Here is a 50,667-nt window from a genome sequence, read left to right on the forward strand (position 1 = left end):
GCACGCATCAGCCAGCGCATCCTCGCCCTCAACGCTGTCATCTGGCACAACTGGAACATCGGCGCACCCGTGAAACGATCCCTGATCGCCTACGATCACTAACCCAAATTTCACATCAGCGATCTAGTCCGGCGGGGCATCACTGTCGCATGGTTCAGCTCGGTCGGCAGCGCTCATGTGGGGGACGTCCTTGATGGGATGGTCGCGGCGGCTGGGGGAGGGAGCCGGCGGCGGCGCACCCGCTGGGCCGCCGGTCAGGGGCGTGCAGCGGAGGCGGCCAGGATCGCGGCGGCCAGGGTTCGCCCACGAGCTGGAACGTGCTGCGGGTCGCCGAGCCGGATCTCCTGATCTTGGAAGTGCAGTATCACGGCGCCGTCCGGGTCCCGGGCAACGTCGATACCGGCGTCGGGCAGGGTGACGCCGCGAACCCCGACACCGTGGTCGCTGCTGAGGTCGGTCAGTTCCGGCAGCACCAGCCCGGCGGCGGCCTGGGCGGTGGTCAGCCGGTCGCGCAGCTGATGCGTCTGCTCGGTGGCGCGCTCGCGTTCGGCTTCGGCGGCGCGGGCTCGCTGCTCTGCGATGGCGGCGCGCTCGCGTTGGGTGTCGTGCTCGGTGCGGGCCTGGCGGAGCTCGTCCTCGGCGCGGGCCCGGAGCTGTGCGGCGGCAGCCGCTTCGCCCTGGGCGGCGACCAGCGCGAGTCGGGCCTCAGCGGCTTCGGCGCGGGCGGCGTCAGCGTGTGCCGTGGCGGTCTCGGCGCGGGCGTGGGCCTGAAGGGTTTCGTGCTCGGCGCGTTCGCGGGCGGTCTCGGCGTCGCGGGCGCGCTGCTCGGCGTCGGCGGCCGCAGCGCGGAGGGCGTCGCCTGGCGGGCCTGCTCCTCGACAGCCGCGCGTAGCCGGTCGAGCTCGCGGCGGGCCTCCTCCAGTTCGGCCGTCTTCGCCTGGAGCTGCGCCGTGGCGCGGTCGCGCTCGTTCAGGGCGTTGTCGCGGGCCTGTTCGGCGGCGCCGCGGGAGCGTTCATGCTCGGCGGTCTGGGCCCAGGCGGCGCGGGCGTCCTCCTTGGCCTCGTCGACCTTGCTGCCGGCCTCCTGTCTGATCTGGTGGGCGGCCTGTTCGGCGGCCTGCTGTGCTTCGCGGGCGGTTTGGGCGCGGCGTTCGGCCAGCTCGGCACGAGTGCCGGCTTCGGCCTGCTCGCGGCGGGCGCGGTCGGCGTCGGCGCGTGCGGCGCGGGCCTCGTTCAGCGCGTCGGTGACGGCTTCGTCCAAGGCTGCGCGCAGGGCGGCCTGAGACTGGTCACGAATTTGTCACCTCCAGTTGGTCAGCAGGTGTCCCTCCGCAGTTCAGCCTGCAAATACTAACTCCCGTGAAGATCTAGAAAGGAGAATCGCGAACAATGTTCACCTGTCTTTGGTGACAGAGTAGCGACCAGGCGCAGGACAGATGATGACGAATTTCCAGGTGGATGGCGGTTGGCGCTGTGAACGCTACTCTGATTGGTCATCGTGTGCCAATGTGCAGGTCGAACGCCTTGTGATGAGATCATCCATTGCGGATCTTCCAAAGTTGAGACAGGGGTTTGACGAAGTGGCAGTCCGGAGGTGCTTTGGTCGTTAGTTTGTCATTTTGCTAGACGAGCGATCGTCGCGGGGGTAATCTCACGATGATTGTGCGTTACGGCGATGGTCGTGCAGTGATTTGATGTGTGCATCCTTCTAATGTGAATGCCCTTCGGTTTCGATCGCGAGGTGTCGTGTGGCGAGTGGATCGAATGGTCGCGAAGCAAACTCGCTCGGAGATTCGCTTAATGATCTCCGCAAGCTGGCAGTGCAAAGGCTTCTCACTTTAGATCAAAACGACGAGTTGACCACTGAGCACCTCCGGGTTGTCGCCGAGTGCTTGGGAAGAGACCTTCGCACCGTGCGCCGCTACGTGGCGCAGGCTCGCAAGGATGGACGCTGCGAGGGATTGGCACGACCGCGCTTTGAAATCACAGATGAGTTGCGAGGTCTGCTCGCCCATTTCCGAGGAAACGCATCCGCGCTCCATCGAGACCTGGTCAAGCGGGCGGCCGCTGGAGGACCGGCGGCCCCCAGCCTGCCGACGCTGCTGCGCGCACTTCGGCGAGACCTCTCCTCTGGAGAGCGCGCCGCATATCGCTTCGGCGAGAAGGCGTTGCGGGAGCATTGGGTGCATTTTCGGCGTCCTCGAGAGCATCGCAATGCCGTGTGGGAGGCCGATCATGTTGAGGTGCCCGTCCGCGTCGAAATCGAGGGTAAGCCGCGTAAACCGTGGGTGACCTGGTTCATCGACACGGGACCGAATGTGATCTGCGGATTAGCGGTGTCCCCTGGTTACCCCAGCAGGGAGAGCATTCTGGTCGCCTTGCGCAGCGCGTTGCTGTGCGATGATGATCCGGACATGCCCTTCGGTGGCGTTCCGGCCCGGGTGAGGATCGATCGAGGTAAAGACTTCTTGTCGAAGGCGGTCACAACTGCGCTCGCCCGGTTCGCAGTCGTCGTCGAGGATCTGCCTGGGTACCACGGCCATCTGAAGGGAACCGTGGAAAACCTGAACGGCAGCGCCGAGCAGATGTTCTTCAAGATGTTGCCTTGCTACACTCATCAGCCCAAACGGCTCAATGGCAAGCCGATGGAATCCGGTCAGACTCCTCTGGCGTTCCCGGAGTTTGTGTCCCTGCTGCGCGCGTGGGTACACGAATGGAATTTCGAGCATCAAGTGGGCGGCTGCGATAAGACGCCCGCGCAGATGTGGGCCGAAGATCCGACTCCCATACATGAGGTGTCCGCGCAGGACCTGCGGATGTTCACCCTGGAGGATGAGGGCCGTATCCGGAAGATCACGAAGAAGGGGGTACGCCGGGGGCGTAATCGTTACTACGTGGCGGACTGGATGCAGGGCAAGGTCGGCCTGGAGGTGTGCCTGCGCTTGATGCCTCATCACGATCGCGAGGTAGAGGTGTTCGAAGCCGCGACGGAACGCTATCTGGGGGCCGCCTACCTGTCCGATCAGGCCAGCCCGGAGCAGGTAGCCGCCATGGAGAAAGCGCGAGCGAGCGAGCGGCGGCGTGTCAACGCGGCTTTTAAAGAAGGTGGGCGGGAACGGCGAGCTCGGCTGGCGGCGGTCAGCAAGCCGGAGGAGCCGCGCCGGGTGGACGCGGCGACGTCCTCGGAGGCTCGAGCCGTCATCAGACGCGCCGCCGATAACCGTATGGCGGAATTGGCGATCGCTGCACCCTTCCTTGATCGCGATTTTCCCGAGGAATGGGTGCGGCCGGGGACGGCCAGAGCCGCCCGCAAGAACCGAGCGCGCCGTGAGCAGGATTCGTGAGCACGAGCACGGAAGGCGCTACGGGCTGATGAACGAGGACAACGCAGAACGGGAGAAGCCAGGATGAGTTTGCGCCCCAGAAGCAGCCCGTTGCCGGAGATGCGTCAAGATCACTACCTTGCGCTGCCTCAGGCCAACGTCGTGGCCACGCTCGCGTTGCAGCAGACCAAAACCAACATCCGCAGGGCGGTCGCCAAGAAGGCGATGATATGCGTGTACGGGGACTCGGGCACCGGCAAGTCGTTCTGCGTGAACGAATCGCTGCGGCGCCTGGCACGTGACCGGACCTTCCGGATCGAGTTTCGCGGCCGTCCGACTCCGCTCTACATACGCGAGACCCTCTTCGGGGCGCTGGGCATCACCGGAAAACCTCCGCAGCGGCCCGCTCCCTTTGATCGGCTGCTCAAGGAGGTTCTGGCCGAAGAGTCCCGGGTCTTCATCTGTGACGAGGCGCAGTGGCTGGGGCAGGAGTGTTTCGAGTACTGGCGGCACCTGTGGGATGACAAGACCACCGATATGACGGTCATCTTTGTCGGTGGCGATGGCTGCTATGAGGTGCTCTCGAACGAGCGGATGCTCGCCTCGCGCATCTATATCTGGCAGGAGTTTCGCACGATGGAGCTCAAGCAGGTGCTCGAGGCGATCCCCGACTTCCATCCGATCTGGGGGGAGGTCACCGACGAGGTCATCAGCTTCGCCGACGACACCGCCGCGCATGGCAATTTCCGCGACTGGGCCAAGATCACCAACCATGTTCTGGACAGGTTCGAGGACGACCCCGGAGAAAAGGTGATCAGTGAGGAGCTGCTGCTGCAGGTCTTCGGCGATCTCGGCGGACGGCCCAATAAGCGAGCGGCCTGACCATGGCCAGTTCCAGTCCCCGGCCGGTGACGATTGTTGTGGATGCCGGCGACGACATCGCCTGCGTGAATATCGCGTGGGGAGCGCATGACCCGGCCGCCGGCGTGATCACTGTTCATCCCACGCCGAGCACGACCAGCGTCGGTGATACTTGCCTGGACGTGCTGAGCGCGCTGGGGAAACCCATCGACCAGGCCGACACCCTGGCTGGGCCGGGCGGCAGGCAGATGCGTATCTCTCATGCCGTCACTGCGTGGACGCTCGCCGAGCGCATCTGGCACATCATTGTCTTACGCGCGCACCTGCTCACCCGTCCTCAGCGGGCCCGCCTGATCGACCTCGCCCATGATGCGGACGCTGCCATGACCATCGTCTGGCACGCGGCTGAGCCGCCGGACTGGTCTGCGGAATTGCCCGGCCACCACGGTTGGAAGATCATGCCGGGCCTGGCGCAGGCGATTGTCGCGGCCAAGTTCGCGCACAAACCATGGCGTATGGCCGCCCCGGCCCGCCGGGTGCTGCACTGCACCTCCTCGGGGCGAGAGCCCAGCCCGTATGCCGACGATGAGGCGCAACGACAGGCGCTGCCGCCGCTGCCGGCCAGCGACTTTCCGTATTTCCGGGCCGATGCCTACCGCAGGCTCGGACCGTTCGCGCATTACGACGACACGCTGTATGCGGCCTTCGGCTACCGCGGGTTCGAGATCGTGGACGCCGTCTACGGCTACGGCATGGATTTGGCCTGTACCTGGATCCTTGACCAGGACGAGCTACACCATCCGCCGCCGGTCGCGGTGCCGGATCGGCTGGCCCTGGACGCGAGCGGCCTGGCCGGCAACGTGCATATGGAGCGCTCATCGCTGAGCACCCCGACGCCGTTGCCTGCCGCCATGGCACGGCACGTGCCCGACACCGCCGCCGCGCACCTGGAGCCCTATCCCTATCGCGCGGGCAATACACGCGCCTTACGCCTGTTCTTGGCCGCTCTGGTCGCCGATTGCCCCACCCGTGAGCACGCCATCGTCCGCATTCGCGGTGCACAGGCCGGCTTCTTCCTGCACGGGCTGATGCTGGCGGTGCCCGCGTTGCTCGATCGCGCCACCGGACGCGGGTTGATGGCTCGGCTGGACCTGGAGCAGGCAGAGCGTATCCGCTCTCGCGTCGTGCATCCCGTCCACGCCGCCGCGCTGGCGGCGGCGCTGTGCACCGGTGCCGACCCCGCCGACCTGGCCGCCGCTCCCTTGTCGGCACTGAGTGAGGATGGCGCCACGGTCGACCTGGTCGAATCACCCGTACAAGGCTTTCGGCTGCTGGGTGAAAGGCTCACCTATGGAGTACCGGTCTATGCCAGGTCGCTGCTGCTAGCCGCCCGGCACTTTCAGCAATTGTGCGGCAGCGATAGCGCCGAGCCGCTACTGGAGCCGGGCATCGGGCGCAACCAGCAGCAGCTGATCGCGACCAGCCGGCTGGCCGCGGTGACCGTTACGGCGGTGGCGGATGGACCAGCAGGGCAGCTGCCGTGGGACCTGCGCACGGTCTGCTGGCGGGTGGGTCAAGCGCTGCACCGCGGCGACGAGTCACCGTCGTGGGCCAAGCCAGCCGTGGGGGACAGCAATGATTGACCTCGATGTGATCAATCGCAGGGTGGCCGAGCTGCGCATCGGCGACGTTGAGTTCCGTACGCGTACAGGGATCTCCCTGGAGGTGTTGCGCAAGGCCCCCGCGCCGGCGACGATCAGCGTGGAAGTGCTCGTGCGCATCAGCGAGGTGCTGGACATCGAGGTGGCCGAACTCCTGGGCCGTCGACCTTCTGACCGGATCCAGCACGCTGATGAGGATGATCTCGTGGTGGAGGCCGCGCTGGCTCAGCATGGGGAGTTGACCGACGCGGACCTGGCCGAGGCCTTGCGCTGGCCCTTGCAGCGGGTGGACAAGGCGATCCGCGAGCTGACGCTGCGCCTACTCGGCACCGCCATACAGGTCGTGCGGATGGGCGGCCACGTGCATCTGGAACCACGCCCTGGGGTGCTGCCGACGCAGGCCGAGGACACCCTGCGCCTGGTGCGGCAGGCCCGGATCCCGCTGTCGGTACGGGAGGCCGCCGTGCTGCTGCACCTGCTGCACCAGTGCCATGACCCCCTCCTGGAGCAGCTGCCGCTGGATTGGGATACCACGCAGGTCCTGCTCCAGCGCGGCATCGCAGAGCAGGACGAAAAGGGGCTGCATTCCCATGACGACCTGTCGTTCGCCATGGCGTTGCGGGCGGTGCCCAAACTTCCCAACGAGACACGCATCAACACGCCGTTCTATCGCTCGATGCCCAGGCGGGCGAAACGCCGTTAGCTGCCGAGGGCAATCCGATTTTCGCACTCAGCGGGCACACGAACCGGATTCCCTCGATTATTCCAGGTCAATAGCTGGTCACTGGCGTGGACCATGCTGGGTGCGGGCCCCACCATGGCCAGCGCCAGCGGCAGCCGTGCACAGGCTGTGACGATCTCCTGTGTGGTATCGGATGCCGCAGCCGCGCGGTCCGCTCCGAGGCGCGGGGCCAGCAGCTCTCACGATGCCTCCGACGTGAGCACGTCCAGCGTGATGCGGCGAGCAGGCCGGCAAGCCGGTTGGGGTTGGTGACCAGGACGAGGAGGTTCGGGTCACCGGCCGGCAGCGGGCGCACCGACAGGCGTTACGGGCGTTATCCAGTACCACCAGCATCCGACGGCTGGCCAGTAGCTCCGGTGCAGGGCGGCCCGCGCGTCCAGGCCAGCCCAGACGCGCGGCAACGCCACCTTCAACGCGTCCAGAAAACCTGCGGACAGCCGTGGCCAGCGCGGTCGGCGCGTCCGCCGGATCGAATTCACGCAGGTTGACGCTGAGCCGTTCATCCGGAAACTTTGCCAGCCACCCGGTGCGACTCATGCACGGCAAGCACCGTCTGGTCCACGCCTGCCGTCTCGTCGACAGCGGAGATCAGGTCGCGGCCTGCAAGGGGTTGAATGCGACGATGTCGCCGAGACTTATGTACGCAGAGCAGCGCATGCGGCCGGTAGGCCGTGATCGGTTGCCTCCTCGACTATGGATCCGCTGTGGTCGAGCGGCGTAACCGCCCGGTCGGCGGGATGCGCCGACGGGCGATTTCCGTGGCGAGGCGCTGGCACAGGCGGATCTCGCCGGAGTGATAAACCGGGTGCGGGAAAGTGGGAATAGCGGGTGTGGCCCGCCGCCTGCGGCGGTTGCCAGGATGGGCTGCGTCCGCGCTTCGGCGAATAAGCTCAAGCGTCAGTGGCGCGGCGTGCTTGATGCCGGCAGTCCGAGCCACCCGCCGGATCTGCCGGTTGGCGTCGTTGACCACCAGTGGTGCGCCGGTGCGGGTGAGGAACAGCGGTCCCGGGTGGGTGCCGCGCGTGATCAGGTAGGCGTCCAGCACCTGCGCTGCCAAGGGTGGCAGCAGCACCGCGTACGGGCCGCCGGCGGCCGGCAGGTCAACGATGCGATCTCGACCGGCTCGAACGAGGTCGCGCAAGCTCAGCGAGGCCGCATGGGCCGGATCGCAGTCGGCGGTGATCACCACGAGCAAGATCGCCTGAAGGCGGGAGCTCTCGTGGAGTACGGCATGGGCCAGCAGGTCGATCAATTGCTCGGGGGACAGGAGCGGGATTCGTGCTGAAGGACTGGCAGGCCTCCGCACACCGGCGAAGGGATTGTGGGAAGTCAGCCCGAGCCGGCACAGGTAGCCGTACCAGGATGACAGCGCTGTAAGGTGTTGCCGCCTGGCGTTGTCACTCCATTGGGCGGCACGCATGGCCGCGGCGAACAGATCGGCGTCAAGCACGGTGCCTTCCTCGGGCCGCAGGCGCCGCCGATTCGACCACCACAGCCACCAGCTGATCAACCGCAGATATCGTCGTCGGGTGGCGGCTGAGAGGGGTCCGTCTGACAGCCACTGGACCGTCGCCTCCCGGACCGGCAATCGGGTCCGCCAGAGCAGATGGGACAGCTCGTCAAGGGTTTGCGCCGGCGCATCAGCGCCGGACTCGGGCAGCGGCGCGCTCAAGTACGGGTGGGCCAGGGCGTGAAGCTGTTCCTGCCCATGGTGATCCAGCGGGATCGGAGCTCGCAGGTGTTGCTGTTGGTTGACGTCGTCGGCGGCCATCATCACCTTCCTTACAAGTCTCGGGTCGGGCGCCCGCGTCGATGCGCACGTACCACCAGTGAGGGCTCCGAGGCGCTTAGCGGGGAGCAGCAGGGACGGCGTTCGGTTCGGCTTGTCGGGCGTGATCGCCGTCGCTGATCGGTGCCTGGGGGCGGGTGCGCGATCCGTGGTTGTCACGCCGAAGCGGAGGCCTGACTGAGGTGAGCGTGGGCGGTGGCGTCACACGCCACGATCTCCCGCTCGTGGTGCGGCATAGAGTGAATGTGGACACGAAGGCCGTGTCTGCCGGCTATCCACGGTGCGGTGTACCGGCGTCCGCGGCAGGTGATCCTGTCGGCTTCGATCGTCTCGATGGCGTGGCTTTTCATGGTAAAGATCCAGAGGTTGTCCGGGCGATGCCGACGATGGGGGTGGGGTCGTCGTGCCAGACCTGCAGCGGGGTGCGGCCGCCGAGCGCCGGTTGGGCCAGGCGGTGTTCCAGTGTGCCGTCCAGGTCAGCGGCCCGCGCACGAACCGATCGAAGGGCAGCGCTGGGGCGTCGGCGGGCGGAGCCAGGCCGACACGGAACAGCCGGGTCCGGGTGTAGCGCGGCATCGAGGCCAGGAGTGTCTCCTCCATGGCCATATCGATGAACTCCGCTGGGCCCGCAGCCCTCGGTCTGTCGGCGAACGGGTCGACCGGCACGTTCAACGTGCTCAGCCCGTCGGTAACCGCAACGCTCATGAGGTCATGCCCCCGGCCGATCTGAACGCGCCGGGGGAGACCTCCCATCGGCCAGTATGGATCATGCTGGAGCAGCGCCGCATGTAACGTCGCAAGAACGTCCGCACGCCCTGACGGGTCGGGTGTGGTGACGGTTGCGACGATGCCCCACGTCGCCGCGTCCACGATGCGAACGATCCATGGCCGAACCGATGGGCCGCCAACGCTGGCCTCAGCCTCGGACCTCATCTCGACGGGAGCTTGCACTGATCGACATGCCAGATGCTGTTGCGGTGCAAGCCGGCCAGCGCGGCTGCATGCGGAGAGGGTTTGCCCATCGATGCTCCTTTGGGACATGGTCATGGAGCCTCGCGAGCGCACCACTAATTTGCGGCTCCGGTGACTACGCTGGTCTCGTCGGCAGTCACCTCACCACGCGGTTTCTCACAAGGGAATCTTCGGCTCGCTTTGTAATCTGGAGTAACTCAATGGAAGTGAACACCCCCGGGTGACGATCACGCTACCGTTTCTGGTAAATCGCCTCCATCGGCTGGCCCTTTGATCGTGCCCGCCGCTACCGCCGACGCGATCGAACTGCTCAGCTGCCGCTGGATGCTCCAGGTGCTCTACGTCCTGTGCCAGGGTGGGGCCCGCTTCAGCGAGCTGTCCCGTGCGGTGCCTGGGCTGTCTCGCCGGGTGCTGACCGATCGGCTTCGCGAACTGGCCGAGCAAGGGCTGGTTCAGCGTCTGGTGGGGGGAGGGCCACCGACGCGTATCAGCTACCGCCTGACCGACCAGGGAGCGGCTTTGCGTTCCGTCCTGGAACACATTGGCTCATGGGCGGCCACCTATCGACCGACCCGCGCCTGCTGAGCGGATGCCGACGCGCCATCCCTGTCGCCCGGCTGTGCACGGCATTTCCCTGACCAGGCTCCGCTGGCGTTGCGCTCAGCCGGGTTGCGGGTATCGTCGGGGCATCGCCGCGGTCCGGTGCCAAACCCGCCGGCGGTCGGCCGCATGACCAATCCTTGCCGGTCCGGTGCTCCCGTCAGCAAGACGGTGCTGTCGCAACAACCGGGAGATCGCGCTATGGCGCCTCAGATGTAGTGCCGCCCCGGGCGTACGACCCGCCATGTTGAGTGAGGCGGAAAGACAGAATCTCCACTCACCATTCCGACGAAATGTGAATGTAATTCGATCTCATGTCCCAGTCAGTTTGGCGCTCGATATGCTTGCATCTGGACAGAGCCAGAAGGAATTAAGAGGAAACGCTGAAAGGCTCACCGAGCGGTATATGCTGCGCACACGGAACGCGAACTTCTGCAACATGCGTTGCGACTGGATGACGCGTACGGCGGTCGACGGCGTATCTGCCGCCTCTACGCATTCGTTCCCAAGGCGATCCAGAATGAAGAGCACACGCACGGCAGTATGGCCCGCAGTGGGTGAAGCGCTAGTACCCTCGACGTCCCCCATCGCGAACTCCGCGCACCCCCGCGTTGATTTACGCGTGCCTGGATCCTAGTGACCATCACGGTACAGCGGAACGTGCCCAAGATTCACGCTGCTGTAGCGGCGCAGGTCACGGCTTTCGCTCATGAACCCGACGGGACGTACTGGTGAACACGCGAGAACCGGTTCGGACCGCAATTGTTCGCGACAGCAACTGGCCCGCCATGGCCAAGCGCGTCTACGACGGATTCCTCAACGCCAGAAGCCCGCGCGGCCAGTCTGAAGGACGACCGTGTCGACCGCCCCTACAGGTTGATCATCGCTGACAACGACATCCACGAGGACGTGGAAATGTGCGTCCTGGTGCACCGTTTCGAGGGGTGAGGCGTTCATCCGGGGCTTGCGGAAACCGGGCGGTCCCCATGGGCAGGGCGAGCTGGACCTCGATACCTCAAACAGAGCACCCGCACGTCCGGGCCCGGCGGCGGCCACCTCGTCAGCGCATGCCCCCCGGGGCGATCGCCGCAGGCTTGCTGTCTGCGCTCCTGCGGCCGTGCTCCTGGCCGTCGCGGCGCTCACGGCTGCGGCGGATCGCCGCTTCGGGCCTCCGCTCCGAGAGGGCGCCGCGCAGCCCAGGCCGATCAGATCAAAGGGGTCAGCTGGCGACGCCGTGAACAGTGATCGTGCTGGAGGAGTGGCCGCCGGCGGAGGGCGAGATGAGGGCGAAGACCTCGCACGGCAGGAGGTCGGCGTCTTCCGGTGTGTCGCTGTCGAGCAGCCAGTCCAGCGCGGCGGCCAGCCGCTGGGGTGGGACGAGGTGGCCTCGGGTGTGCACGACCCGCCACGGGGTCGGCGGCTCAGCCGCCAGTTTCCACACGGGTGCGTCTGCCTCATTGCCGTCGGCGACGAGCAGGCCGATGTCGTGCCAGAAGGCCAACAGGTCGGCCATGGTGTCCAGGGGCGGATCGTCGCAGGCCTCCACCAGGGTGGCGAAGCCGGCGTGCCAGAGTTCCCACTCACGCCGGCGCGCAGTCAGCGCGTCGCGCAGAACCTGGACGCTGGGGTGCTCGTCCAGTTCGGGGTCCTCGCCGAGGGCGGGCAGTACGAGGTTAGGAGGCCGGATGCCGTCCCAGATGTCGGATTCGAGCCACTGTTCGCCGCTGGCCCAGCGCTCCGGCGCCGCGGAGGCGGCGAGGCCGGCCAGGTCGGCGGTGGTGGCGCGCGGGCATTGCAACAAGGCACCGACGACTTCGGCCGAGCGAGGGCACAGCTTGAGCCAGCCGGTGTCGAACAGGGCGAGCATGGCCTGCTCGTTCCTGTCGGCGGTTAGGCCGGGATGCCCGTCCAGGGGCACCACGTGGAGGGGACGGCTGGGCGCGGCGGGCAGTTCGACGCGGTGGGGGCGGTGCCCGTAGCGCTCGATCCAGGTGGTGGCCAGCCGTGCGCGGTACTCCTCCAGCGCGTCCTGGATGGCTTGCATGCGGCGGTCCTGAGCGGCACGCAGGGTGTCGCGGCGCTGGCGTTCGGCGGGGGTCAGGTGTGAGGCGCAGTGCTGGGAGCCGATTCCGGTGACGATGGTTTTCGCGCAGCGGTCCCCTTTCAGGGTGGTGCCGGCGCATTGCGCATCGGGGTCGGGGTCCTCATGGTGGGCGGCCGCAATGTCGCGCTTGATCTGCGGGTCGATGGGCGGCCGTGTCAGGTCCACGTCCGGACGGGCCTCGGCGGGTTCGGTGCCGGCCTCGCGGGCCTGGGCGAAGATGGAGCGGGCGCGGAGCGGGCCGTTGCCCCAGGCGGGGGCCAGTGGGAGCCGGGCTTCCATGATGGCGGTGGCGTGGGCGGCGTTGAGCAGCATGTCGCTGGCCTCGCTGTGGACCTGGAGCTCCTCGGTGAGGTTGAGCCGCATGCCGTTGATCAGTTGCAGCACGTTGCGGATCTCCCAGGACAGCTGGGCGGCCTGCATGAGCAGCCAGGCGGGTGACATGCCGCCGTGGCGGTCGCGGCGGGGCGGGGTGATGGTGCGGGCCGGGAGGGAGCGGGCCTGGCGGAAGCGGGTCATGCCTTCTCCAAGAGAGCGCGGCGGGAACGACTGCACGCGTAAGGGGTGCGGCTGCATGCTCGCACGTCACAGAGGCACGATCGGCGGCACCTCTCATCATTTGTACCAACGTTGGTACAGACCTTTGCGGATCATGCCCGCCACCGTGGTTGAGTGCCCGATCCGATCACGCCACGCCTGGCTGAGCTGCGCAGACAGTTCGGCCAGCGGCTGCGTGAGCTGCGCGAAGGGCGCGGCCTGACCCAGGAGCAACTGGGCGAGCTGGCCGAGGTCGACCGTAAGACGATCAATCGGATCGAGAACGGCATGTACAGCCCGCATCTGGACAAGCTGTTTCAGATCGCTGACGCGCTGAGCATCCCGCCCAGGGACTTGTTCGAGTGGGACGGCGTCTCACGCCCTGCTGACTACCACATCGGTTCAGGTCATGCTCGGTTCCCGCGAGAACACCAGCGCGGGAAGGCAGCCGTCGGACCGCGCAGAACAACGGACGCCGCATCTGCCACCGAGGACCTGCCAACGACCGCAAGCCGAGACCCGGCACGGGCGCTCAGACACCAGCACAGTCATCCCTCCGATCGTCGTCAGGCGTGCGGCTGGGCTACCGGGTGATGTTTTCCCCCGGAGCGGATGTCGGCGCGTCGATGCCTGAGGGCGTGCGGGAGCGGATGTGTTGGCGTTCTTCTTCCAGAAGGCCGTCGAGGTCGGGCTCATGGTCGATGAGGAGACGGGCCCTGATGGTGTCGGCCAGGTCGCTGGGGCGTGCCACCCGGTTGAAAATGTCGGCCTTGACGTGCCCCCGTTGCACGAGCCGTTCCTCCGGCGTGTCCACGGCGATGAGCCGGTAGACCGTCACGGGGCGCGTCTGGCCGATGCGATGAGCGCGACCGGTGGCCTGCCATTCGGTGCTGGGCTTGTTCTGCGGTTCGAGAATGACCACCACCGATGCTCTGGAAAGGTTCAAGCCCTGACCGCCGACGATGATCTGCGCGATGAGAGCGGCGAAGCCGGGAGCGCGTTCGAAGTCGTCGATCTGCTGGGGCCTTCGGCTGTGCAGGATGTCTCCATGCATGACGGAGCAGTCAGTACCCAGCACCGCTTCGGCCAGGGTGAGCGCGTCACGGAAGTAACTGAAGACAAGAAGTTTCTGCTCATTGGCGCGGCATTCTTGGGCGATCTCCCGCAGGCGCTGCATCCTTCCTGAGGTGACGCCGCCGAGGATGGTGAGCTTCTTGCGGACGGTCGTCACGTGGTCGGTGAGGGCGATCTGCTCGTAGCTGTGGCGTTCGGTCGTGGTCAAGGGGATGAGTTCGTCGTGGAAGGTGAGCGGTGGCAGTTCCTGCATCACCTCGTCCTTGTTGCGCCGTAGGTAGACATCGGCGATGGCGCGCCGGAACCGGTCGGGCTCACGGGAAGCGCGATCTCCACCGTCGAACGCGTGACGCAGATCCCGGCTCTTGGCCTGGTTGATCAAATCGATCACGTTGAGGAACTCGCCGGCGTGGTTCTCCATGGGGGTGCCGCCCATGAGCAGGCACCGTCGCGCCGGAGCGACCAGCGCGGCGGTGGCTTGCGTGCGCTGGCTGCCGGGGTTCTTGACCAGATGAACCTCGTCGACGACGACGAAGCCCAGATGCGGCAGGCGGTGGTGCACCAGGGCCTTGGCGCGTTCATAGGAGACGACCATGAGGCCGCGGCCTCTCATCCAGCGTCGCAGGTCGGCGTCGGCGCTCCGGCCGCGGCTGGTGAAGGCGGCAACGTCCGGCAGCGTCTCGGTGATCTCCTGCAGCCAGGTGTCGATCAGTGAGGCCGGGCAGATGATGAGATGGTGCTGCTGTCGTTCGCGCGTGATGACGTGTCCGATCGCGGCCAGCGCCTGAACGCTCTTGCCGAGTCCCATCTCGTCACCCAGGACGGCCCGGCCGACGACGAGCGCGAAGGCGGCGCCCAGTTCCTGGTAGTGACGAAGCTCCTTTCGCAACAGCGAGCGGTCGAGTTGGACGGCGGCGATCCGGCCGGCGAGGTCAGCCGGAAGCGACCCGCGTCGCGCGCCGGTCCGGATGACTTCTGCCTCGCCAGGGTCGCCCTCGTGCAGAGTGAGCTGTTCCAGCAGGGCCATCAGCGCGGCGTTGTGTTTGCTCCAGACGGTTCTGACCGCTGCGTCGGCCAGCGGTGTCCGGGTGAGCGTCTCGACCTGGTCGTGGTGCTGTTGCAAATCGGCCAGAAGCACGCCGATGGAGGGAGCATGCGCGCGCTCCCGCAGTGCCTGGTGCTCGACGAGCAGCTGCTGCTGGCGGTCGTCGCTCGTCACGAACCAGGACAGTCTTCGCGTCGCACGGGCCAGTTCACGTAGGTCGTCCAGGAGGGGCTGGAGAACGGGCCAGGCCGACGCGTGGGACAGGTTCTTGGCAACGTGCAGGGTGTAGAGGGCTCCGACGAGGTCCAGCTCATGGCTGTGCCAGAATCGGTCATCCAGCGTGGGCCGCAGGTCGTCGCTGCGCAGCCGGCGAGCGTTGGCGAGGCCTTGACGGAGCTTGTCGGCGTGTTTGGGCCCGATCTTGTCGAAGCGCGTCAGGTGATGCCGATGGTGATGGACGTCGGCCGCGGTGCGCAGGCCGGCGGCCTGCAGTACCCCGGCCGGCACCCGGGGGCCGTCATAGTCCAGCTTGTCCACCGGGAGCTGGGCGAGCCGACTCCTGATCTTGTGGTCGCGCATCGCGCGCCGACGTCGATGCACCTCGGCGGTGGCGTGCTCGAGGAGACGATGGCCTGCCTGCCGGTCGTGCTCGAGCGAGGCCGACAGGTCGCCTGCCCAACGATGGATGTCGGTACGCTGGCGCCACCTGGAGAACAGCACGTTGTCCCCTCGCCGTCAGGGCCTGAGCGGATGCCATGGTGAGGATCGTTCGCCGAAGCATCATCTGGCTATTGAGCTGGATGCTTGATTGTTCTGCCGAGAGGTGCAGAGAAATGTCACGTTCAGGATCCCGGCCGGGGTGCCGGCAGGGTGACGGGCGAAACTAGCGCGGGCGTCTTTTCGCGCCGCTCCCGCTCAGAGCGGCTTCACGTCACTGCAGGCATGCAGGGCAGGTCGGTGGTCGGCCGAGCTCGTCGGCCCCGTTGGCGCCGGAGAAGATGCGCCGCGTAGCGCCAGCCGTGCCGCACGATCATGACTGCGCGTCGTCGGCCGATCCGCTGGTGAGAGGGCCTGTTCATGCTGCCGATGAATGAGACCTTGCGGTCGATCATGGCGAGCTTTGATGCTCATCCTGCAGGAACACCACATGCTTGATCACTTGACGTAGCACCTCGACATAGGGTTCATGGCGCGCCTCCTCGCGGTGGCGAGACGACGGCTCTGATGTCGATGCCTCGACCGGCGGCGGCCTGTAGGGCGGGCAGGATGTCGGCCATTGGCTTGCCGACCCAGGGTCTCCACACCCAAACGCTGTGCTCGGCCGCATCGATGGCCGCGAGCAACTCGTTGGGCGGTAATTTTCGTAGTAGGGGCGGCGACCTTGACGTTGCCGCGTAGGGCCTCTTGCAGGATGCTCCCGGCCCTCATAGGTTCGGGTGGCTGTTCGATGCCGAGAAGGTTCGCCGCCGCTACGACAGTGACGCCCCCTTTCCCGCATAGATGGCCAAGCATGCGCAGCGGTCCCTTTGACACCAGCCACGACATTGGAGGACGCAAGGATGTCCGAGCGGTCCCAATCGCGGGTCACAGCCACGCTGAAGTTGTTGCGGGCTGCGGGCGAGCTCCTGGCGATTCTGCTACCGCCGTTCTCGGCCAGATCCACGATCACCGTGGTGAACTCCCGGCCTTGAAGTCGGTACACGTGCCTGCTTGGGTCTCGGCACTGACGTCGGAGTCAGTGAACACGCCGATGATCAGGTTGAGCTCTTGCCGATCTGGGGTGATCACACCGACGGATGTCTCACCGCTGTGAGGTGGTGTGAGGGCCAGTGCACTGGCCCTCACACGCTGACCCCCGCCGCGGTCGAGCAAGCTCTTGTCCCCGCCGTGCCGCCCCGTGACCTGGCCGCGACGGGAGGCTTCCGACTGCGGCCGGGCGACCTTGTCGTATTCACCGGCGACATGACCGGCGGTCGCGAGACGTGGGAGGATCGAGCCCGTCAGGCTGGCCACCTCCCGCACTCCACCGTCACCGAGCGGGTCCGGCTGCTGGTCGCCGCCGACCCTGACAGTATGTCGGGCAAAGCACGCAAGTCCCGCGCTTACGACATTCCGATCGTCACACCCGACGCCTTTGCCCGCATGGTTGCCACAGGCGAACAACGGTAGCGAGCCCGTGTTTCCGAGCGGGTACGCCCACGTGTCTGCCCAGCCTGCTGCGCGACGACCGGTCCCCCAGGTGTCCGATAACGGGAAATGGGGCATGACAAAATTCGTGAAGCAGCCCTTTCGATGCCTTCCGCGCCCTCGCTGAGCGGCGTGGCCGGCCAGGTACTCGCCTGATCGACGCGCTCACTGCCGGCGCAGAGGAGCACCGGGAATGGCCCGAGAGGTGGGCGCCAGAGGTCGCCAGGCGGTTCGGGCTTCCTGCTGCGGCAGGGTTGGGTCCGGCGACCTACTACGCGGACCTCGCGGTCCCGCACGGACGGCGCCATGTGCGGATCTGTGAGGCAACGGCCTGCTTCGCCGCCCAGGCGGGCCGGCATCTGCCCGCGATCGAACGGCTGTTCGGCGTCGCGGTCGACGAGGATCACGATGCGGACCCCGAGGTGACAGTACAGATGGTCCGCTGTCTCGGCTACTGCTACGCGGGGCCGGCCGCGCTGGACGGCGAGACGCCCTGCGCGGGGCCGGACGTTGCCGACCAGCTGGCAGGACGTGTGCGGCCGCACGCGCCGCCCATTCCCGCAGCCGACGCCACGGGGGATCCGGTGGTGCTCGCCGGCATCTCAGCCGGTGAGCGCCCCTGGCTAACGTGGACGGAGACCGTCAGCAGGCGGACGCCGGAGTTGGTCCGGTCAGAGGTCGCGGCCTCCGGGCTGCGCGGCCGAGGCGGCGCAGGGTTCCCGGTGGCGGCCAAGTGGGCGGCGACGGGCGGCTCACCGGAGACCGTGGTGATCGCCAACGGTGACGAGGGCGATCCGGGCTCGTACGCCGACCGGCTGCTGATGGAGGTCGACCCGGCCCGGGTGCTGGAAGGGCTGGCTCTGGCCTGCTTCGCCTGCGAGGCGAGCCGCGGCGTGGTGCTGGTGCGGTCGGAGTACCCGCGGGCGCTGGCATCCATGCGGCAGGCGGTGGAGCGGGCGCGTGCGGAAGGCCATCTCGGCCGCCGCGTGCATGGCAGCGAGGTCGACCTGGACGTCGAGGTCGTGGCAGGTGCCGGTTCGTACGTGACAGGTGAGGAGACGGCTCTGATCGCTGGGCTCGAAGGCCGTCGCGGCTGCGCCCGGGCGCGCCCGCCATATCCGGCAGACCGGGGGTTGTGGGGTGCCCCGACCGTGGTCAACAACGTCGAGACGCTGGCCGCGCTGCCGTGGATCATCAGCCGCGGTGGCCAGGACTACGCCCGCCGCGGTGCGCCCGGGGAGACCGGCACGAAACTGGTCTGCTTGTCGGAGCGGTTCGCCCGTCCCGGATGTTACGAGGTCGAGCTCGGCACTCCGGTACGGCAGATCGTCACCGAACTGGGCGGCGGATTGCGGGACGGCGCGGAACTCGGTGTCCTGCAAGTCGGCGGCCCGCTGGGCGGGTTCCTGAGGGAGGGGGAGCTGGACGTGCCCCTCACCGAGGCCGCACTGGCCGGCCACGGCGCGGCACTCGGCCATGCCGGTATGGTTGCCGTCGACGAGCGGATCGAGCCGCTGGACATGCTGAGACACGTCTGGGCGTTCGCCGCCGCCGAGAGCTGCGGTGCCTGCTCGCCCTGCCGGGTCGGCTCCCGCCGCGGCCTGGAGCAGGCCAGGCTCGGCGTCCCGCCCGGCGACGCGTACGCCCGCATGCTGGGCGTCATGAGCGAGGCCAGCCTGTGCGCGTTCGGTCGACGGCTGCCGTACGCCGTCCGCAGCCTCGCCCGCGCCTACGGTGATCGCCTCCGAGGATGGGGCGGATGAGAGTCACCGTGGACGGCGTCTCCGTCGAGCTCACGCAGGAAGCGACGCTCCTCGCGGCCGTGCGCGCCGCCGGTGCCGAGGTGCCTGCGCTCTGTCACGACGAGCGGCTGACGCCCGCCGGCTCCTGTCGGACCTGCCTGGTAGGAGTCGGCGGGCACTACCTCGCGGCCTGCGTAACCCCGGCGACGGACGGCGCCGAGATCCTGGTCGAGCAGGACGACCTGCGACGCCTGCGCCGCGACGCGGTCGAGCTGATCGTCTCGGCGCTTCCCGCGTACGCGCTCCAAGGCGACGGTGAACTGGCGCGAACCTGCCGCGAGCTCGGCATCACCTCCGGCAACAACCAGCACGGCGCAGGAAGAGGTCACGACCACAGCCATCCGTTCGTGCGTCTCGATCGAGATCTGTGCATCGCCTGCGGTCGCTGCGTGCGCATGTGCGCCGAGGTGCAGGGCACGTTCGCGCTCACGCTGACCGGCAGGGGCGCCGAGACCGTGGTTGCGCCGGGCACCGGCGGCCTCTGGGCGGAGTCCGACTGCGTCGCATGCGGCGGCTGTGTGGACACCTGCCCCACTGGCGCTCTGACCGAGCCTGGTCTGCCCGCCGGGACACAGCTGGCCGCCCTCACCCGAACGCGTACCACCTGCGGGTACTGCGGCGTCGGCTGTGCCCTGGACGTGCTCACCCGTGATGGTGCGGTCACGGCAGTGAGGCCGGCGAGAGATGGACCGGTCAACCGGGGTCACGCCTGCGTCAAGGGTCGCTTCGCGCATGGTTTCCTGCGTTCCCCGGAGCGACTCACAGAGCCGCTGCTGCGCCGCGGTTCCGAGCTACGGCCAGCCAGCTGGGACGAAGCGTTCGATCACATCGCTCGCGCGATCCAGGACGCCATCGCCGAGTCGGGCCCGGACAGCGTGGCGGCGATCTCCTCGGCCCGGGCCACCAACGAGGAGAACTACCTGATCCAGAAGTTCATGAGAGTCGTCGTCGGCACCAACAACGTCGACAACTGCTCGCGCCTGTGCCACTCGCCATCGGCCGCGGGGCTCACCGCCGCCTTCGGCCTGGCGGGCGGCACCGACAGCTTGGAGCACGTGGAGCAGGCCGACTGCCTGCTCGTGGTGGGCGCCAATCCGGTCGAGGCGCATCCGGTCGTCGGCGCGCGCCTGCTCCAGCGGGTGCTGCGCGGCGTGCGACTGATCGTCGCCGATCCGCGCGCCGTCGGGCTCGCCGGGCTCGCCGACGTGCATCTGCGACCGAGACCGGGAACCAACGTGGCCCTGTTCAACGGGCTCGCCCGGGTGCTGCTCACCGAGGGGCTGATCGACGAGGAGTTCCTGCGGCTGCGCGCCACGGGGCTCCCGGAACTCACCGAGGTTCTCGGCGGCTACGCGCCGGAACGGGTCGCCATGATCACCGGCGTCCCCGCAGCAGATCTGATCGCCGCCGCACGGCTCTACGGGCAGGCGGAACGTCCCGCGATCGTGTATGGGCTGGGCGTGACCGAGCACCTGCACGGCACCGACGGCGTAAGGACGCTGGCCAACCTGGCGATTTTGCGGGGCGCAGTCGGCACCACCCGTGGCTACGGTGTGAACCCGCTGCGCGGCCAGAACAACGTTCAGGGCGCCTCCGACATGGGCGCCCTGCCCGACCTGCTGCCCGGCTACGGGAAGGTCCGCGACCCGGTGGCGCGCGGCCGCGCCGAACACGTATGGGGCGCAAGCCTGCCGCACCACGAGGGCCTGCGCATCCCGCAGATGTTCGCAGCGGCCCGCTCGGGTGACCTGCGAGTGTTGTGGATCATCGGGGAGGACGTGGCCACCACAGACCCCGACGCCAACGAGGTGATATCCGCTCTGGACGCATGCCCCCTGGTCATCAGCCAGGAGCTTTTCCTCTCCGAGACCGCCCGCAACGCCGACGTGGTCCTGCCGGCCGCCTCCTGGCTGGAAAAGGACGGCACCTTCGTCAACTTCGACCGGCGCTTCCAGCGAGTGCGCCCCGCGCTCGTCCCGCCCGGCCAGGCCAGGACCGACTTCGCCATCGTCCAGGCCCTTGCCGCGGCCTGCGGAACTGACCTCGGCTGTCCGACACCCGCCGAAGCACTCGCCGAATGCGGGCAGGTCGCTCCCGCCTACGCCGGAATCTCCCATGAGAGGCTGGATCGGGAAGGAGCGATCCCCTGGCCGTGCACCGACCCCTGCCGCCCTGGCGTGAGCAGGCTCTACCAGGCCCGGTTCGCGACCGCGGACGGTAAGGCGCACCTCGCCGCCACCCCCTACCTGCCGCCGGGCGAAAGCGCAGACGACGACTACCCGCTGATCCTCATCACGGGCCGCCGCTGGGCGCATTACAACTCCGGCAACATGACCAGGAGAAGCGGCATCCTGGAGCTTGAAGGCGAGGCTCGGCTGGACGTACACCCCGCCGACGCCGCCCGGCTGGCCCTGCGCGACGGCGCCCCGGTGGTCGTTGAAAGCAGGCACGGGCAGGCCGCGCTGCTCGTACGCCTCACCGAGGAGGTCACGCGGGGCCAGGTCTTCTGCGCCTTCCATTTCCCGTCCAGCCGGGTCAATGCCCTGACCTCCGGCCACGCGGACGCCGTCACCGCATGCCCTGAGTACAAGGTCACCGCCGTCCGCCTGCGCCGGCAAGAGAGTCCATGACGCCTACACCGAGCTGCGGACAGATAGCACACAGCGTGCAGGACCTGCAGACGTCCCGGCGGGCAGCGGCCTGCCTCGCGTCCGTACTCCAGAGCGCGGTCCGCCGCGGAAGAGCTGTAATAGCCCAGCACGATCTCACCGCTGGGCGCACGAGGAGGCACCTGAGCACGACTTTGCCGCCGCTCGGTCACCGCTCCCATTACCAGGGCAGTCGAAAATCGACTTCGACCACAGCGCCCTGCACCGGGGTCACTGCCCGGTGGTCTCGGCGCGCCCGCTCCGTGGCCGGACCACCGCGACGGGGCACACGGCGTGATGCAGCAGGCCATGGCTCACCGAGCCCAGCGCGGCGGAGGTGAAGCCGCCCCGTCCCCGTGATCCCACCACGACCAGATCGGCCGCGGCGGAGGCGTCGGCGAGCGCCGCAACCGGATGCTCGTTGACCTGACGCCCCGTGATCTCCACCCCGGCGAACTCGTTCCGCCAGGCATCGACCCGCTCACGCGCGGCACGGCATTCCTCCCCGAAGGAGTCGGTGAAGAGGTCGGCGTAATCCCGTCCATAAGCTGAGAGCACCGGCTGCCGCCAGGCGTAAACGGCGAGAACGCGAGCACTGCGGGCACGGGCCTGTTCGATGGCGTAGAGCATGGCTTCCCGGGCGGCGCCGGATCCATCGTCGCCTACCACGATCAGTGAATGCACGGGGACGGTGGTCGCCGCGCGGACGACGACGACCGGGCCTTCGGCGCGTCCCGCGACCGCGAGGCTCACCGAGCCGATCACCAGTCCGGCGAACCCGCCCAGGCCTCGGCTGCCCAGTACCACAGACTGGCTGGAAACCGATTGGCCGACCAGCCTCTCCACCACGTTCCCATCGAGGAACTCAGTGTTCACCTCCAGGTCATCACCGGTGGCCCGGGCCCGATCGGCAGCGGCCTGCAGCATTCCCGCGCAGTACTTCATGCCGTTGACATTGTCCTGCCACTGCTCGCACACATGCACGATCCGCAGGGGCAGCCGTCTGCGCCGGGCGTCGGCGGCAGCCCATTCCACTGCCGCATGGGCCGGGGTGGAGCCGTCCACCCCCACCACGATCGGTCTCACCATCGTGATCCACCTCCACAGTGCTCGTTTGCCCCTTTGCCCCGGCGACCTGGGATCAACTTGGCGGGATTCGTGGCTTCAAAACTGCCGCAGGGGACACCGCGACCGGAAAACAGGCATTGAGCAGCGCCGCCTAGGTGACTGACCCCGGCAGCAGACAGGGCTGGGATTCGTTGCCCCGGTTGGCGATCACAAGGCGAGTGGCGTCCAGTTCTTCGTCTAGTAGGGCCCGCTACGGCCGTTCGGTCTGCAACTACTCGGTGATCACCGGCATGTCGAAATGCCTTTGCGCCAGGTGCGTGGCCACTTCGCGGAAGCAGGTCGCGGCCCTTCGCGCAGTGCGCGGCCATCTGCGAACGGAAGGGGCGCCGGCCAGGACGACGATCCGCAGTCGGCCCAGCAGCACAGGACCGTCCCTGTCCCGAGACGCAGCGCGACCTCCTCCACGGCGAGATGGAGTGCTGCGGGGTTGGCGGGTGAGCCGCCGTCCAGTCTGACCACGATCCGGCGGCCGGGTCGGCCCATCGCTGCGGGTCCAGGCATTCGACCGGTCTGTCGCAAGCGGGCCTCTGGACGGCCGTTGACCCTACCTGCAGGCCGTCGAACCCTCCATGCCCGCGAGATCCCAGCACCGTCAGCCCCGCTTCATTCCCGAACTCCAGGAGCACCACAGAGCAGGTGCCCAGCGAACGGAGCCGCCGGACGTCCACGGCGAGTTCCCGGGCACAGCCGGTGCCTTCCTCCACGACCGTTTGGGTGACCTGGTCGATCTGCACCATGGCCTCGTCGGACAGAGGCGTGAGGGTGTAGCGCCAGCGCAGGAGACGGCCGACCAGCGCCGGCAGACTGCGCAGCCGCGCTTCCTCGAGCGCACAGGTCAGCGCGTGTCGGCTCTCCGGCACGTCGTAGTAGCCGACCGGGATGGGCCGGCCGGCATGGTCGTCGCGCATTGTCGCCCCCTGAGAGGAGCCGTTCGGTCCTGACCGGATAGGCCTTCCCCGGGCCGCACGGGCAAGCCTCGCTGGGAAGCAAAGACATGGCCATGTATGCCTTGCCTCATCTGAAGTTTGCCGGGAGAGCCTCCAGCGAAAGGCTCGGGCACAGGAGGCTACCGTGATCGTTCTCGTAGCCGTGGGCGCTGGTGGTGGCAGTGCACGCCGTGCCCGGTGATCGTGGTGCGTGCCGGACCCGCGAGCCAGCCGGCGAGGTCGAGGTCGGCATCGACGACTCCGACAGCTGCGAAGCGGCGACCGCCTACGCCTTCTGGCAGGCCAGCTTGCGAGGCCCCACACGACGTCTCGTTCACGCCGCCAGACAAGATGGCCGGCGGGCGCGCCCGCACTTCGACGGCTCCAGCCACAGCGCTGGTGTCGCTCGGAGGCTTCATTCGCCGGCCTGGCCCTGGGGCTGGCTCCGTGAAGTCAGGTCAGTTGCCCGACGCGCCGGGCCGGGGCACTCCCACCCTGAGGATGACGATGAAGTGGTCACGGCCTGGCGCCCACGGCAGTCGTTCCAGCCGGGCGATCTCTGCGGGGTCGTCGGCTACACGCGCATAACCGACGACGGCGACCGAGCAGCCGCTGCGCGCGTAGCTGTCGAAGTTGTCGACCTCGGACGCTACGACCGAGCGGCGGGTAGCGGCGGCCAGCTTGGAGCCGGCCGCCGTACGGATGGCGATGTCCCGGCTGTTCAGGCAGAAGCTGACCGGCTGCATGGCCGGCAGCGCGCGACCGGTGAAGACGATGCGCCCGACCGGGCGTGAAGCCGGCAGGTGCATGCACTCCTCATGAGTGAGCACCTGTAAACCGGCCGAGTCGAGTTCATGTCTTCAGCCTGCCCGGGTTCCTGCCGGGAGCTTAGGGACGAAAGGCCCGTGACGACCGCCGATCGCCCTCGGTAGCGGTGACCTGAAGCTGAGATACTTGCGGGCGGGGGGAGGGGTGCAGGATCCGGTCGAGGCGGGCGGCGGCGTAGCCGAGTACGGACAGCGCGGTGACGATCAGCAGGTCGACGGCGTTGAGTGGCTGGGTGCCGAGGAGCTGGCGCAGCGGCGGCAGGTACAGGGCCGCCAGTTGCAGGACGAACGCGCCGGCGACGGCGAGCAGCAGCATGGGGTTGGCCAGGGTTCCTGGCCGGGTGCGGGAGCCGAGTGCGACGCCGAGCTGAGTCGCGCCGAGGGCGAAGAAGGCCATGCTCTGCCAGGGCCGTCCGGTCGCTGCTGCCCAGACGGCGACGCCGAGGGTGACGGAGGTGAGGACGACGGCGATCCGGACGACGCGTTGCCACAGGCCCGCGCCGAGGATGCTCTGACTGGGCGGCCGGGGCGGATCGGCCATGGCTCCCGGCACGGTCGGCTCGCCGCCCAAGGCCACGCCGGGCAGCCCGTGGGTGAGCAGGTTGATCCACAGGATCTGGGCGGGGAGCAGGGGGAGCGGGAGCCCGACGAACGGGCCCAGCAACATCACGGCGATCTCGGCCGCGCCGCCGGACAGGCCGTAGACCAGGAAGCGCCGGATGTTGGCATAGACGCGGCGTCCCTCCTCGACGGCAGCGACGACGGTATCCAGATTGTCGTCGGCGAGTACCAGGTCGGCTGCCTGCCGCGCGACTTCGGTGCCGCGCTTGCCCATGGCCACGCCGATGTCGGCACGCCGCAGGGCGGGGCCGTCGTTGACCCCGTCGCCCGTCATCGCCAGGACACCGCCACGAGACTGGAGGCTCTGGATGATGTCGAGCTTCTGCTCCGGTGTGGCGCGGGCGTAGACGCCGGCCTGGCCGTGGTCGAAGGCGCCGGGTTCGCGGCAGTCGACGACCCGGTCACCGTCGGCGATGATGCCCAGCTCGGTGGCGATGGCGCGGGCGGTGCCGGGGTGGTCTCCGGTGATGAGGATGGGTTTGATGCCGGCTCGCTTGCAGTCGGCGACGGCGGTGGCGGCGGCCGGGCGTGGTGGGTCCAAGATCGCGATCAGGCCGAGCAGTGACAGGCCGTTCTCCTGGATCGTGGCCGGTGCGGCGTCGAGATCGGTGCTTGCCACCGCGAGGACCCGGTATCCGGCTCGGGCGAACTGGTCGGCCTGTGCGGCGGCGCGGGCGAGCAGATCCGGCTGGTCGATCAGGACGGGGTGGTGGAGCAGGGCTTCGGGCGCGCCTTTGCAGATCAGGCGTGCGCCGCCGCCGGGCAGTTGGTGCACGGTGCTCATGCGCTTGCGGTCGCTGTCGAAGGGCAGCTCGGCCAGGCGGGGAAGGCGGGTCTGCACGTCCTTGCGGTCCAGGCCGAGCTTGGCGGCGGCGGCGAGCAGGGCCGCCTCGGTGGGGTCGCCCAGCGCCGTCCACTCGCCGTGCTCGTCGTGCGGGAGCAACAGCCGGGCGTCGTTGCAGAGCACCGCCGCTGTCAGCAGCGCCTCGAAAGCGCCGGAATCATGGTCGCCAGTGATCTGCCCTTCGGGGGCGTAGCCGGTGCCACCCATCGTGGCCTGTGCCGTCGGCGTCCACAGCCGGCGGGCGACCATGCGGCCCTCGGTGAGGGTGCCGGTCTTGTCGGTGGCCAGGGCGGTCACCGAGCCGAGGGTCTCCACCGCGGGCAGTTTGCGGACGAGGGCGTTGCGCGCGGCCATCCGGCGTGCGCCCAGCGCGAGGCTCAACGTCACGACGGCAGGAAGGGACTCGGGGACAGCGGCGACGACCAGGCTGATGGCGGTGATCACCATCAGTTCCACCGGCTGGCCGCGCACCAGTCCCAGGGCCAGGACCATCGCCGACAGCAGCACGGCGACGCCGGCCAGGAGCCGGCCGACTCCCACCAGGCGACGTTGCAGCGGGGTGAGCCGAGCCCCCTTGACCATCAGGGAGGCGATGCGGCCGCTCGCGCTGGCCGCCCCGACGGCGGTGACCTCCGCCCGCCCGCGCCCACGCAGCACTACGGTGCCGGACGAGACCGGGGCATCGATTCCCTTGTCCACCGGCACCGACTCGCCTGTCAGCGCCGACTCGTCGACGAGCAGCGCCGCCGACTCGTGCACCTTGGCGTCGGCGGGGACGATGTCGCCCTCGGCCAGGATCAGCAGGTCTCCCACCACCACGTCGCTGGAGGGAATCTGCTGCTGGCGGCCGTCGCGCACCACGCGCGCCTCCGGGCTCGCGAGCTGTGCCAGGGCCGTGATGGCTCGGTCGGCCCGGACCTCCTGCACCACCCCGACAGTGGTATTGACCACGATCACCAGTATGATCACGGCCGCGTCGGCCCAGTCACCTGTCGTGATGGTCAGCACTGCCGCGATGAGCAGGACGATGATGAGCGGGTCGCGCAGTTGGGATGCGATGCGTCGCCACAAGGGCACGGGCGGCTTCTGCGGAAGCAGGTTGGCGCCGTCGCGTGCCAGCCGCGAGGCCGCCTCCGCCGACGTCAGCCCAGACAAAGGCATCACTGTCATGTCCTCCGTGCTCGCCGTGATCTCCCGGCCGATGAACGATCGTTCGAATGTGTCCGTGTACTACTGTTCGCGAACCTGCGTGCCGCGAACAGGGACGTTGGTCCTTTCCCGGATGGCCGGAAGCACACATTGCGGAAGACACCGTGGGGTTCGGCGCGGGCCGGTTCGAAGGCCAAGACTTCACCGGCCGACGTCTGCGACTCGGCAGGGCCGGAGCATCGAACATCATGCTCTGCCGAACCGGCTGAGCCTCGCACTGGAAGTCGGGCAGTGTGCTGTCTGGAGAGACTTGGAGGGCTTTCGGCTCCCCTCGTACCCAACCTTCGCCTCTGCCCTCCTGTCGGGCTGAGTGCATAGTGTGACGGTGGGTCAGTAACTCTCCTGAGGGCCATTGGAGATTCAGGATGGAAGGCCACGCGCCGACACGCCGTCCGGCCGTCGCTCGTCGCACCGGCTACTCGATCGCCGCTGTCGTCGACGGGGCCCTGCTGTACGCCATCAACGCTCACCCCGGCTGGCGATCCGCGCCATTCCTCACCTCCGACACCTTGCGGGTGCTGCCGTTGGTCAACCTCTCACTGATCGCGGCTCTCATCGCCAACGTGGTCTTCCTCGGCCGCGACCCGCACTGGATGAGGGCGACAGGAGACCTGGCGACCACGCTGATCAGCCTCCCGGCGCTGGTTCAGATCCTGCGGGTCTTCCCGTTCGCATTCGACGACCCCACCGTCGACTGGGCGCTCCTCGTCCGAACGGTGGTGATCGTCGCCATCGCACTTACGGCCATCGCGGCGGTCGTGCATCTCGTGAACCTGTTGAGGCACGCGGCCCAGCGGCCATAGGGGACAGAGCGGATGGTGGTGGCGCTGACAGCTTTATGGACACGGCCACCGCTCCCCTGCCCACCGTCACGCCCTCCGAGGGCGAGAACAGGCCCGACCGGCCTGCGGAGAGAGCGGGTCTTCGCCGACGCTGAACCTGCCGCAGCCTGGCCCCCTGCGGAGCCCGAGACTCACTTGAGTTCTTGGGCCGGCCCGGGGCACGACCATGACTGGTCGGTGGGCGTGGATGCAAGGCGGCCATTGCAACGCCGCTCATGCGGATCCCGCGTGCCGCTGAACGCCCCGTGACCCGGCGGCCACGACGGGCGCGCCCCGGCCGCGACCGCGCTGAGCGCCCCGGCCACAGCGCGCCCAGGCGTGCAGGAGCCGCTGGCGACGTCCAGCCGATCCAGAGTGATGCCGCCGATCTGCGGCAGGCCGCCCGAGGACGAGCGGATGTCAGCGCCGTCCAGCAAACGATCGCAAGGTCCCTTCTGACGCGGCCCCTGCGTCACCGTGAGGGCGGCTTCTGCGCCGGGTGATCCATCCCAGCAGATGAGCGCCGGCCCGTTCTCCAGGTCGCCTGCTAAGCGGGCAGCAAAGGATGCGGCACGACGAGGACGGGGTGGGCTTGCTGCATGCAGTGCACCACCATGTCCGAAACCCTGCCCAGGACCGCTTGGGCGGCGCCGAGGCCGCGATCCGACGAGAAACCAGGGCGGCGTCCAGTTCCTGCACCAACTGGGTGAGATGCCAGACCTTCGCTGCCGTTGGTGCGGCGCACCAGAGGCTTGGAGTTCCAGCCGGGGTGCGCGAATCGGGCTCCCCGATCGGAAGTGAGCGGGCTCGGCTTTCTCCCGCGCTCGATTGCCGCGATGAAGGCGTTGCTCTCGGCAGCGGCCGCTGGAGACCTGTCAAAACCGACGATCACGCACATTGATCGCCATCATGTACCCTCCTGGGACCGCCAGACACGTCTGCCCCACGTTCATCACCTCGCCCTCAGCTGCACGGTGGCCGACATCGTCGATGAAGGCTGTGGGCCTGTCTCGCCTGCCGTCCATCGCGACCGGCGACCGCATCGGCGGCTGGAGACGCGCCGGCCCGCACCGACCGGGAGGTTCACGGTGCGCCATCCGGCAGGAGGTGCCGGCCTGCCGGGATGATGGCTTCATGGACGTGAACGAAGTGCTGTTGCCAGGTGTCGGTCTGCGGTATGAGTTCACCACCCAGGCGGGGGAGCGGATCGCTGTGGTGGCGCGGCGCACGGGTGATTTCGAGGTGGTCGGCTACGCAGGCGATGACCGCGATGAGGGCTGGCCGCTGTTTCGGCTGACCGAGGAGGAGGCCGAGGCGCTGGCGCAGATCCTCGGTGCGCCGCGGATCGCCGAGCGTTTCGCCGACCTGACCCGGGAGATTCCAGGGCTGAGTGCTGAACCGGTGACAGTGGCCCCGATCTCGCCTTACGTGGATCGCCCGCTGGGGCACACGCGCGCACGCACCCGTACGGGGGTGTCGGTGGTGGCGATCATCCGCGGTGCGGATGTGATCGCCTCGCCCGGCCCGGACGAGGTGTTGCGAGCCGATGACGTGCTTGTGGTGATAGGCACCCAGGAAGGCATCGACGGCGTGAAGGGCATCATCCAGGGCTGAACGCGTGCACATCTCGATCGCGCTGCTGCTGGAGCTCGGCCTCATCCTGGCCGCCCTCGGGCTCCTGGGCACCCTGGCCCGCCGGATGACGCTGTCGCCCATCCCGCTCTACCTGCTGGCCGGACTGGTGCTCGGCGAGCGCGGCATGCTGCCCGCCCCGGCCGCAAGCGAGTTCGTACAGGCCGCAGCCTCGATCGGGATCGTGTTGTTGCTGCTGGCGCTCGGACTGGAGTTCTCCATCGCGGAGTTCTCCACGAGCATGCGCCATCATCTGCCGTCGGCAGGGGTGGACTTGGTGGCCAACGCCGTCCCGGGCGCGCTGGCCGGCTGGATGCTGGGACTGGACGGCGTGGGCATGCTGGCGCTGGCCGGCGCCACCTACAGCTCCTCTTCGGGCATCATCGCCCGGCTGCTCGGGGATTTGCGGCGCCTGGGCAACCGGGAGACACCGTCGGTGCTGGCGGTTCTGGTGCTGGAAGATTTTGCGATGGCAGCCTACCTGCCTGTACTGGCAGTACTGGCTTCCGGAGGCGCCTGGTGGCAGGCAGCGCTGGGCGCGCTGGTCGCGGTCGGCGCCGTGATGTGCGCCTTCGCTGCCTCCTCCCGCTGGGGACATCACATTGGCCGGCTCGTGGCGCATCCGGACAACGAGCAGCTGATGCTGCGCATGCTGGGGCTCACCATGGTGGTGGCTGCGCTGGCCGAGTTCGTGCACGCGTCGGCGGCGGTGGGTGCCTTCCTGGTCGGACTGACGCTGACCGGGCAGACTGCCGAGCGTGCACGAGCCGTCATCATGCCCTTGCGTGACCTGTTCGCCGCGATGTTCTTCGTGGCCATCGGCTTGTCGGTGGCTCCCGCCGACCTGCTGCCCGTCCTGCCGCCCGCGCTGGCGCTGGCCATGGTCACCGGGCTGACCAAGGTGCTCACCGGGGGCTACGCTGCTGCCCGCGACGGGGTGGGCCGGCGAGGCAGGCGGCGCGCGGGCGCCGCGCTCATCGCGCGAGGGGAGTTCTCCATCGTGATCGTCGGCCTGGCGGGGCCCCAGTTGCCCACTCTGGCGCCGCTGGTAGCCGCCTATGTGCTCGTGCTGGCCATCGCAGGGCCGCTCATCACCCGCTTCGTCGGAGCCCCGCCTGCGGCGGGATCCTCCACGAGCCGTGCCGGACCTCGGCCTCCAGGGTGATCCTCTCATTCCCGCCGGTCAGCTTCGCCGGCGGGCGCCCAATCTGTGGCCGGGTGGTGCCGAACTGGCGATCTCGTCGGGCAGAGCGTGTGTTGATCGCATCCGTCTGTTCAATGTGCTGTGGTTCGGCAATCTCTCGTCATCGAATCGCTGGAGATGCACGAGAAGGAGCATCCGCGGGTGACGATTGCCGAGCACACAAGGATTGACACTTCGGCCGGCACGGCGGGCTCGGTGCCGCTCAGTTCGGTCAGCGAAGCGTCCTGCTCCACGCGAACTGCGGCCGTTCTACACGCGGCCTGGCAGCTCCTGCAGCCTGGTGGGGGTTATGGGGCTATGTACTGTTTTCTCCCGCCGCTGGCGGGATAGGGGAAAGGACTGATGCTGCTGATCTGGCGCCGCCAAGCCAGGCTGAGAGGGGAACGGGCCCATGACCGCAGTTTCGGATGAGCAGGTCCGCCAGGCCGTCGGTGGTGAGACGCTGCGGAGACTAGCCTCACCGGTTGCCGAAGAGATTGATCAATTGGACGCCTGGTGGCGGGCCAACAATTACCTCACGATCGGGCAGATCTACCTGCAGGGCAATCCGCTCCTGCGTGAGCCGCTGACGCCGCGGCACATCAAGCCGCGATTGCTGGGGCACTGGGGTACCAGCCCCGGGCTGTCGTTGATCTACGCGCATGTCTCACGGCTCGTTCGGCACACCGGGCAGCAGGCGATCTATCTGGCCGGTCCCGGGCACGGCGGACCGGCGCTGGTGGCTGCGGGATACCTGGAGGGTACCTACAGCGAGATCTACCCGGCGGTCAGCCAGGACGAGGCCGGGATGTTGCGGCTGTTCCGGCAGTTCTCCAGCCCCGGCGGCATCCCCAGCCACGTCTCGGTGACCACCCCGGGCTCGATCCACGAGGGCGGCGAGCTGGGATACGTGCTGGTGCACGCCTTCGGCGCCGTCATGGACAACCCCGACCTGCTGGCCGTGGCGGTAGTGGGTGACGGCGAGGCCGAGACCGGCCCGCTGGAGGGGTCGTGGAAGGGCGTGTCGTTCCTCAACCCGGAGCGGGACGGCGCCGTGCTGCCGATCCTGCACCTCAATGGTGCGAAGATCGCCGGCCCCACGGTGCTGTCCCGCAAGGACCCCGCCGAGGTGCGCCGGCTGCTGGAGGGCCACGGCTACGAGGTGCTGGAGGTGGAGGGCTCGGACCTGCCGGGCATGCACCACCGCTTCGCGGCGACGCTGGCCGAGGCCTGGAGCAAGATCCGCGCCGTTCAGCATCTGGCCCGTACCGGCGCGTGGGACGGGACCCGGCCGCGGTGGCCGCTGATCGTGCTGCGCTCGCCCAAGGGGTGGACGGGCCCGGACAAGGTGGACGGCGTGCAGATGGAGGGTACGTGGCGCTCGCACCAGGTGCCGCTGTCCGGGGTACGCGACAACCCGGAGCACCTGGCGATCCTGGAGAGCTGGCTGCGCTCGTACCGGCCGGAGGAACTGTTCGACGCCACCGGCGCGCCCAGTGAGCTGGTGCGCGGCCTGGCGCCGGAGGGCGCCCTGCGGATGAGCGCCAGCCCGCACGCCAACGGTGGCCTGCTGACGCGCGACCTCGCCCTGCCCGACTTCCGCGACTACGCCGTCGAGGTGCCGCATCCGGCGCGACTGCGTGCCGAGTCGACCCGCCGGCTCGGCGAGCTGCTGCGCGACGTCTACCGCGACAACCCCGACACCTTCCGCCTGTTCTGCCCGGACGAGACCAACAGCAACCGGCTCGGCGCCGTGTTCGAGGTCTCCGACCGCGCCTTCGCCGAACGCGTGACGGCCGACGACGTGGCGATCAGCCGGAACGGGCGGGTCATGGAGGTGCTGTCGGAGCACAACTGCCACGGCTGGCTGGAGGGCTACACGCTGACCGGGCGGCACGGCATGTTCGCCACCTACGAGGCGTTCGCCATGGTCAGCGCCTCCCAGACGGTGCAGCACGGCAAGTGGCTGCAGGAGGCCAGCCGGCTGCCGTGGCGGGCCAAGGTGCCCAGCCTCAACGTGCTGCTGACCTCGACCGCCTGGCGCAACGACCACAACGGCTTCTCCCACCAAGGGCCCGGCCTGATCCAGGTCGTGCTGACCCAGCGCGGCGACGTCGCCCGCGTCTACCTGCCGCCGGACGCCAACTGCCTGCTGTCGGTGGCCGACCACTGCCTGAGGTCGCGGTCGTACATCAACCTCATCGTCATCGACAAGCAGCCGCAGCTGCAGTGGCTGAACATCGACCAGGCCATCGAGCACTGCGCCCGCGGCGCCGGAATCTGGGACTGGGCCGGCACCGACGACGGCACCAGCGACCCCGACATCGTGCTCGCCTGCGCCGGCGACGTGGTGACCATGGAGACGGTCGCGGCGGCGCAGATCCTCAAGGAGCGGCTGCCCGGCTTCAAGGTGCGTGTGGTCAACGTCGTGGACCTGATGACGCTGCCGCGCCCGAAGGACCATCCGCACGGCATGAGCGGCACCTTGTTCACCGAGCTGTTCACCGACACCGTCGATGTCGTGTTCGCCTTTCACGGCTACCCGGGCGCCATCCACCAGCTCGTGCACGGTCGCCCGGACGCTGACCGGTTCCGGGTGCGCGGCTTCATCGAGGAAGGCACCACCACCACACCCTTCGACATGACCGTGCTCAACCGCGCCTCCCGCTACCACCTGGTCATGGACGCACTCAACAACGCCAGGCGGCTGCCGCGCGGCGCCAGCGACCTGATGGCCTGGTGCGAGCGGAAACTGGCCGAGCATCAGGCGTACGTGGTCGAACACCTCGAAGACATGCCCGAGGTGCGTGACTGGTCGCTGGGCGACTGGGCTCAGAAGGGCTGAGCGGAACGAGCGCCGCCGACCCCTGGCAGTGACCATCAGCGTGGCTCGGCGGCGTTGCCCAGTGCCCCACCCCATGACCTTGTCCGCGATCATCGTCACGCTGGCGGATGGCCTGACGGCCGGGGATTCCCTGGGCGTGCTGCCGTTGGAGCCGGATGTGCTTGAGAGGAGGACCAAGGTCCTCTGGTCGGGTACGGCGTCTTGTCCTGGAGAGGTCACAGCTCGAAGACCAGGCGGGCGGGCACGGTGCCGGCCAGGACGTCGTCGAAGGACTGGTTGATCTCCTCCAGCTTGCGCGTCTCGTAGACGACCTTGGTGCGTCCCGCGGCGTGCAGTTCGAAGACCTCGGCCAGGTCGGCGCGGGTGCCGACGATGGAGCCGATGACGCTGATGCCACCGAGGACGGTCTGGAAGACGGGCAGGCTCATGGTGTTGTCCTTGGGCAGCGACACCAGCACCAGGCGGCCACCACGGCGTAGCGAAGCGTGCGCCTGCTCCAGCACGCGCGGGCTGGCGGCCAGCACGATAGCCACGTCCGCCCCGCCCAGGGCATTGATCTCGGCGACCGGGTCGCTGACGGCGGCGTTGACCGTGTGGGAGGCGCCCAGTTCCCGGGCCAGGCGCAGCTTCTCGTCGGTGACATCTACCGCGATGGTCTCGCCGCCGAAGATCTGCGCGTACTGCTGCGCCAGGTGGCCGAGCCCGCCGATGCCGAAGATCGCGGCACGTTCGGAAGGCCGCAGGCCTGAGACCTTGACCGCCTTGTACGTGGTCACGCCCGCGCAGGTCAAGGGCGCGGCCTCAGCCGAGGCGATGCCGTCGGGCACCGGGACCACGTAGGCGGCGTGCGCGACCGCGTACTCGGCGTGGCCGCCGTTGATCGCGTACCCGCTGTTCAGCTGGGACTCGCACAGGGTCTCACGGCCGCTGACGCAGTATTCGCAAGTGCCGCAGGCGTAGCCGAGCCAGGGGATGGCCACCCGCTCGCCGACCGCCCTGCCGGTCACGGCGGAGCCGGCCTCCACGATGACGCCGACGCCTTCGTGGCCGGGGGTGAACGGCAGCGCAGGTTTGACCGGCCAGTCGCCGTGGGCGGCGTGGATGTCGGTGTGGCACAAGCCGCTGGCCTCGATGCGGACGAGGACCTGGGACGGCCCCGGCTCGGGTACGGGCACCTCCTGAAGTTCGACGGGCTTGTCGAAGGCGGTGACGACGGCAGCGCGCATGACGGTTCTCTTTCTGTATCGGGTCTCGACTTCAGCCTCCCGGTTACAGCGGCGCCCACATCAGGGCCGAAGGTCCCGCACTCGCGGAGTCCCGAGTCACCCCTGGCAGGGCCTTGTGCCATCCATACCCGCAACGAAATCGATGGTCGTGCGCATACGTCAGGAAGGGATTACGTCGCGACTCGCGGCAGTACCTGGCTGGTGAGATCCCCGGGATGAGGCGACGTCGATGAGACGGTTGAAGGCAGGCGATCGAGGCGCTGGCCAGGCCGCCTGGTGATGGCTACGGTAGGCTTCACCTATGGTCGGCCTGGGCCACACGGCTCGTCCTGGCCTCGCTGGCCGTGACCGCTGCGCTTGCCGTTCTCCTGACCGCGACTGCGGTACGTGCCCTGACCGCCGATGAGCACGCGATGACTCATGCGCGGGCGACGCACTGCCTCTAACCTGCCGCTCATGGGCAACGGGCTGACCGAGACCGCCCCGCACGTCGGAGTCGGCAGATCCGCCTGCGGCACGAGCTGGGCCGGCCGATAGCCGTCACCGGTGCGGTGGACGACGCTGTCCTGGCCCGTCGCGTCCTCGGTGAACAGTAGGGAGTCGTAGTCGTACGAACTGCCGCTCCCTGCCGGTCAGTCCGGTTGGTCGCCGGCCGTGGTGGCGCCCCCGCCGGTTCTCCCAGTCTCTGGCGCTCTCCAGCAGCCGCGTCCGCAGCCGGTCACCGAGCAGCTGGACGGCTCCACGAGCGGAGGCTGCGCTGGCCCGGGCCCTGAAGGGTCTCCCTTGGGCATCCCGTACAGCCTCCGCCCGTCCGTCGCCTCGCGCCGAACTCGGGCGCGGTGCCGAGCTTGACCCTCGCCGAGCACCGGCTCGTGGGCAAGCCGCGCCAGATGGGCCACGGTCTCCTGGGCGTGCCGGACGTCGGCGGACCGGAACCTGCCACGGATCTTGACCTGCACGTCGGCGGGACCAAGAGCGATGGGCCTGTGCCTCATGCCTGAGCACCTACTTCGTGTCCGTTGCTGATGACGCCACCCTCTGGCTGATCGGAGGCCGCTGCCAGGTATTTCGTCCCCGCCCGGCAAGGACGTCGGGCCCCTGCGGCGGAAGGGGTCGTGCTGAGGCCTGAGCGATCCCACGAAGGTCTCTCGCCCGCCGCTGGACGGACTTTGGTCCCTGCCCGGAGGTGACGTCCGGCGACAGGGTGGTCCCATGCGGATCCTGATGACGGAGTCGGACCCTTCCGGCGGTGCGGTGGCCGGGGCGTTGCTCGCCCTCGAAGGACACGAGATGGCCTACTGCCACCCTCCAGGCGCGGCCCCCTCCCCGGCGCCGTGTGCCGGGATGGCTCCTGGCCATCGCTGCCCGCTGGCGGGCGGGGATGTGGACCTGCTCGTCGACGTCAGGCTGGCGCCGGGCCCCTTCACCCTGCGAGAGGCCGGGGTCATGTGCGCCCTGCGCGCCCGGGTCCCGGTGCTGGTCGCGGGGCCTACACCGTCGGGGACCGGACTGGAGGAGATCGTATCCAGATGCGAGCCCGTCGAGCTGGTCGAGACCTGCGCGACAGCGGTGTCACCGACAGGCCCCGCAGCTCTGCGGGCCGTCGCTGACGCGGTCCGGCCCCTGCTGAGCCGCGCGGGCATGCGTCCGCAGATACGACTCGTGGAGGTGGACGACACGGTGCACGTGTACCTGTCGTTCCTGAGCGAGATCAGCACAGCGCTCGCCGAAGACATCCGCCAGGCGGCCGCGCAGGCCTACACGCAGGTTACCCGCGACCGCTTCCACATCGTGGCGCACGTGGCGCTGCTGGCCGCCACATAGATCCCGCACCTGCTCACGACGGGAAGCAGGTGGTGGCCGTCACGCCTGATACCACGTCGGCTCGATGGCCCTCGCGCCGGGCGCATCCGCACAGTTCGGTGGACCGGCACGCCCGGCTGGAAGACGTCCAACCGATCACGGCCCAGGTCCCAGTCTTCCGCATCACGGCCCAGGAGAAGGCCTTTCGGCCCTGCCCGGCCCAGCTTGGGCGAATCAATCTAGAAATTGGATGGAGGGACCGACATGTCAGCGGTGATCGTAAAGGGACTGTGCAAACAGTACGGGACGGTGAAAGCTGTCGACGAGGTGAGCTTCACCGTCGAACGCGGAGAGGTGTTCGCACTGCTGGGGCCGAACGGCGCGGGCAAGACCACCACCGTGGAGATCCTGGAAGGGCATCGGGGGCGCGATGCCGGCCATGTGTCGGTGCTTGGCTTCGACCCGGCCACCGGCGAGCGGGCCTACCGCGAGCACATCGGGATCGTGCTGCAGGAGGCCGGGTTCGAGGAGGAGTTCTCCGTCTTCGAGCTGGTCCGCCTGTACGCCGGCTTCTACCCGCACCCTCGCGACCCGGGCGAGGTCATCGAACAGACAGGTCTCAAGGACAAGTGCGACGCCCGCGTGCGGACGCTCTCCGGTGGGCAGCGGCGTCGCTTGGACCTGGCGCTCGGTCTCGTCGGGCGTCCTGAGGTGTTGTTCCTGGACGAGCCCACCACCGGTTTCGATCCCTCGGCCCGGCATCACGCCTGGGAGCTGATCGACGGGCTGCGCTCGTCCGGCACCACGATCCTGCTCACCACCCACTACATGGACGAGGCCCAGTACCTGGCCGACCGGGTCGCGGTGCTGCGCGCGGGCCGCGTGATCGCTTCCGGCACGCCGGACACGCTCATCGCGGCCGAGCACACCAGCGTGCTGACCTTCCGCCTGCCCAAGGGCACGACGGCGGCCGACCTGCCGCCCCTCACCGGCCACATCGAGGCGCGCGGCCCGGCGGTAACGGTCGAGACCAAGCAGCCCGCCCGCGACATGCACGAGCTGACCGGCTGGGCCCTGGAACGCGGCACCGACTTGACCTCCCTCACCTTGGCCCGGCCGTCGCTCGAGGACGTCTACCTCGACCTGGTGAGCGAGGAGACATCATGATCGCGCGGCTGGCCTGGCACGAGACCCTCTCCTTCGCCCGCAATCCCATGGCGGCCGTCTTCACTGTTGCGATGCCCCTGCTGATGACGGTGATCGTCGGTGCCGCGGTGGGCAACCAGGCCGTCCAGCCCGGCTCGGACGTGCGGGTGATGCAGTTCGTCATCCCGGTCATGGCGGTGTTCGGCGTCGCCCAGGGCTGCTTCGGCGCGCTGGCCATCCGCCTGGCCGACCTGCGCGACCGCGGCTGGCTCAAGCGGCTGCGTGGCACGCCGGTGCCCGCCTCGGCGGTGCTCGCAGGGCTGGCCGGGGCGTCGCTGGCCATCGCCACGGTCACGGTGGCCGCGCTGCTGGCCGTGGGCGTCGTCTTCTACGACACCCAGATCGTATGGCGTACGCTGCCCGCGCTGCTGCTCACCCTGCTGATCGGGGCGGCGTGCTTCACCGCGCTCGGCTTCGCGGCGGTCGCGCTCGTGCGCAACGCCGCGGCGGTGCAACTGCTCGGCACCGGCCTGCTGCTGGCGCTGGCGTTCGTCTCCGACGTCATCCTCATCGGCGCCCGGCTGCCCGCCTGGCTGGACGCCGTGGGCTGGGTCTTCCCGATGCGGCATCTGGCCCATGCCGTACGCGACGCGATGAACCCGTTCCTCGCCGGAGCCGGCTTCTATGCCGACCACCTGGCGGTGCTGGCGGCCTGGGGGATCGGCGGTGCGGCACTGGCGGTGTGGCGCTTCCGCTGGGAACGCGCTCCGGCGCGGACGGCGAAAGCTTCCGCGTCGATCACGTGGCGGCCTCGCCGGCAGGGCCGTCCTTCGCCGGTGTCGCTGCTGGCCGGTCAGGTCGCGCACGCGCTCTCCGGGCTGCGCCGGGATCTGTCCACCGCGTTCTTCACCATCATCCTGCCGGTGCTGCTCCTGGCGCTGATCTCACTGATCTTCACCGACGCCCGAGTCTCAGGGGTGCGGCTGGCGGTGTTCATGCTGGCCGCGATGATCACATATACGGTGGGCGTGGCGTCCTACGTGAACATCGCCGAAGCCACTTCCGGTGACCGTGAGCGCGGCGTGCTGAAACGGCTCGCCGGCACTCCGCTGCCGCATTGGGCCTACCATGCGGGCAACCTCACCACCGCGCTGCTGGTCAGCATCGCCACCGCCATGGTGCTGGCGCTGGTGGCGGCGCTCGGCTACGGCGTCAGGATCGAGCCCGGCATGATCCCCTGGATGCTCGCCGCGATCGTTGCCGGAGCGTCGTGTTTCACCGTCCTCGCAGCGCTTGTGGTGGCGCTCGCGAGCAAGCAGCAGACGGTCAACGCGATCACCCTCGGCACCTTCCTGCCCTTGGCCTTCGTCTCCGACGTCTTCGTCATCGGAGGCGAACTGCCCGGCGCGCTCCGCATCATCGGTGATGTCTTCCCGCTCAGGCACGTCTCCTACACGGTTCTCGCCGCACTGGATCCGGCGGGACGGCCGCGGCCGTGGACCGACCTCGCCGTGGTGACGGCGTGGACACTGGGCGGGATGGTGGTCCTCGCCGTGGTGAACGCCCGGCGAAGGGCCGCTTGATTCCCGCTTTCCCGCCGCATGGACGTTGACGGGCGGCTCCAGCCGGCTGGAACCTTCAGAAGGCCGTTCTCACGCCAGGTGAGAGTTTCCTGGACGTCCCCGAGTGCCAGGTGCGGCGGGGAGTGCCGGACGACCCCGGCACCAAGGTCAAAAGTCCCTGCCGGAGGCGGCCGTGGATGGGCACGCTGGTGGCACGCCCACCCTGGTGTCGCAGCGGCCCCTGAGGGGCGGGAGAGCATAGCATCCATGTCGAGACAGGAGGCCATGGTTATGAACCAGATCGTGCTCGGCTACGACGGCTCTGACTTCTCCATGCAGGCACTGGACTGGGCCATGGACGAGGCCGAGCTCAGGGAACTGCCCCTCACCGTCTCCCACGCCTGGCAGTGGCCCTACGGCGAGGCGGAGGAGGAGGCCAAGGCCCACCTGCGCAAGGCTGCCGAACACGTGCTGTGGCACGGTGCTGAATGCGCCCGCCAGACCAGCTCCGGCGTCCGCGTCGAGACGGACCTCCACGAGGGACCCGCCGCCGAACGCCTCGTCGAGCTCTCCCAGGACGCCACGCTCGTCGTGGTCGGTTCAAGAGGACTCAGCGCACTGCCCAGAGCCGTCGTGGGCTCGGTGGCCGGATATGTCGCCACCCACGCACGCTGCCCCGTCATCGTCGTGCAAGGGCCAGGTCCGTTGCCCGCCGCCACGCATCCGGGCCCCATCGTCGTACCCGAGCGCGAACCCGACGCCTCCGTGCTGGAATTCGCCTTCGACGAGGCAACTCTGCGCCAGTTGCCGCTCGCCCACACGACGGACCTTGCCGAGTGGGTGGCGCGCCATCCGCAGGTACGGGTCCAGCCCGCCACCGACCACCAATCCGCGACCCTCCTGGTCGTCAGCCGCAAGCATGCCGCACATGCCGGCTCCCTCCTCCAGCACGCTCCCTGCCCGGTCGCTGCGGTGGGATGAGCCGTCACTGCGCCATGAGTTCGGTCACCGGCCAGCGCGGACGCGTGCCGTAGCCGAGTCTGATGATCATCTGAGGGCGTTCCCGCCGGTGGCGCCGACGCATATCCCGCAGGTCGGGCAGCTGGCTCAGGCACAATGCCGACATGTCGTACCGGGCGGCCAGCAGCAGGACCCGCTCCAACGCCTGGCTGACCCGCAATCAATCGGGGTGATCGTCCATGGTGGTCAGCACCGCCAGCCGTGGCCGCTTCTCGAAGCCTGCCTCGTACTCCTGTCGCCCGAAGTCCCTGACCGGGGACTGGTCCCAAGACGTGCGATCCGCGCACGTGGTCGATCGGTCCGTCGTAGTCGCGCCCGGGGTCGTCCTGGCTGCCACCTCGGCCCGGTAGACGTGACTTCATTCTTCCTGGGGTCAGATGACGAGGCCAGGGACTACAGCAACGGGGCCAGGGGCGTATTCGACCGCTGCCCTGACGACGGAGCCCAGATGGCCGTGGTGCCGGGTTCGGTCAGCGCCGACGACCAGAAGACTGGCCTGGGGAGATGCTGCACGAAGCACTTCTTTGGCTGGGGCTACAACGGCACGGGTCTCCAGATGAGTCTCCGGATGACAAGCACGCCAGGGCGCCAAGCGCTCCTCCATCCGTTCCTGGCCGGCTCGGGCGAGGGCTTCGATGTCAGGCACGGGTGCCATCGCCACGCCCCAGGCCATGTGCTGCAGGTGGACGGCGTGCACGGCCAAGAGCGGAAGCTGCCTCAACCCCGCCTCGTCGAAGGCGAACTGGACTGTCTCGTCGGGCGTGGTCGGGCTCAGGGCCAGGACCATGGGGCCGGAAGGTGCGGGGCCGGCGGGCAACGGTCCGGAACCGCGCACGATCACCACGGGAGCCTGGGCATGGGCTGCCACGTAGCTGGCTACCGACCCCACGACCGACCTCGTCAGAGCCCCCAGCCCCCGGGAACCGACCACCACGAGTTCCGCGTCGGCTGACAGGTCGACGAGGCGCTCGGCCGCCGAGCCCTCGTACAGATCTGCTTTGACGTCGGTCAGCGTGCTGGAGGATCGTGCGCAATCGGCGCCATGGAATAGCACGTGCTCCGCCGCGTTGCGCAGGTCAAGTCGGGCCTCCTGCTGCGCCTCGCGGTAAGGCCAGCGCCACGCGTGGGTGACCGTGAGCGGCAATCTCCTCAGCTCGCACTCGCCGAGTGCCCACTCCAACGCTTGCATCGAAAAGTCCGAGCCGTCGTAGCCCACAACCACCCGGTGGAGACCAGACATCGTTCTCACCTCGCATCCGTTGCCCGAGACGGGCCCTCACCCCTCGATTCCCGAGTCCCAGCGTGAGAACCAGCATTCCGATGTCTCCGAGTACCTACGTGCCATTCCCCTGTCAGAGCCCGGTATGGCGAACTCCGGCATGGATGTCCATCTCCGATGGTGAGCGAACCTTCCTATGCCTCGGTTCCGGTACCGATCGCCAGTCACCTGCATCTGCCAGGCTCGTTCGCCTGCCGTGAGAACGGTTACAGCGGATCTCCCGGCTAGATGTACTGCCCATAGAGGTTGAGTACGGGGACGACACAGACTAGCGGGGTCCGGTCGATGCGCTCCCAGCTACACCAGCCCCGGCGACGGTATGGCGTCCGGACCACGGGGTGAGTAGGCAAACTGCTCATAGCCAGCTGCCACACTCCGCGAGGTGCCGGACATTTACCAGGTGTCAGGCACCTTTCGGCAAGGAGACTCTGTGACACACCGAGATCGCTTCGAAGCGGTCTATGACGCGTATTACCCGGCGATACACCAGTACGCCGCCCGCCGTACCGGTTCGCCCGACGACACGGCCGACGTCATCTCCGAGACGTTCCTCACCGCCTGGCGGCGCATCGGCGACGTGCCCGAGGGTGAGGAGGCGCTGCTGTGGCTGTACGGGGTAGCCCGCCGCGTACTGGCCAACCAGCAGCGCGGCGAATCCCGCAGGGCCGTGCTCACTGAGCGGCTACGTGCGGAACTGGCAGCCGACCGGCCGGTCAGACCGGTTGATCTGGACCATGTTCGCGCCGCCTTCGACGGGTTACCCGAACGCGACCGCGAGGTCCTGGCACTGGCCTGCTGGGAGGGCCTGACCAGCCAGCGGATCGCCAAAGTTTTGGGTTGTACGGCTATTGCCGCCCGGACCCGGCTGCATCGGGCGCGCAAACGGATGGCGGCGGCGCTGGAGCGGCAGGCGTCCTTGACAATCGCGATGGGGGAAGCATGAGCGACATCGACAACCTGGTAAGGGCCATCGACCCGGCACCACACGCGCCGGATCAGGGGCCCGGCGCGCGCGAACTGCGTGCGGCGATCATGGCCACTCAGACGCGCCCGCACCGGACGGTCCGGCGTCTGCCGTGGCGGGCCGGTGCTATCGGACTCGCAGCGGCCGCGGCCGCGGCCGCGACGGCGGTCTTCCTTGGCCAGGTCACCCTCACCGCATCGCCCTCTCCCACGGTCACACCCGGCGGCACCGTCCTGTCGGGCACGTCGATCCTGCTGGCCGCCGCTGCCAAGGCCCAAGCCGCCCCAGAAGGCGCCTACTGGCATCTCAAGCAGCTGTACGTGGGCTCGGCGGGACCGTACGGCCAGAACGGCACCACCTATCGTCTGGAAACCTCGTACCTCTCGGAGACGTGGGTGGCCAAGGACGGTCGAGGCTGGATCGGACGCAGGCAGTTGGCCGCACGCCCCCTGGATGTGGAGGCATGGCGCCGGGACGGCTCGCCGACCGAATGGGAGATGGGGAAGGACGGCGGCGTCTACTCCACCGCGCCCGGCGAGGGCATGCTCACCCGGCTAAAGGGGGAGCAGAGGCTCTACTGGAGTGCCATGCCCCTGACCCTGAAGGAGATCGAGGCGCTGCCCGTCGACCCCGAAGCGCTGAAAAGGCGGGCCGCTGAGGCGATCCGTAGCGATCAGGATTTCGCCGGTTCGGTGGAGGACGGCCTGCCGCCCACCTTGGCATCACTCCTGTACGAGCTGCCCGCCTCCCCGCAGGTGCGCAGCGCCGCCTACCAGGCGCTGGCGACGCTGCCCGCAGTGCGGGTCGAAGGCCGGACCACCGATCCGCAGGGGCGGCCGGGCGTCTCCGTGACCTTCCCGATCCAGATGGGCCAAGCCACCCAGGGCAGACTGATCATCGACCCCGACACCTCCAAAGTGCTGACTTTCCAAATCACCGGTGGCATGCCGCAGGTAAAAGACCGGGTCACCATGGTGCTGGAGTCAGGCTGGACTGACACCCGGCCATCCCCGCCCTCCGCCGACTGAAGGCCGCGGGGACTGTAAAAAATAACGGCGGATCTGATGATCAAGGAAGAGAAGCTTGATGTCCAAGACCGCCGTGGAGTCGCTGCCCATGAACGAACTGCCTGTCGAGCCGGACCGCTCGATGACGGACGAGCAGCTGATCTCGATGCTCGTCAATCGGGCCCGTAGTGAGGGGCTGCGGCTGATCGGCGAGGGTGGCCTGCTGCAGCAGCTGACCAAGCGGGTGCGCAGCGGCAACAGCCGCAACGGCAGCCGCACCAAGACCGTGGTGACCGACGGTCAGCCCGGTGGAGGTTCGGATGCCGCGGCATGTGGCGGGCACCTTCGAGCCCCAGCTGGTGCGCAAGCGGCAGCGCCGGCTGTCCGGCGTGGACGAGATGGTCTTGTCCCTGTCGGCCAAGGGGCTGGCCCATGGGGAGATCTCCGCCCATCTGGCCGAGGCCTACGGGGCGAACGTGTCCAAGCAGACCATCTCCACCATCACCGGACAAGGTCATGGACGGCATGGCCGAATGGCAGAACCGGCCGCTCGATCGCGCGTACCCCGTCCTGTTCGTGGACGCGATCAACGTCAAGATCCAAGACGGTCACGTCGCCAACCGGCCCATCTGCCTCGTCATGGCTGTCACCGTCGAAGGGCACCGCGACATCCTGGCATCTGGGCCGGCGACGGCGGCGAGAACGCCAAGCACTGGCCGATCACGTTGAAGGAGCTGAATCAAGTGAAGGCCAGAGCAATGAGCAGGTAGACCGTGATGGAAATCAGGTCCTGGGCGACGGTCGCCAGGGGCCCGGAGCCGAAAGCAGGGTCATGGCCCAGCCGGTTGAGCAGCCAAGGCAGGCCCATGGCCAGCATGGAGGCCACGGAACAGGCGGCAAACAACGCGATGGCCGCCGTCATGGCCACGCCCGTATCGCCATACAGCAGGGCAAAGGGCAGGAAAGCTGCTGCCATCGCGAGGCCGATGATCAGCCCGGTGATCGCTTCTCCTCGGGCCAGCCGGCGGACGGAGACTCCCACCGACAGGCCCCGCACGACCACCGCCTCCGTCTGGGTGCCCACGGCATCAGCGAGGTAGACCACGCCCGGCAGGAAGAATGCCAGCGTCACGTTGGCCGAAAGGCGCTCTTCGAAGGACCCGACGATGCCCGCCGATACCATCGCACCGGCCAGCCCGATCATCAGCCAGGGAATACGGTGCAGGAAGCGGCGCCGCACCGACTCCTCAGCGGCGCTCCTGGCCTTGAGGCTCCCGCTCAGCCTGGCAAGGTCCTCATCGTGCTCCTCCAGCAGGACACGCAGTAGCCGGCGCCGGGGGATGAGCCCTTGGAATCGGCCATCTTCAGCCACGACGGCCAGACTGCTCTCTCCGTGCTGCACAGCTCGCCAGGCTGCCACCTCCTGATCCACGCCGGGCAGCACGATAGGCGGATCAAGATCGGCCAGTTCCGCCAGCGGAGTGTCGTGCGGTGCGGCAAGCAGATGCTCGATAGGGATCATCCCCGTGAGACGTCCTGCCGCATCCAGGACGACGATGTCAGAGGCACTGTCGAACCTCTCGCCCAGCAGTCGCTCGCGTGCCTGGCCTGCGGGCACATCCGGGGCGAACACAGGGACATGGGTGACGACATGCTCAACGGCTGTGGCCATGCCGCCATGATGCCGGGAACGGACTGGCCGGTCAGCAACACCGATGACTGAACGGCAGGATCGCAGAGTCAAGCTCCGCCCCACATGGGGAAGTTGATGATGTCGTCGTGCCTCCAGTGCAGCTCGTCGTGCACGGCCACCACACCGTCGATGCTCTCGGCCATGCGGACGGCGGTGATGGCCTTGCTGTGCTCGTCGAACGTTCCCGACAGCGTGACGACACCGCCGGTCACCGTGACCTCGAGCCCGGTGACGCCGCCTCGTCCGGCGTGGATCGCCTGCCTGACCTGACGCTCGATGTCCTTGTCGGGACGGAGGAAGACCTTGATCAGATCGCGTCGGGTGATGATCCCGACAAGCTTGCCGTCGGTGTCGACGACGGGCAGACGTTTGACGCCGTGCTGGTCCATGATCCGGGCGGCCACGACTACGGAAGTGCCGGGGGTGGTGACGTGGGCGGGGGACGTCATCAGTTCGCCGGCGGTCTCGCCTAATGCCTTGTAGAAGCCGCTGCCTTCGCTGCTGACGGCGTGGCGGATGCGGGCGCGCAGTGGTGGACGGTAGGCGTCGCCGTAGTACCGCGTCTTGAACTCCTGCTTGGCCAGGAGGTCAGCTTCGGAGACGACACCCTTGACGTGGTAGGCCTCGTCGACGACGGGCAGGCCGCTGACGCCATGCTCGACGAGCTGCTCGGCGACGGTGTGGAAGGAGGCGTTCTGCTCGACTGCTGTCACGTCGGTCGTCATCACGTCCTGGACGGTGGTTCTCATGGCTGCTCCTTGACATGTCTCACCCGGGTGATTCCGGGCACGGTGTGGGCGAGGAGGTCGGCGATGTGGTCGTCATACTCATGTGGCGGGCCGCTCAGCTCCGCAACGCCGTCGCGCACGGTGACGTCCCAGCTCGGGCCCGAGGGGTAGTGTTCGCGCAGCGCCGTCACGACGGCTTCACGCAGCTCGGAGTCCGGACGGGCAAGCATGGAGATCAGGTCGCGGCGGCTGAACATGCCGACGATCGCGTCACCTCGGACGACAGGCAGGCTCTTGATCCGCCGGCTGACCATGAGGTCGATGGCGGCGGTGACATCGGTGGTCTCGGCGACCGTCGTGACGCGCTCCGTCATGACCTCCGTCACGAGGCGCGGCGGGGGTTCGGGCGAGGCTCCGGCGGGCCGGATGGTGGCCCGCGGATCGGGCTCGAACTCGCCGCGCAGCAGGTCCAGCTCGTTGACCACGCCGACCAGGCGGCCGGTGTGATCGACGACGGGGGCGGCGGTGATGTCGTGTTCGTGCAGCACCCGGATGGCCTGCCGCACGCGGTCGGTGCGGCGGACCGTGATGACCGGGCTGCTCATGACTTCGCGTACGAGCATCGCTACTTGGCCTCCCACTTGCTGTCGTCGGTCTTCCACATCACCTTGTCCACCACGTCCACGACACCGTTGACGCGGGTGGCCAGGCGGGCGGCGAGGCCGGCCTCGGTGCGGCGCTCCATCCATCCGGACAGCGTCACCACACCGTCGGTCACCTCGACGCGTACGCCTGAGGTATCTACCCACAGGGCTCGGTCGAGGATGTCGTCGCGAATCTCGGCGGCGATGGCGTCGTCGCTGCGCAGGAACAGCTTGACCAGGTCGCGTCGGCTGACGATCCCGGCCAGGCGACCCTCGGCGTCGAGAACCACGAGGCGCTTGACATCGCGGGCGTCCATGAGGCGCGCGGCGGCCGCGACCGGCGCATCAGCGGTGATGCTGATCGGCGGACTGGTCATCAGTTCGGCGGCGGTGTCGCCTTCCGCCTTCTGTCGGCCCTTGGGGTGGCGCAACCGTGCGCGCAGCGGCGGCCGGTAGCCCTCGCGATAGAACTGCTCGCGGAACTCTTCCTTGCGCAGCAGGTCGGCCTCCGACACCATGCCGATTACCTGCTTGTCGTCCACTACCGGTACGGCGCTGATGGCGTGCTCGATCAGAGTCTCGGCGATGTCCTTGAACGGCGTGTCAGCGGTGACGGACACGACGCCGGTCGTCATCACGTCTGCGACGGTCTTGCGCATGGTGGGTCAGCTCCTTCTGTTGGTCTTCCATCGCTTTCATCACAGCTCCGGGAGCGAGTGCGATGTAGGGCCGGAAGTCCCGGACGGCTGCAGTCGTTGGTCAGCGCAGGCGCCGGAGCAGTGGTGAGGGCGGGGGATCACAGGCGGCCAGTCTGTGCGCGCGTCCACCGTGGTCGCGCCTTCCGGTGTGACGACGACCGGGTTGAGGTCGAGCTCGGCTACCTGGGGGAGGTCCTCCAGCAGCCGGCCGACGCGTTCGAGTTGCCCGGCCAGGGCCGGTATGTCGACGGGTGGCGAGCCGCGGTAGCCATGCAGCAACGGGGCACAGCGCAGTTCTTCGATCATGGCTGCCGCGTCCGCGACGGGCGGTACGCGGAAGGCGCGGTCAGCCAGGAGATCGGCCATCACCCCGCCCATCCCGACCATGACGAGCGGTCCGAAGGCGGGGTAGTTGACGCCGCCGATGTCGCTCTTGTGCACCGGGCCCTTGGCCTTGAGCACGATGGGAAAGCCGATCCGCGCGCCTGCCGCCGCGGCCGCCTCGGCGTCTTCCACCTCCGAGGATCGCACCGGTCTCGGCGAATCTCAACGTCAGCACCACCAGTCCGGCCACTCCGGCGCTCGCGCAGTCTCGTGCCACCTCCAGTACGTGCCGGGCGGGGACGGCCACGACTGCCAGATCCACGCCATCGGGGACCTTGGCCTGGCACGGCTGCCCGGCCACCTCGGAGGCCTTCGGGTTCACCGCGTGGATCGGCCCGGGGAAGCCGCCGTCGAGCAGATTGCGCAGCACCTTGTGTCCGACGGCGGCCTCGTTTCGGCTTGCGCCGATCACCGCGACGGAACGGGGGGTGAGCACCCGCGCCAGGGACGCCATTTCGGCCTCGTGATCGCGAGCGGCGATGCTCGCACGGAGCCGCAAGGTGGTCTTGACGGCGATGCATCGCGTGGTTCTCGGCCAGCACGTCGGCCACCAGTTCCCGCACGCCGTGCTCGGCAGCGTCCAAGGCGGCGTGCTCGAGCAGCAGCGTACCGAGGCCGTGTCCGTGGACGGCGTCGTCCAGGAGAATGGCCAGATCGGCGGTGCGACTGTCGACGGGAATGTACTCGGCGAGTGCGACCAGCCGCCCCCGGAAGCCGGCCACCAGCGCGCGGCCACGATATTTGACGCTCGTCAGACGGTCCATGTAGGCGTGTGCCGTGTTGCGGCCACCGGTGAAGAATCGCACGTACGCCGAGCGCTCCGACGAGCGGTTCACCAGCTCGTGCAGAGCCTGGCGGTCAGCGGGCAGCAGTGGACGGACGTGGGCGATGCCACCGTCGCGTAGCAGTACGTCGTATCCCTCGGACATGGCAGATCTCCTCTTGTCCCGGTCTCAGGCGGCGCCGAGCTCGGTCGCGGGGCGGCGTGGGCTGCGGGCCACGGGCGGTCCGTAGCCGAGGCGGATGATCATCTGGGGATGGCCGCGCCGGTGGTGGGGGTCGCGGCGGTTACGCATGTCCCGCAGGTCGAGTGGCTGATTCAGGAACGACGCCGACACGTTGTGCTTGGTGGCGACCAGGAGCACCCGCTGCAGAGCTTGACCCGCCCGCAGCCAGTCGACGGGCCGATCGCCCATGGTGGTCAGCACCGCGAGTTGTGGCCGTGCCTCGAACCGTGCCTCGCCGTACTGCCGCCCGAAGTCCCGCACAGGCGCCGGGTCCCGCAGCGCGTGTGGCCCGTGTGCGTAGCCTGGAACGCCGTCGTAACGTGCGCCCGGCATCGTCCACGCGGCCAGTTCGGCGCGGTAATCGTGGTCGCGGGTCAGCTCGTCCTCGGCGATGGCGGCATAGTCCAGCATGTCGGCCGTGGCGTGGCGGTCGAGGAGCACCAGACCTGCGCCCTCCCGTGAGGCGGCCTGGCGAAGCTCGGCCAGCACCGCACGTGGCAGAGCACGATCGGCGAAGGGCCGGCGGCTGGTGCGGCGTGCCGGAATGAGGTCGAACAGCTCGCGACACCTTTCCGGTACGGGCGACGCCGGGCCTACGCGCACGGCCGCCAGCAACTCGGGCTCTTCCTCGGTTGACGGCAGCAGCCACACCATCGGCCGCTGCCCCGCCGTTCGCATGGCCAGGCGGAGGTTGAACAGGGCCGCGCCGCAGCTCACGTACTGGTTGCGGCCACGCGGATCGCTGATGCGCAACCGCCGTTGGGGATCGGCGAGCACCTCGATGAACTCCCGGCCGACCACGCGGAAGCGCCAGGGCTGGGTGTTGAGTACCGACGGCGCTTGACCCGCCGCCACCAGCAGCCGCCGGACGCCGAGCTCGTGAGCGAGTGAAACGGACATCACGCACCTCCTACGCCGACGCTTCCGTATCGGATCGGCGCCAGGTGAGTGCCTGACGGCCCACACCCGCCTGCCGAAGGTCCCTGCTAGGCAACCAGCGGGGAGAGGACCAAGGTCCTCTCCCCGAGAGGCGTACGGCACTCAACGCGAGCGGCTCGGAACGATGAGATGTAAGCGAGACAAGGCCGCACAGCACAACGGAAAGGGAGGCCCGCCATGGCCACCACCATGCACAAGCCCGTGATGGAAACCAGCGCCGGCAAGGCGGCGCGGACCCCCGTCGACTATGTCTGGGCGGCTGCCCGGATCGCGATCGGGTGGGTGTTCCTGTGGGCGTTCCTGGACAAGACCTTCGGATGGGGATTCGCCACTCCGGCCGAGCGGGCCTGGCTGGCGGGCGGCAGCCCGACGACCGGGTTCCTGAAGGGCACGGGCGAGAACGCGCTCGGCGGCTTCTTCTCCGGCCTGGCCGGTCAGGCGTGGGTGGACTGGCTGTTCATGACCGGTCTGCTCGGCATCGGCCTGGCGCTGATCCTGGGCGTCGGCACCCGGATCGCCGCAGGCGCCGGCACCGCCATGCTGGTCCTGATGTGGGCGGCCGAGCTGCCCCTGGCCAACAATCCCTTCATGGACGACCACATCATCTACTCGATCGTCCTCATCGGCCTCGCCCTCACCGGCGCCGGGACAACGTTAGGGCTCGGCAAGCTGCCCATCGTCCAGCGCACCCCCTGGCTCAAGTAGCCGATCGACTCACCCGCCCGCCCCGCACCCGGGGGCGGGCGGGTTGTCGTTTGCGCCGGTAGTCCTCGCGGTAGCTGCCCTTGGTGGTCCCGTCAGTACCGTCCTCCGCGCCGGGAGGGAAACCGCGCACGATGCCCGCGCGTGGCGGGGAGCGGCTCCGGCCTGCTGCGGTGCGCCGGCCGTCCCTGTGCGTCTCCGATGCACTCGATGGGGCCACCGCGCGAGTGGTCAGACGCTGGTCACGCCGTGGGCGCGGAACTGGGCGTGGACCCGGCTGAGCAGAGCCTGATCGGGGGGTGCGACGTGCGCCAGGGGGAAGCGCAAGCCGAGGCGTTCGTACTTGGCTGTGGCCATGCGGTGGGCTTGATCCGGTTTGACGGACATCCGAGATCAGGGGTTCGTCCCCGGAAGGATGTCCATGATGGAGAGCATGGGGAAGAAGAAGCCGCGTCCTCGCCGCTCGTTCACGCCGGAGTTCAAGGCC

Annotated in this window: 40 protein-coding genes and 4 pseudogenes; 21 read left to right on the forward strand and 23 right to left on the reverse strand. The window is 68.4% G+C overall.

The window, feature by feature from the left end; all coding sequences use genetic code 11:
- Positions 1 to 254 precede the first annotated feature (254 nt).
- Together ACBI99_RS44130 and ACBI99_RS44135 are read right to left on the reverse strand one after the other, a co-directional pair.
- Positions 255 to 473 carry a hypothetical protein gene (locus ACBI99_RS44130; RefSeq protein ID WP_375075221.1) on the reverse strand — a complete coding sequence of 73 codons (219 nt, stop codon included), beginning with the start codon at positions 471 to 473 and terminating at the stop codon, positions 255 to 257.
- A gap of 26 nt (positions 474 to 499) precedes the next feature.
- On the reverse strand, positions 500 to 1,261 hold the full coding sequence (locus ACBI99_RS44135; RefSeq protein ID WP_375075222.1) for a hypothetical protein: 762 nt from the start codon (positions 1,259 to 1,261) through the stop codon (positions 500 to 502).
- A 559-nt stretch (positions 1,262 to 1,820) separates the two neighbouring features.
- Here ACBI99_RS44135 and ACBI99_RS44140 point away from each other — a divergent pair.
- The 4 genes from ACBI99_RS44140 (at position 1,821) to ACBI99_RS44155 (ending at position 6,548) form a co-directional block, all read left to right on the forward strand.
- Positions 1,821 to 3,344, forward strand: a complete 1,524-nt coding sequence (locus ACBI99_RS44140) for a Mu transposase C-terminal domain-containing protein (protein WP_375075257.1) — start codon at positions 1,821 to 1,823, stop codon at positions 3,342 to 3,344.
- A gap of 63 nt (positions 3,345 to 3,407) precedes the next feature.
- Entirely contained in the window at positions 3,408 to 4,205 is a 798-nt protein-coding gene (locus ACBI99_RS44145; RefSeq protein WP_375075223.1) for an AAA family ATPase, read from the forward strand.
- A gap of 26 nt (positions 4,206 to 4,231) precedes the next feature.
- On the forward strand, positions 4,232 to 5,827 hold the full coding sequence (locus ACBI99_RS44150; protein WP_375075224.1) for a hypothetical protein: 1,596 nt from the start codon (positions 4,232 to 4,234) through the stop codon (positions 5,825 to 5,827).
- Positions 5,820 to 6,548 carry a hypothetical protein gene (locus tag ACBI99_RS44155; RefSeq protein WP_375075225.1) on the forward strand — a complete coding sequence of 243 codons (729 nt, stop codon included), beginning with the start codon at positions 5,820 to 5,822 and terminating at the stop codon, positions 6,546 to 6,548. Before ACBI99_RS44150 ends, ACBI99_RS44155 begins: the two co-directional genes overlap by 8 nt.
- 730 nt (positions 6,549 to 7,278) lie before the next feature.
- Here ACBI99_RS44155 and ACBI99_RS44160 read toward each other — a convergent pair.
- Both ACBI99_RS44160 and ACBI99_RS44165 read right to left on the reverse strand, forming a co-directional pair.
- A complete protein-coding gene (locus tag ACBI99_RS44160; protein ID WP_375075226.1) occupies positions 7,279 to 8,361 on the reverse strand; it encodes a tyrosine-type recombinase/integrase in 1,083 nt (360 codons plus the stop codon).
- A gap of 170 nt (positions 8,362 to 8,531) precedes the next feature.
- Positions 8,532 to 8,726 carry a Mu transposase C-terminal domain-containing protein gene (locus ACBI99_RS44165; RefSeq protein ID WP_375075227.1) on the reverse strand — a complete coding sequence of 65 codons (195 nt, stop codon included), beginning with the start codon at positions 8,724 to 8,726 and terminating at the stop codon, positions 8,532 to 8,534.
- 898 nt (positions 8,727 to 9,624) lie between these two features.
- Between ACBI99_RS44165 and ACBI99_RS44170 the strand changes: the two genes are divergently transcribed.
- The gene (locus ACBI99_RS44170; RefSeq protein WP_375075258.1) at positions 9,625 to 9,933 is read left to right on the forward strand and encodes a winged helix-turn-helix transcriptional regulator; all 309 of its coding nucleotides are present in this window, start codon (positions 9,625 to 9,627) and stop codon (positions 9,931 to 9,933) included.
- Positions 9,934 to 11,167: 1,234 nt separating this feature from the next.
- On the opposite strand, the gene ACBI99_RS44175 is transcribed toward ACBI99_RS44170, so the two are convergent.
- Positions 11,168 to 12,568, reverse strand: coding sequence for a hypothetical protein (locus ACBI99_RS44175; RefSeq protein ID WP_375075228.1), 1,401 nt, complete (start codon positions 12,566 to 12,568; stop codon positions 11,168 to 11,170).
- Between the two features lie 153 nt (positions 12,569 to 12,721).
- Between ACBI99_RS44175 and ACBI99_RS44180 the strand changes: the two genes are divergently transcribed.
- Positions 12,722 to 13,180, forward strand: coding sequence for a helix-turn-helix transcriptional regulator (locus ACBI99_RS44180; protein WP_375075229.1), 459 nt, complete (start codon positions 12,722 to 12,724; stop codon positions 13,178 to 13,180).
- Here ACBI99_RS44180 and ACBI99_RS44185 read toward each other — a convergent pair.
- Together ACBI99_RS44185 and ACBI99_RS44190 are read right to left on the reverse strand one after the other, a co-directional pair.
- Positions 13,170 to 15,425, reverse strand: a complete 2,256-nt coding sequence (locus tag ACBI99_RS44185) for a DEAD/DEAH box helicase (protein WP_375075230.1) — start codon at positions 15,423 to 15,425, stop codon at positions 13,170 to 13,172. The genes ACBI99_RS44180 and ACBI99_RS44185 overlap by 11 nt on opposite strands.
- Positions 15,426 to 16,370: 945 nt before the next feature.
- On the reverse strand, positions 16,371 to 16,718 hold the full coding sequence (locus ACBI99_RS44190; RefSeq protein WP_375075231.1) for a hypothetical protein: 348 nt from the start codon (positions 16,716 to 16,718) through the stop codon (positions 16,371 to 16,373).
- Positions 16,719 to 17,032: 314 nt separating this feature from the next.
- Here ACBI99_RS44190 and ACBI99_RS44195 point away from each other — a divergent pair.
- The 3 genes and pseudogenes from ACBI99_RS44195 to fdhF form a co-directional block, all read left to right on the forward strand.
- Positions 17,033 to 18,067 (forward strand): annotated as a pseudogene (locus tag ACBI99_RS44195) (NAD(P)H-dependent oxidoreductase subunit E); the annotation flags it as partial.
- Between the two features lie 345 nt (positions 18,068 to 18,412).
- On the forward strand, positions 18,413 to 18,655 hold the full coding sequence (locus tag ACBI99_RS44200) for an NADH-ubiquinone oxidoreductase-F iron-sulfur binding region domain-containing protein (protein ID WP_375075259.1): 243 nt from the start codon (positions 18,413 to 18,415) through the stop codon (positions 18,653 to 18,655).
- A complete protein-coding gene (gene fdhF / locus ACBI99_RS44205; RefSeq protein ID WP_375075232.1) occupies positions 18,652 to 21,324 on the forward strand; it encodes a formate dehydrogenase subunit alpha in 2,673 nt (890 codons plus the stop codon). The genes ACBI99_RS44200 and fdhF overlap by 4 nt, the downstream gene beginning before the upstream one ends.
- 249 nt (positions 21,325 to 21,573) lie before the next feature.
- Here the strand turns inward: fdhF and ACBI99_RS44210 are convergent, their stop codons facing one another.
- The 3 genes from ACBI99_RS44210 to ACBI99_RS44220 all read right to left on the reverse strand — a co-directional run bounded on the left by ACBI99_RS44210 (position 21,574) and on the right by ACBI99_RS44220 (position 26,843).
- Positions 21,574 to 22,431 carry a universal stress protein gene (locus tag ACBI99_RS44210; protein WP_375075233.1) on the reverse strand — a complete coding sequence of 286 codons (858 nt, stop codon included), beginning with the start codon at positions 22,429 to 22,431 and terminating at the stop codon, positions 21,574 to 21,576.
- Positions 22,432 to 23,854: 1,423 nt separating this feature from the next.
- The gene (locus tag ACBI99_RS44215) at positions 23,855 to 24,205 is read right to left on the reverse strand and encodes a pyridoxamine 5'-phosphate oxidase family protein (RefSeq protein WP_375075234.1); all 351 of its coding nucleotides are present in this window, start codon (positions 24,203 to 24,205) and stop codon (positions 23,855 to 23,857) included.
- Between the two features lie 79 nt (positions 24,206 to 24,284).
- Positions 24,285 to 26,843 carry a cation-translocating P-type ATPase gene (locus ACBI99_RS44220; protein WP_375075235.1) on the reverse strand — a complete coding sequence of 853 codons (2,559 nt, stop codon included), beginning with the start codon at positions 26,841 to 26,843 and terminating at the stop codon, positions 24,285 to 24,287.
- A 419-nt stretch (positions 26,844 to 27,262) separates the two neighbouring features.
- On the opposite strand from ACBI99_RS44220, the gene ACBI99_RS44225 reads away from it, so the two are divergent.
- Entirely contained in the window at positions 27,263 to 27,700 is a 438-nt protein-coding gene (locus ACBI99_RS44225; protein WP_375075236.1) for a hypothetical protein, read from the forward strand.
- 565 nt (positions 27,701 to 28,265) lie between these two features.
- On the opposite strand, the gene ACBI99_RS44230 is transcribed toward ACBI99_RS44225, so the two are convergent.
- The gene (locus tag ACBI99_RS44230; protein WP_375075237.1) at positions 28,266 to 28,616 is read right to left on the reverse strand and encodes a hypothetical protein; all 351 of its coding nucleotides are present in this window, start codon (positions 28,614 to 28,616) and stop codon (positions 28,266 to 28,268) included.
- A 236-nt stretch (positions 28,617 to 28,852) separates the two neighbouring features.
- Between ACBI99_RS44230 and ACBI99_RS44235 the strand changes: the two genes are divergently transcribed.
- From ACBI99_RS44235 to ACBI99_RS44245, 3 genes are all read left to right on the forward strand, one after another.
- The gene (locus ACBI99_RS44235; RefSeq protein ID WP_375075238.1) at positions 28,853 to 29,332 is read left to right on the forward strand and encodes a cation:proton antiporter regulatory subunit; all 480 of its coding nucleotides are present in this window, start codon (positions 28,853 to 28,855) and stop codon (positions 29,330 to 29,332) included.
- Between the two features lie 4 nt (positions 29,333 to 29,336).
- Positions 29,337 to 30,515, forward strand: coding sequence for a cation:proton antiporter (locus ACBI99_RS44240; protein ID WP_375075239.1), 1,179 nt, complete (start codon positions 29,337 to 29,339; stop codon positions 30,513 to 30,515).
- A 430-nt stretch (positions 30,516 to 30,945) separates the two neighbouring features.
- A complete protein-coding gene (locus tag ACBI99_RS44245) occupies positions 30,946 to 33,378 on the forward strand; it encodes a phosphoketolase (RefSeq protein ID WP_375075240.1) in 2,433 nt (810 codons plus the stop codon).
- A 215-nt stretch (positions 33,379 to 33,593) separates the two neighbouring features.
- On the opposite strand, the gene ACBI99_RS44250 is transcribed toward ACBI99_RS44245, so the two are convergent.
- A complete protein-coding gene (locus ACBI99_RS44250) occupies positions 33,594 to 34,604 on the reverse strand; it encodes a zinc-dependent alcohol dehydrogenase (RefSeq protein ID WP_375075241.1) in 1,011 nt (336 codons plus the stop codon).
- Between the two features lie 1,212 nt (positions 34,605 to 35,816).
- On the opposite strand from ACBI99_RS44250, the gene ACBI99_RS44255 reads away from it, so the two are divergent.
- The 4 genes from ACBI99_RS44255 to ACBI99_RS44270 all read left to right on the forward strand — a co-directional run bounded on the left by ACBI99_RS44255 (position 35,817) and on the right by ACBI99_RS44270 (position 40,096).
- The gene (locus ACBI99_RS44255; protein ID WP_375075242.1) at positions 35,817 to 36,428 is read left to right on the forward strand and encodes a hypothetical protein; all 612 of its coding nucleotides are present in this window, start codon (positions 35,817 to 35,819) and stop codon (positions 36,426 to 36,428) included.
- Positions 36,429 to 36,716: 288 nt separating this feature from the next.
- Positions 36,717 to 37,574, forward strand: coding sequence for an ABC transporter ATP-binding protein (locus ACBI99_RS44260; protein WP_375075243.1), 858 nt, complete (start codon positions 36,717 to 36,719; stop codon positions 37,572 to 37,574).
- Complete coding sequence (locus tag ACBI99_RS44265) at positions 37,571 to 39,136, forward strand: ABC transporter permease (protein ID WP_375075244.1); 1,566 nt, start codon at positions 37,571 to 37,573, stop codon at positions 39,134 to 39,136. The genes ACBI99_RS44260 and ACBI99_RS44265 overlap by 4 nt, the downstream gene beginning before the upstream one ends.
- 246 nt (positions 39,137 to 39,382) lie before the next feature.
- Positions 39,383 to 40,096: a universal stress protein gene (locus ACBI99_RS44270; protein ID WP_375075245.1), complete on the forward strand. Its 714-nt coding sequence runs from the start codon at positions 39,383 to 39,385 to the stop codon at positions 40,094 to 40,096.
- Positions 40,097 to 40,100: 4 nt separating this feature from the next.
- Here ACBI99_RS44270 and ACBI99_RS44275 read toward each other — a convergent pair whose 3' ends face one another.
- Together ACBI99_RS44275 and ACBI99_RS44280 are read right to left on the reverse strand one after the other, a co-directional pair.
- A complete protein-coding gene (locus tag ACBI99_RS44275; RefSeq protein ID WP_375075246.1) occupies positions 40,101 to 40,295 on the reverse strand; it encodes a hypothetical protein in 195 nt (64 codons plus the stop codon).
- Between the two features lie 213 nt (positions 40,296 to 40,508).
- Entirely contained in the window at positions 40,509 to 41,375 is an 867-nt protein-coding gene (locus ACBI99_RS44280; RefSeq protein ID WP_375075247.1) for a universal stress protein, read from the reverse strand.
- Between the two features lie 469 nt (positions 41,376 to 41,844).
- On the opposite strand from ACBI99_RS44280, the gene ACBI99_RS44285 reads away from it, so the two are divergent.
- The 3 genes and pseudogenes from ACBI99_RS44285 to ACBI99_RS44295 form a co-directional block, all read left to right on the forward strand.
- On the forward strand, positions 41,845 to 42,357 hold the full coding sequence (locus ACBI99_RS44285; RefSeq protein ID WP_357634467.1) for an RNA polymerase sigma factor: 513 nt from the start codon (positions 41,845 to 41,847) through the stop codon (positions 42,355 to 42,357).
- Positions 42,354 to 43,406: a CU044_5270 family protein gene (locus tag ACBI99_RS44290; RefSeq protein WP_375075248.1), complete on the forward strand. Its 1,053-nt coding sequence runs from the start codon at positions 42,354 to 42,356 to the stop codon at positions 43,404 to 43,406. The genes ACBI99_RS44285 and ACBI99_RS44290 overlap by 4 nt, the downstream gene beginning before the upstream one ends.
- Positions 43,407 to 43,638: 232 nt before the next feature.
- Positions 43,639 to 44,122 (forward strand): annotated as a pseudogene (locus ACBI99_RS44295) (transposase); the annotation flags it as partial.
- A 2-nt stretch (positions 44,123 to 44,124) separates the two neighbouring features.
- Here the strand turns inward: ACBI99_RS44295 and ACBI99_RS44300 are convergent.
- The 8 genes and pseudogenes from ACBI99_RS44300 to ACBI99_RS44335 form a co-directional block, all read right to left on the reverse strand.
- Complete coding sequence (locus ACBI99_RS44300; protein ID WP_375075249.1) at positions 44,125 to 45,057, reverse strand: magnesium transporter; 933 nt, start codon at positions 45,055 to 45,057, stop codon at positions 44,125 to 44,127.
- A 68-nt stretch (positions 45,058 to 45,125) separates the two neighbouring features.
- Positions 45,126 to 45,827 (reverse strand): CBS domain-containing protein, encoded by a 702-nt coding sequence (locus ACBI99_RS44305; RefSeq protein WP_375075250.1) that lies wholly within the window; start codon positions 45,825 to 45,827, stop codon positions 45,126 to 45,128.
- Positions 45,824 to 46,429 (reverse strand): HPP family protein, encoded by a 606-nt coding sequence (locus tag ACBI99_RS44310; protein WP_375075251.1) that lies wholly within the window; start codon positions 46,427 to 46,429, stop codon positions 45,824 to 45,826. Before ACBI99_RS44310 ends, ACBI99_RS44305 begins: the two co-directional genes overlap by 4 nt.
- 2 nt (positions 46,430 to 46,431) lie before the next feature.
- Positions 46,432 to 47,109, reverse strand: a complete 678-nt coding sequence (locus tag ACBI99_RS44315) for a CBS domain-containing protein (RefSeq protein WP_375075252.1) — start codon at positions 47,107 to 47,109, stop codon at positions 46,432 to 46,434.
- A gap of 39 nt (positions 47,110 to 47,148) precedes the next feature.
- Positions 47,149 to 47,664 (reverse strand): acetate--CoA ligase family protein, encoded by a 516-nt coding sequence (locus ACBI99_RS44320; RefSeq protein WP_375075253.1) that lies wholly within the window; start codon positions 47,662 to 47,664, stop codon positions 47,149 to 47,151.
- A 94-nt stretch (positions 47,665 to 47,758) separates the two neighbouring features.
- Positions 47,759 to 47,986: pseudogene (locus ACBI99_RS44325) on the reverse strand (CoA-binding protein); the annotation flags it as partial.
- 118 nt (positions 47,987 to 48,104) lie between these two features.
- Positions 48,105 to 48,461, reverse strand: a pseudogene (locus tag ACBI99_RS44330) (GNAT family N-acetyltransferase); the annotation flags it as partial.
- A gap of 24 nt (positions 48,462 to 48,485) precedes the next feature.
- The gene (locus tag ACBI99_RS44335; RefSeq protein WP_375075254.1) at positions 48,486 to 49,439 is read right to left on the reverse strand and encodes an Acg family FMN-binding oxidoreductase; all 954 of its coding nucleotides are present in this window, start codon (positions 49,437 to 49,439) and stop codon (positions 48,486 to 48,488) included.
- 216 nt (positions 49,440 to 49,655) lie between these two features.
- On the opposite strand from ACBI99_RS44335, the gene ACBI99_RS44340 reads away from it, so the two are divergent.
- The gene (locus ACBI99_RS44340; protein ID WP_375075255.1) at positions 49,656 to 50,183 is read left to right on the forward strand and encodes a hypothetical protein; all 528 of its coding nucleotides are present in this window, start codon (positions 49,656 to 49,658) and stop codon (positions 50,181 to 50,183) included.
- Positions 50,184 to 50,411: 228 nt separating this feature from the next.
- On the opposite strand, the gene ACBI99_RS44345 is transcribed toward ACBI99_RS44340, so the two are convergent.
- The gene (locus ACBI99_RS44345) at positions 50,412 to 50,537 is read right to left on the reverse strand and encodes a hypothetical protein (protein ID WP_375075256.1); all 126 of its coding nucleotides are present in this window, start codon (positions 50,535 to 50,537) and stop codon (positions 50,412 to 50,414) included.
- Positions 50,538 to 50,667 lie beyond the last annotated feature (130 nt).

The sequence above is a fragment of the Nonomuraea sp. ATR24 genome (assembly GCF_041950485.1).
Lineage (GTDB): Bacteria > Actinomycetota > Actinomycetes > Streptosporangiales > Streptosporangiaceae > Nonomuraea > Nonomuraea ceibae.

Bases quoted from the DNA above. Each gene is read 5' to 3' on its own strand.
- ACBI99_RS44145 (WP_375075223.1), top strand. From the start codon at position 3,408: ATGAGTTTGCGCCCCAGAAGCAGCCCGTTGCCGGAGATGCGTCAAGAT.
- ACBI99_RS44155 (WP_375075225.1), top strand. From the start codon at position 5,820: ATGATTGACCTCGATGTGATCAATCGCAGGGTGGCCGAGCTGCGCATC.
- ACBI99_RS44160 (WP_375075226.1), bottom strand. From the start codon at position 8,361: ATGATGGCCGCCGACGACGTCAACCAACAGCAACACCTGCGAGCTCCG.
- ACBI99_RS44165 (WP_375075227.1), bottom strand. From the start codon at position 8,726: ATGAAAAGCCACGCCATCGAGACGATCGAAGCCGACAGGATCACCTGC.
- ACBI99_RS44175 (WP_375075228.1), bottom strand. From the start codon at position 12,568: ATGACCCGCTTCCGCCAGGCCCGCTCCCTCCCGGCCCGCACCATCACC.
- ACBI99_RS44200 (WP_375075259.1), top strand. From the start codon at position 18,413: ATGCTGAGACACGTCTGGGCGTTCGCCGCCGCCGAGAGCTGCGGTGCC.
- fdhF (WP_375075232.1), top strand. From the start codon at position 18,652: ATGAGAGTCACCGTGGACGGCGTCTCCGTCGAGCTCACGCAGGAAGCG.
- ACBI99_RS44210 (WP_375075233.1), bottom strand. From the start codon at position 22,431: ATGGTGAGACCGATCGTGGTGGGGGTGGACGGCTCCACCCCGGCCCAT.
- ACBI99_RS44215 (WP_375075234.1), bottom strand. From the start codon at position 24,205: ATGCACCTGCCGGCTTCACGCCCGGTCGGGCGCATCGTCTTCACCGGT.
- ACBI99_RS44225 (WP_375075236.1), top strand. From the start codon at position 27,263: ATGGAAGGCCACGCGCCGACACGCCGTCCGGCCGTCGCTCGTCGCACC.
- ACBI99_RS44230 (WP_375075237.1), bottom strand. From the start codon at position 28,616: ATGTGCGTGATCGTCGGTTTTGACAGGTCTCCAGCGGCCGCTGCCGAG.
- ACBI99_RS44235 (WP_375075238.1), top strand. From the start codon at position 28,853: ATGGACGTGAACGAAGTGCTGTTGCCAGGTGTCGGTCTGCGGTATGAG.
- ACBI99_RS44245 (WP_375075240.1), top strand. From the start codon at position 30,946: ATGACCGCAGTTTCGGATGAGCAGGTCCGCCAGGCCGTCGGTGGTGAG.
- ACBI99_RS44250 (WP_375075241.1), bottom strand. From the start codon at position 34,604: ATGCGCGCTGCCGTCGTCACCGCCTTCGACAAGCCCGTCGAACTTCAG.
- ACBI99_RS44255 (WP_375075242.1), top strand. From the start codon at position 35,817: ATGCGGATCCTGATGACGGAGTCGGACCCTTCCGGCGGTGCGGTGGCC.
- ACBI99_RS44265 (WP_375075244.1), top strand. From the start codon at position 37,571: ATGATCGCGCGGCTGGCCTGGCACGAGACCCTCTCCTTCGCCCGCAAT.
- ACBI99_RS44270 (WP_375075245.1), top strand. From the start codon at position 39,383: ATGTCGAGACAGGAGGCCATGGTTATGAACCAGATCGTGCTCGGCTAC.
- ACBI99_RS44280 (WP_375075247.1), bottom strand. From the start codon at position 41,375: ATGTCTGGTCTCCACCGGGTGGTTGTGGGCTACGACGGCTCGGACTTT.
- ACBI99_RS44290 (WP_375075248.1), top strand. From the start codon at position 42,354: ATGAGCGACATCGACAACCTGGTAAGGGCCATCGACCCGGCACCACAC.
- ACBI99_RS44300 (WP_375075249.1), bottom strand. From the start codon at position 45,057: ATGGCCACAGCCGTTGAGCATGTCGTCACCCATGTCCCTGTGTTCGCC.
- ACBI99_RS44305 (WP_375075250.1), bottom strand. From the start codon at position 45,827: ATGAGAACCACCGTCCAGGACGTGATGACGACCGACGTGACAGCAGTC.
- ACBI99_RS44310 (WP_375075251.1), bottom strand. From the start codon at position 46,429: ATGCTCGTACGCGAAGTCATGAGCAGCCCGGTCATCACGGTCCGCCGC.
- ACBI99_RS44315 (WP_375075252.1), bottom strand. From the start codon at position 47,109: ATGCGCAAGACCGTCGCAGACGTGATGACGACCGGCGTCGTGTCCGTC.
- ACBI99_RS44335 (WP_375075254.1), bottom strand. From the start codon at position 49,439: ATGTCCGTTTCACTCGCTCACGAGCTCGGCGTCCGGCGGCTGCTGGTG.
- ACBI99_RS44340 (WP_375075255.1), top strand. From the start codon at position 49,656: ATGGCCACCACCATGCACAAGCCCGTGATGGAAACCAGCGCCGGCAAG.
- ACBI99_RS44345 (WP_375075256.1), bottom strand. From the start codon at position 50,537: ATGGCCACAGCCAAGTACGAACGCCTCGGCTTGCGCTTCCCCCTGGCG.